Genomic DNA, 54,913 nt, shown 5'->3' with positions numbered 1-54,913 from the left:
AAAGCGCGGGCCCTCGGCCACGATCAGGCGCACGAGATCGCCGCGCCGGGTGTTGATGACCTCTTTCAGGAAGTTGTTGGCAAAGGCCTCGACGAGGTCGCGCACCGGGCCCGTCGGCGGCGGCAGCGCATTGAGCCGCGCCACCACCGGCACGATCACGGTGCGCACCAGCTCCTCGAACATCGATTCCTTGTCCTTGAAGTGCAGGTAGATCGTGCCCTTGGCGACACCGGCACGCTTGGCGATGTCGTCGAGCCGCGTGGCGGCAAAGCCGCGGGCGATGAACTCCTCCATCGCGGCATCCACGATCGCCGCGCGCCGCTCTGCTGTGCGCGTGGCGCGGTTCGAGGCGGGCGCGGCGGCCTTTTCGTCAGCTTCGGGCGCGCGGCTCGTTGCCTGGGCTATCGCGGCTTTGGCGGGCTTCCTTGTCATTTGATATTTATGACTGACTAGTCAGTCATAGTCAATTACGAACTGAAACGTGGAGCACCGAAAAACGAATTAGCATTGACTAATGAATTAGCGACCGCTAATAAATTGGCATGATCGAAGCCGCCCCCAATCCCGTCACCACCGTGATACGCGCCCTCGCCGATCCGACCCGTCGCGCCGTGTTCGAGCGCGTCTTCGAGAGCAAGGAGATCAGCGTCGCCGAGCTGACGCGCGGCAGCGGGGTAACCCAGGGCGCGATCTCGCAGCACCTGAAGTCCTTGAAGCAGGCGGGCCTGGTCGACGAGCGTGCCGAGGGCCGCAACGTCTACTACCGCGCCGCGCCGCAAGGTCTCGAGCCGTTGGTCACCTGGATGGATCATTACGGCGTCTTCTGGCGCGAGCGCTTCCAGAACCTGCGTGACCTCTTGAAGGAGATCGACCCGTGAGTGCTGCCGAACTGAAAGCCGAGACACAAGAAAACATCCGGGACATCGTGATCGACGAGGTCTTCCCTCACGCGCCCGAGACGATCTGGAAGGCGCTGACCAGCGCCGAGCTGATCGCACGCTGGCTGATGCCGCCGACCGGTTTCGAGGCCATCGAAGGCAACGCCTTCACGTACCAGACCACTCCGGGCGGCGCCTGGGATGGCGTCATCCATTGCCGCGTTCTGGAAGTCGTGCCGAACCGGCGCCTCGTCTATGCCTGGACGGGCGGCGACGAACGCAACACCGGCTACGGCGCGCCGCTCGACACAATCGTCACCTGGTCCCTCACCCCGGTCGAAGCCGGCACGCGGATCCGCCTGGTTCATGCGGGCTTCGTCATGCCCAGGAACGACACGGCCTACACGGCCATGAGCGGCGGCTGGAAGAAGGTTGTCCGCCTCCTCGACGAGATCAGCGGCGAAGAGAGTTAAGGAGTTATCGCGATGGACAAGCCCTATACCGGCGGCTGCGCCTGCGGCGCGATCCGCTATTCGATTGCCAGCGAGCCCCTGTTCAGCAACCACTGCCAGTGCCGGGACTGCCAGCGGGAAAGCGGAGGCGGCCACGGCTCCTACGCCACGTTCGCGCGCGACGGCGTCACGGTGACAGGCGAGGCCAGGCGATGGGACATGGTCGCCGACAGCGGCAACGTGAAGACGCGCGCCTCCTGCGCCGTGTGCGGCTTGCCGGTCTACATGACCTTCGCGGCGATGCCCGAGATCTTCACCATCCGCGCCGCAAGCCTCGACGAGCCCGCCCGCTACAAGCCACAGGTGGTGACTTACGCCGCGCGCGGACATGATTGGGATCGCCTTGATCCGGACCTGCCGAAGTTCGAGGGCATGCCGCCGGGGTGAATGCCTCGAGCACGATGAGATGCGCTGATTGCAGCCACGGCTGAGGTGCGCTCCCTCTTCCGCCTGCGGGAGAGGGTTGGGGAGAGGGTGTCTCCGCATTGGGACAATCCCCGAGTGGAGCAAGCCCTCACCCGCGCCTACGGCGCGACCTCTCCCGCAAGCGGGAGAGGTTGAACAACCAGCATCTAACTGTGGAACTTCAAACCATCGACGATCTTGTCGATCACCTTGCGCTCGGCGCGCATCGCGATGCCGACGAGATTGAGGTCGGCACGCGTCGCCGCCTTCACCACTTCGCGATTGGCCGCGTCATGCGTGGTCTTGAACATGTCCTCGGTATAGACCGCCGGCGTGACGTTGCGCGCGAGTGCTCGATCGAGCGCGCGCGACAAGGCCGGACCATCGGCGCCATAGATCAGGATCGGCTGGCCGATCAGCGCAAGATATTTGGTTCCCGAGGCGTCCTCATAGGCATCGCCGATGCAATCCGGAAAGGCGGCAGCGACGCCGCTCGTCAGGAACGATGCGACATTGAGCTTCTGCCAAGGCTGAAGATCGTTGCGGATGACGACAGCAACTTTCGTGTCGAACAGCATGAATTCTCCCAAGCACATCCAAGCATCGAGAAAGAAAAGGAAATTCCTCGCGCGACAACTGCACACGAATGTAACCCGGATTGACCTATCGAACACAGTTTAGAAATTTCAATCGAGATGCGACCGGCTGCGCTTCTCCTCGGCAGTCGAGTGGGCTATATCTCGCGACCCTGTCATCGAACTGTCATAAATTGCGAATGTCGGAAACTGGCGCGATCAAGCGAGCCGTCGAACCCGTGCAGCGTCCGGCGAGGACCAACGGTCATCCCTTCCCGGATGACGGGAAGAAAATCAAGAACTCCGCCGCTTCCGGTGCGGGGCCTGGTTCCGAGTTCCCTGACAACGAGCTCTCGCACAACGAACTCTCTCACGCCGACATCGCCGCCGATGAAATTCGCGCCGAGGCGGCGGCGCTCGAAATCTCGCCGTCCCGCGACGCTGCGCCACGCGCCACCGAAATCGAGCTCAAGCTGCTCGTGGACGCCGATCGGCTGGCTGATTTCAGCGACGCGCCCGTCATCGTAGCTAACGCGCGCAACAAGGGCACGCGAAAGCACCTCAAGGCCGTCTACTACGATACGCCCAAACGTATGCTTCAACGCAACGGATTGAGTTTTCGGGTTCGCCAGAGCGGCGCGCGTTTCACGCAGACGGTGAAGGCCGAGTTCGGCAACGATCCGCTCCGGCGCGGCGAATGGGAGGCAAGCGTGCCCTCCTTTGCTCCCGACGTCGCGCTGGCGCTGCCCTTCATCCCGGACAAGCTGCGCGCCGATCTCGAACGTCACCCGCTCGAAGCAGTCTTCACCACCGACATTCGCCGGCATCAGCGCCTCGTCGACCTGCCGTCCGGCACGGTCGAAATCGCCTTCGATCAGGGCCATCTGAAATCCGACGATCGATCGATGCAGGTCAGCGAGATCGAGCTGGAGCTCAAGGCCGGCAGCCCGTCTGCCATCTATGAGCTGGCGCTCCGGCTCGCAGAGTATGGGCCGGCGAGACCATCGATCCGGAGTAAGTCGGCGCGCGGTTTTGACCTGGCGGCCGACAGCCCGCCAGCCGCAAGGAGACCGCGCAAGCTTCGCCTTGATCCGTCTTCATCGCTGGACGAGGCATTTGCCGCAATTCTGCGCGCCTGTCTGCACCATCTTCTTCAGTCGCTTCCTGCCGCCGAGGACGGGCGCGATCCCGAGGGCATTCACCAGCTTCGTGTCGCACTGCGCCGTCTGCGATCCGCACTGGACCTGATGCGATCGGTCGTTTCGCTGAACAAGCTCGACCTGCTGCGGTCTGAGACCAAATGGCTGGCGCAGAATCTCTCGGCCGCGCGCGACTGGGACGTCTTCCAGCGGGAGACACTGCGCGTTGTTGCGCACGGCTGTCCCGCGATCGCAGGCTTCGACGCGCTGGACGGAGCCGTCGAGCGACGCCGGACCGCCTGCTACGACAAGGCACGCCTGGCGCTGACCGACCGCCGGGCTTCGTCTCTCCTGATCGGGCTTGGCGGCTGGATCGAAGCACGCGGCTGGCGCAGCGATGTGGCGCCAGAACATCTCGGGCAGCTGGCGGAGCCGGCCATGAGCTTCGCGCGACGCATCCTCTCGACCCAGCATGCGAAAGTGCTCAAGCGCGGCCGCCGGTTCAAATCGCTTCCTGCGGAAGAGCTGCACCAGGTGCGGCTCGCCGCGAAGAAACTGCGTTATGTCGCCGATTTCCTGTTGCCGCTTTACGGACAACAAAAATCGGCCAAACGCTTTTCCAGCAAGCTGGCCGACCTGCAGCAAGAGCTCGGAATCTACAACGACATGGCAACGACGGCTTCGCTGCTCGCAGACGTCGGCGCGGAGTCCTCAGGCAGCGGCATCGCCGCAGCCGCGATCGCCGGATGGCAGGCGCACGCGATGGTCGGCACCGAGCCACGCCTGCGCAAGGCGTGGTCGGATTTCGTCAAGACAAAAGTACCCTGGTCGACTGAGGCGGAGGCCTGACCGGCCGGGCCAGCGCGACTGCTTCAAGGGCAGCCTTTCAGCCCTTGGCGTCGCAAGCCCAGGCGCGGATCACGCATTCCTTGCCGCCATATTTGTAGCACTCGCGCGTCGCGGCATTGAGCGTGGCCGAGATCTTCGGCTTGACGGCATAGCCATAGGCGCCGCACGGCTTGGCGAGATCGACCGACATTGCGGCGCAGGCGCGCTTCATCGTCACGGTCGTGCACTCGCCCTTGCACTGCTTCTGTGCCGCGGTGCGCGCCTCGTGCTCGGCGCCGTAATCATAGGCCTGGCCATAGGCGCCGCACTTGCCGACCGCGAATGCACCAGCGGCACGGGCTTCGGTGATGTAACGGGCGCCGGCGACACAAACCGACAACGCAAAGAAAAACATCGCGCAACGGCGCGCGACGACGTTCGAAACCATGGAAAAACCCCTCCCCCCAAGGCAGGCGAAGAGGACTCTACGCGCGGGACCGTTTCCAGATGGTGAACGGGGAGTTGAAATCGAACGATCAGGAGGTCCCGTAGGGTGGGCAAAGGCGCAAAGCGCCGTGCCCACCATCTATCCGCGACACTATCGAAAATTGGTGGGCACGCTCCGCTTTGCCCACCCTACTGCACTGTCATCCCCGCCGTGCCGCTTCCAGCGCCTGCGGCGTGTCGATGTCGAGGAAGGCGCTCTCGCCGTCGACCGGGACTTCGGCGACCGCCTCCGTATGCTTGGCGATCAGGTGCCGCGCGCCGACATCGCCGTCGAGCGTCATCAGTTCCTTGAAGAAGCGGCGCGACCACAGCACGGGATTGCCGCGGCGGCCGTCGCTGACGGGCACGACGATGAGATTGCCCCGATCCGGCGCGAAACCGTCGATCAGCCGGTCGATTAGGCCAGCATCGATCAGCGGCATGTCGCCGAGGCAGACCACGGCGCCGTCGCAACCTTCCGGCACGGCCGCGATGCCGGCCTTGACCGAGCTCGCGATGCCGCCGGCGAAATCCGGATTGCGGACGAATTTGACGTTCAAGCCTTTCAGAGCCTGTTCGACCAGCTCGGTCTGATGCCCGGTGACGACGATCACCTCGGATGCTTTCGAGGCCAGCGCTTGCTCGGTCGCGATCCGCACCAGCTTCTTGCCGTCAAGCTCGGCCAACATCTTGTTCGGCCCGCCCATCCGGGTCGAGCGGCCCGCCGCAAGCACGATCGCCGCGATCTGGCTGTTGCCCTCGATCTCGGGTTTTGCGCGCGGCTGCGGCCGCGTCACGATCTCCATCAGGAGGCCGCCGACACCCATGCCCATCAGTTCGGAACGCGTCACCTTGATGCCGGCGAGCAGCCGCATCAGCACCCAGTCAAACCCGTTCTCGACCGGCGAACGCGCACAGCCCGGCGCGCCCAGCACCGGGACGCCGCCGACGCGGGAAATCAGAAGCAGATTGCCGGGATCGACCGGCATGCCGAAATGCTCGATCTCGCCGCCGATCTCGGTGACCGCCGCCGGGATGACGTCGCGGCGGTCGGCGATCGCGGACGCCCCGAACACGATTACGAGTTCGGCGCCGAGTGCGAGCAGCTCCTTGATCGCGGCCGACAGCGCCGGCTCGTCGTGCTGGACCCGCCGCTCCGCGATGATCTTGGCGCCGGCCGGCTCTAACCGATCGGCGGTCACACGCAACGTCTTGTCGACCACTTTGGAGGACAGGCCCGGTAGCAGCGTCGAGACCACGCCGACGCGCTTGATCACGTAGGGCGCGATCTTCAAGACGTCCTTGCCCGCCGCCTTCACAGCGGCATCACGCAAGCTCCCCTCGACACCGAACGGGATGATCTTGACGGTGCCGACCATCTCGCCCTCGACCACCGGCTTATAGGCGGTAAGCGTCGCAAAGGTGATGGCCTCGTCGATGTTGTTGATGCGATCGACCGCGGGACGGTCGATCACCAGCACGCCCGGGCATGCGGCAAACAGATTGGCGCGGCCGGTAAAGGCGCGCTCGACATGGATGCCTTCGCCGCCGATGGCGAGCGCGATGCTGGCGGCCGCGACGTCCTCGGAAACGTCCCCCTCCTCCATCCGCACCACGACGACGTCCTTGATGCCGGCGCGCGTCAGCGCGTCGACCTCGGCGGGGCCTATCGTCGTACCTTTCTTCAACACCAGCGGTCCCTGACGCAGGGTGTGGACGGTCACCCCGCCGATCGCGTCTTTGGGGCTCGCCGGGCCAAACTTCATGCCGCTTCTTCTTTTTCTTTGGGCGGTAGCCGAAGCACCGCCGTGATCTCGGCCATGATCGACACCGCGATCTCGGACGGCGAGACCGCACCGATCGCCAAACCAATGGGCGCATGAATGCGCGCGATATCTGTATCGTTCGCGCCCTGCGCCCGCAGCCGGTCGCCGCGCTTGGCATGCGTCTTCCGCGAACCGAGCGCGCCGATGTAGAAGCAGCCGCGCTCGAAGGCGTGCAGCAGCGCGGGATCGTCGATCTTCGGATCGTGTGTCACCGCCACGAAGGCGGTGTAGGCGTCGACGTTGAGCGGCGGCAGTGCCGCGTCGGGCCATTCGGCCACCAGCGGAATGTCGGGGAAGCGTTCCGGGCTCGCAAAGGCCGTGCGCGGATCGATCACGGTGACGTCATAGCCGAGCGAGCGCGCCAGCGGCGCCAAGGCCTGGCTGATATGGACCGCGCCGATGATGACGAGCTTGGCGGTCGGCGCGTAGACATTGAGGAACAGCTTCTTGCCGCCGGCCTCGGCATTAGCGCTCTTGCCCATGCGAAGCTGTTTGTCCAGCTCGGCACCCAGCGGGTCTCTCGCAAAGTCTTTCGCCTTCACCAGCCGTTGCTCACCGCTCTCGGTGTCCGTCACCAGAATGACCGGACGGCGCGCGGCGCGCTCGGCGTTGAGTTCGTGCAAAATCTCGAGCTTCACGGCTAGCCGACTTTCTCGACAAAGACGCGGATGGTGCCGCCGCAGGACAGCCCGACATTCCAGGCAGTCTCGTCGGCAACGCCGAACTCCAGCATCCTCGGCTTGCCGCTCTGGATCACGTCCATGGCCTCGGTGACCACTGCGCCCTCGACGCAACCGCCGGAGACCGACCCCAGGAACGTACCCTCGTCATTGATGACGAGGCTCGAGCCCGCCGGGCGCGGCGCCGAGCCCCAGGTCTCCACCACGGTTGCCAGCGCGACGCCACGGCCAGCCTTCTGCCAGTCTTCCGCCGCTTTCAGGATATCCTCGTCACGATCGAGCATGGTTGGCCTCTCAGGCTGCGGGGCGGATCAGGCTGCGGTGATGCGGCGGCAGCGGCCGGGACAGCGTTGTGATCAGCTCCTGGATCGAACTCAAATTATGTACCGGGCGGAATTCGTCAACGTGCGGGAGCATCATTTTGATGCCCTGGGCCTTGGCCTCGAAGCCACCGAAACGCAGCAGCGGGTTGAGCCAGATCAGCCGCCGGCAGGAGCGGTGCAGCCGGTCCATCTCGAAGGCGAGCTTGGAATCGGCCTCCCGCTCCAGTCCGTCGGAGATCAGCAGCACGATGGCGCCCTGGCTCAGGACGCGCCGAGCCCACAATTTGTTGAAGTTGTGCAGCGAGGCCGAGATCCGCGTGCCGCCGGCCCAGTCTTCCACCGCCGCCGAGCAGCTTGCCAGCGCCTCGTCGGGATCGCGCTGTCGCAGCGCGCGGGTGACGTTGGTGAGCCGCGTGCCGAACAGGAACACCGAGACACGTTTGCGCGCGTCGCCGATGGCATGGAGGAAATGCAGGAACAGGCGCGTGTACTCGCTCATCGAGCCCGAGATGTCGAGCAGCGCCACGATCGGCGCCGGCTTCTCGATCCGCCCCAGGCGATGGATGTCGATGATGTCACCGCCAGTGCGTAACGATGCACGCAGCGTGCGGCGCAGGTCGAGGCGCAGGCCGCGCGCGTCGGGCCGGTGCCGGCGCATCAAAAGCTCGGCCTGCGGCAACCGCATCCGTTCGATCGCGCGCAGCGCTTCGGTGATCTCGGCTGCGCTCATCTGCGCAAAATCCTTCTTCTGAAGGATTTCCTTGTCGGAGACCGACAGGCGCAGATCCTGCTCCTGGTGCTGCGGCGTCTCCGTCATCCGCGGCTGCGACATCGCCTCCTGCACGCGGCGAGAGCCGGCCTGCGGCTTCTTCTTGGCCTGATCCGGCAGCGGCACCGAATCCAGCATGTGCTTCCATTCCTCGGAGGCACGGAAGAACAGGTTGAAGGCCTGGCGGAAGATCAGCGCATGCTCGTGGCGCTTGACGAAGATCGCCTCCAACGTGGTGAAGACATCGGCGCGGCTGCCGATGTCGATCACCTGCAGCGCGTTCATGGCATCGATCACCGCGCCCGGCCCGACCGGCATGCCTGACGCACGCAGCGCCCGAGCGAAGCCGACGATGTTGTCGGCGAACTGCTCGGTCTGCTCGGGCGCCAGGTGGTTGATGGCCATGGTCTGCTATCTCTGCCGTCATTCCGGGGCGCGCCCTCTTCGGAGCGAGCCCGGAATCCATTTACCCGCAGTCTCCGCGGCCCGATGGATTCCGGGTTCGCGCTACGCGCGCCCCGGAATGACGAGCTCAGTTATAACGCGCGCGTCAATTCTCGCTTGTCGCTTCCTTCAGCACCTTCTGCAAGGTGTCGCCCTGCATCCGCGTGATGTCGTCCTGGTACTTGAGCAGCGCGCCCAGCGTGTCGCCGACCACTTGCGGGGTCAGCGAGCGGGCGTCGAGCTCCGACAGCGCGGTCGCCCAGTCGATGGTCTCGGCGACCCCCGGCGACTTGTAGAAATCCTGGTTGCGCAGCGCCTGCACGAACCGCACGACCTGCTGCGACAGCTTTGCGGAGATGCCGGGCACGCGCGACTTGACGATCGCGAGCTCGCGGTCCGCGGCCGGGTAATCCACCCAGTGATAGAGACAGCGCCGCTTCAGCGCGTCGTGGATCTCGCGGGTGCGGTTAGAGGTGATGATGACGATCGGCGGGTGCGGCGCCTTCACGGTGCCGAATTCGGGGATCGTCACCTGGAAGTCGCTGAGGATTTCCAAGAGATAAGCTTCGAACGCCTCGTCGGCGCGATCGAGCTCGTCGATCAGCAGCACCGGCGGGCCCGCGACGTCAGGCTCCAGCGCCTGGAGCAGCGGCCGCTTGATCATGTAGCGGTCGGCGAAGATGTCGGACGACAATTGATCGCGATCGGTGTCGCCAGCGGCTTCCGCCATCCGGATCGCGATCATCTGCGAGGCGCTGTTCCACTCATAGACCGCGGAGGAAACGTCGAGACCTTCGTAGCACTGCAGGCGGATCAGCTTCCGCCCCAGCGCCGCCGACAGCACCTTTGCGATCTCGGTCTTGCCGACGCCGGCCTCGCCTTCGAGGAACAGCGGCCGGCCCATGCGCAGCGACAGATAGGTCACCGTCGCCAGCGATCGCTCGGCGAGATAGCCGCGCGAGGTCAAAAGTTCGAGCATCGCATCGACCGATGCCGGCAAGGCACCGGAAGTATTGGCCGCTGAAGTCATGAAAGAGCCAGTCTCGCTACGCCCTCACGAGGGGCAAGTATTGGGCCAAAGAGTGCGGCCCACTCATTCCTTGGCGTTGGCGGCGTCGACGGCGCGCCGCGTCAGCACACCGATGAGGTGCGCACGGTATTCGGCGCTGCCGTGGATGTCGCTGTTGAGGCCCTCCGCCGGCACATCGATGCCATCCAGCGCCTTCGCCGAGAAGCGCTTCTTCAGGGCTTCCTCGAAGGCCGTGACGCGGAACACGCCGTCCGATCCGGCACCTGTAACCGTGACGCGCACGTCCGACGGACGCCGCGCCACGAACACGCCGACCAGCGCGTAACGCGAGGCCTGGTTGCGGAACTTGATGTAGGCAGCCTTCTTCGGCAGCGGGAACATCACCTTGGTGATGATCTCGTCGCCTTCCAGCGCCGTCGTGAACAGGCCCTGGAAATACTCTTCCGCCTTGAGGCGGCGCTTGTTGGTGACGATGGTCGCGCCGAGCGCGAGTACGGCGGCCGGATAGTCGGCGGTCGGATCGTTGTTGGCGAGCGAGCCGCCGATGGTGCCCTTGTGGCGCACGGCTGGATCGCCGATCTGGCTCGCAAGATTCGCAAGTGCCGGGATCGCCTCACCGACGATGGCCGAGGTTGCGACCTCGGCGTGCTTGGCGGTGGCGCCGATCACGAGCGAACGGCCCTTCATCTCGATCGTGTTGAGCCCCTCGATATGGGAGAGATCGACCAGATGCGGCGGGCTGGCGAGGCGCTGCTTCATGACGGGAATCAGCGTGTGGCCGCCGGCGACCAGCTTGGCGTCTTCGTTCTTCATCAGGAGGTTGGCGGCCTGCCGCACGGTCCCGGGGCGATGGTATTTGAATTCGTACATGTGAATGTCCTGATCGCGGGGTGCGCGCGCGGTTACGCGAGATCGGATTTCGCCATCGCCTTCGCGCCGGCGGCGATCGAGGCGACGATGTTCTGGTAGCCGGTGCAGCGGCAGAGATTGCCTTCCAGCTCCTCGCGGATGGTGTGGTCGTCGAGCTCGTTGCCCTTGCGATGGACGAGGTCGATCGCGGTCATGATCATGCCCGGCGTGCAGAAGCCGCACTGCAGGCCATGGTTCTCGCGGAAGGCTTCCTGCATCGGATGCAGCGGCGCGCCGTCGGCCGCCAGCCCCTCGATGGTCTTGACCTCATGGCCGTCGGCCATCACGGCAAGCGTGGTGCAGGATTTCACGGCCTTGCCGTCAAGATGCACGACGCAGGCGCCGCACTGCGAGGTGTCGCAGCCGACATGGGTGCCGGTGAGCCGCAGATTCTCGCGCAGAAACTGCACCAGAAGCGTGCGCGGGTCGATATTGCCGGTGACAGGATTGCCATTCACGATAAGGGAGATTTTTGCCATAAGCACTCTCTATCAGCGCCCCGACGGGTCCCGTCGAAGCGGTTCTTTTTTATAATTATTCCAACCCATCATATGGGCCATTGTCCACTGGGGCAACATCGCCCGGGACGCAAGCCGCCATGCCGAAAGGCGAGGCCTTCAGCCCTGTACCGCCTTGGCGAAATTCGCGAAAAACTCGTCAGCCAGTTTCTTGGCGGAGCCGTTGATCAGGCGCTGGCCGAGCTGCGCCAACTTGCCGCCGATCTGCGCCTCGACGTCATAGGACAAGAGCGTGCCGCCGTCCTTTTCGGACAACTTCACAACCGCGCCGCCCTTGGCGAAGCCAGCCACGCCGCCCTCGCCTTCGCCGGAGATCTTGTAGCCGTTCGGCGGGTCGAGATCGCTCAGCGTGACCTTGCCCTTGAAGCGCGCCGACACCGGGCCCACCTTCATTTTCGCCACCGCGCGAAACCCCCTGTCGTCGGTCTTCTCCAGCTCCTCACAGCCGGGGATGCAGGCCTTCAGCACCGCGGGATCATTGAGCTTCTCCCACACGGCCTCGCGCGGCGCCGCAAGCTGGACTTCGCCGTTCATTGTCATGGCCATGGGGTGCCTCCAGGAATAGCAGACTTGGATCGCGTAACTGCTGTTCAAGTAACGCACGGAGGCCGCAAAGGAAAGGGTGGCCGCCGGTCACGTGCAATGCATATTCGCAACCGCAAAAAGCCTGCGGGACCGGTTTGGGATTGGCACAGGCGGGTCATGGTGGTTAGGTCCCGCACAACATGAGTACATCCCTCTCCTCCCTGCTCGCGCCGATGCTCTCGAGCGCATCCATGCGCATCGTCTGCGACGACCGGGCTACTCTCCAGCACATGCTCGAATTTGAGGCAGCTTTGGCGCGGGCCGAAGCCGCCACGGGCGTGATCCCTAAGGCCGCGGTGGGCCCGATCGAGGCGGCCTGCAAGGCCGATTCGTTTGACATGACCGCGCTCGCGGAGGCCGCAACGCGATCGGGCAATCTGGCGATTCCGCTGGTCAAGATGCTGACGGCCAATGTCGCCAAGGCCGACGTTGAGGCCGCCCGCTACGTGCATTGGGGCGCGACCAGCCAGGACGTCATCGACACCGCGACCATGCTCGGCTTGCGCGCCGGCATCGATGCGCTGGACGCCGACCTCGGCCGCGCCATCAAGGGTTTTGCCGCGCTGGCGCGCGCCCACCGCAACACCGCGATGGTGGCGCGGACCTGGCTCCAGCACGCGCTGCCGATGCCGTTCGGGCTGAAGGCTGCCGAATATGCCGCAAGCCTTGCCCGTGCGCGCTGCCGCCTGCGGCGGCTGCGCCGCGAGGGCCTCGCGCTGCAATTCGGCGGCGCCGCCGGCACGCTCGCAGCCCTCGGCGACAAGGGGCTCGCGGTTGCGGAACGGCTGGCACAGGAGCTGAATTTGCCGCTGCCGGACGCGCCCTGGCACACCCATCGCGACCGGATTGCGGAGGCCGCCTCCAGCCTTGCGATCCTGGCCGGAAGCTGCGGCAAGATCGCCCGCGACGTCTCGCTGATGATGCAGACCGATGTTGCCGAAGCCTTCGAGCCCGCCGGGGAAGGCCGCGGCGGCTCCTCGACCATGCCGCACAAGCGCAATCCGGTCGCGGCCGCAAGCGCGCTCGGCTGCGCGACCATGGCGCCGCAGCTTGCCGCGACGATCTTTGCGGCCCAGGTGCAGGACCACGAGCGCAGCGCCGGCCCCTGGCATGCAGAATGGCCGACGCTGCCGCAATTGATGCTGGTCACCTCTGGCGCGCTCGCGGCCATCGTCGATATCGCCGAGGGTCTCGACGTCGACGCAGCACGGATGCGCAGCAATCTCGATGCGACGCACGGCCTGATCATGGCGGAAGCGGTCACCTTTGCGCTCGCCGAGACAATCGGCAAGAGCGACGCGCATCATCTCATCGAGGCCGCGAGCAAGCGCGCGGTCGCAGAGAAGAAGCATTTGCGCGAGGTGCTATCGGCCGATTCGCAGGTCACCGCGCATCTTTCGCCCCAGAAAATTGCGGCATTGTTCGAGCCGATGGCCTATCAAGGGGCTTCCCAAGCCCTGATCGACCGGCTGCTCGACAGCCTCGAGCGCGAATAGAGCAGCCTTGAGCGGAAATAAAACGGAGACGCCAGCATGCCCATGATCGATGCCGACGGTTGCCTGATCAACGTCTCCGTCGAGGGCCGCGACGGCGGGCCGACGCTGATGCTCTCGAACTCGCTCGGCTGCACGCTTCAGATGTGGGAGCCGCAGATGAAGGCGCTGACGCAGGTGTTCCGCGTCATCCGCTACGACCGCCGCGGCCACGGCAGATCCAGCGTTCCGCCCGCCCCCTATACGATGGAGCGTTTCGGCCGCGACGTGCTGGCGATCCTCGACGATCTCAACATCGAGAAGGTGCATTGGTGCGGCCTGTCGATGGGCGGGATGGTCGGACAATGGCTGGGCGCGAACGCGCCAGAGCGGTTCGGCAAGCTGATCCTCGCCAACACGTCGTGCTACTATGCCGAGCCGACCAAATGGCTGGAACGCATCGACGCCGTGAAGAAGGGCGGCATCGCGGCGGTCGCCGATGCCGTGATCGCCGGATGGCTCACCCAGGATTTCCGCGAGCGCGAGCCAGAGATCACTTCCAGGATGAAGTCGATGCTGCTCGCTACCCCCGTCGATGGCTATCTCGCCTGCTGCGAGGCGCTGTCGACGCTCGACCAGCGCGAGCTGCTGCCGAAGATCAAAAGCCCGACGCTGGTGATCGCCGGCCGCCACGACATGGCGACACCGATCTCGGCCGGCGAACTGATCCGTTCGAAGATTCCCGGCGCGAGCATGACCATCATCGACGCCGCCCACATTTCCAATGTCGAGCAGCCGCACGCGTTCACCGACGCGGTGGTGGGATTCTTGACGCAACGATAGTCTCGCAGCTCGTCATTGCGAGAGGAGGATAGAATGGACGACCAGAAGCGCCGCGATGCCGGCATGAATGTGCGCCGCAAAGTGCTGGGCAATGCCTGGGTCGACAAGTCGATCGCCAACCGCAACGCCTTCAACACCGACTTCCAGGACATGATCACGCGCTATGCCTGGGGCGAGATCTGGACGCGGCCGCATTTCGACGAGCGCACGCGGCGCGTGCTGGTGATCGGCACCATGGTCGCGCTTGGGCAATGGGACGAATTCCGCCTGCACGTGCGTGCGGCGCTGGCGGAAGGCGGCTTCACCCCCGACGACATCAAGGAGATCCTGCTCCAGCAGGCGATCTATTGCGGCGTTCCGGCGGCGAACCACGCCGTGAAGGAAGTCTCAGCGATTGTGCAGGAGCTCGGGCTGCTCAAGGGCTAACGGCGCTGGAGCCTCGGCAGTCCGCGGCGCCTCCGGGCGCTCGATCACCAGCACGATCGCAGCACCGAGCAAGAGCAGGAGCTCGGTGGCGTGTAGCCGCAGCGCGGCCATCTCGCCGACCTTCGAGGCCATCACCATGCTCGCGAAGGAGATCAGGCTGCCGATCGCCAGCGCAATGCCGAGCGCCTCGTCGCTGCCACCGGACTTGCGGGTGCGGGGGATGGCGAGAAGCGCGAGATAGATCGCGAAGAACGCCACCACGGTCAGCCGTCCAAGCGCCAGAAGCCAGGCGGCGCGCACCGTATCCATCCCCGCCATCTGGAGATGGTCGCTGAGGAACAGCGCGACAGCGACGCTCGGCCGCTCGTAGAGGCCGTGCACCGGCGCCACCATGATGTTGAAGGCAACGAGGCTCCAGGCCGGGATGAAATAGGCCGCCACCAGCGCGCCGTTGACCGAGCCGATCCGCCAATTCCTGAACATGCCGCTTCTCGCTTCGTCTACCACGCGCCCTCGATCGAAGGCTTTGCCGGGAGCTAACTCGCATCGGACTGTGGCGGCAATTTAAACCCTCTGTTTACCTTAACTGGCCGGTTGAGCGGCGCGGCCATAGAAAAAGGGCCCCGCCTTTCGGCGGGGCCCTCACTTCACTCCTGGGTTCCCAAACTAGTTGTCCTGACCGTGCTGACCACCGTGCTGCTGGCCGGGCTTGTCGCCCTGGCGCTGCGGGTCCTGCTGCTGCTGTCCGGGTTTCTGGCCGCCGCCCTGCTGCTGCCCGGGGCGCTGCTGGCCGGGGTTCTGAGCCTGCTGGCCCGGATTCTGGTTCTGCTGCTTCGTCATTGGGGGAAACTCCCTTGTTGGACGTCAGAGCTTGATAACGGCCGGCAGGCGCTTTGGTTGCCATGCGGAACCCGGTTCCTCGCAAACGCGGAACCGGGACATAACATCCGTAACGAAATGACCTCTGTACAAGCCTTTATGCCGAGGCATGGCCTGTTGCGGGTGCCAGTTCCCTCCTGTTACAAAATGATGAGAATGCTCAAGGGCTGCCGGGGCCCAAGAGAGACTTGAAGAACTCTCTCGAGAGCTCCCTTTGAGCCGCGTCAGGTTTGGGTAACGGCAGCCTATGGATTATTTCGCCCAGCAGCTCATCAACGGCCTCGTGCTCGGCTCCATCTACGGCCTGATCGCGATCGGCTACACGATGGTCTACGGCATCGTCGGCATGATCAACTTCGCCCATGGCGACGTCTTCATGATCGGCGGCTTTATCGCCCTGATCACCTTCCTGCTACTGGTCTCGACCGGCCTGACCGCGATCCCGGTGATCCTGCTCGTGGTGCTGCTGGTCTCGATGGCGATCACCGCGCTCTATGGCTGGACCATCGAGCGCATCGCCTACCGGCCACTGCGCCACTCCTTCCGCCTCGCCCCGATGCTGTCGGCGATCGGCATGTCCTTCGTGCTGACCAACTACTCGCAGGTGGCGCAAGGCGCCCGCGTCAAGCCGATCCCGCCCTTCATCACCGGCGGCTATACCTTGCACGAGAGCGCGGACGGCTTCGTGATCCAGCTCTCCAACATCCAGATCATGGTGGTGCTCACCACCATCGTGCTGCTGGCGATCTTCACCTGGCTGGTCTCGCGCACCCGGCTCGGGCGCGACATGCGTGCCTGCGAGCAGGACCAGACCATGGCGGCGCTGCTCGGAGTCGACGTCGACCGCACCATCTCCATGACCTTCGTGATCGGCGCCGCACTCGCCGCGGTCGCGGGCCTGATGTACCTGCTCTATTATGGCCTGGTCGATTTCTTCATGGGCTTTGTCGCCGGCATCAAGGCGTTCACCGCCGCCGTGCTCGGCGGCATCGGTTCGCTGCCGGGCGCCATGCTCGGCGGTCTCGCGATCGGCTTGATCGAGACGTTCTGGTCGGCCTATTTCTCGGTCGAGTACAAGGATGTCGCGGCGTTCTCGATCCTGATCGTCGTGCTGATCTTCATGCCGACCGGCCTGCTCGGCCGTCCCGAAGTCGAAAAAGTCTGACGGGCCGCCCCGCGTGACACCCATCCCGCACGAGACCACGCGCGCAAGTCGCACCGCCGGCATCCCCGCCCTTCTCAAGACCGCCTTCATCAACGCACTGATCGCGCTGGTGCTGTTCTCGCTGATGATCGGCATCCGCACCGAGGCAGGCTCCGACGGCCAGCTCACCTATTGGACCCGCTTCGGCGACCTCGCATCGCTTGTCGCTGCCGTCTTCGGCGGCTCGATCGTGATCGAGCTGTTGCGGCAATGGATCGGTCCGACCGGTGCCGAAAAGCTGGTGCCGCCGACGGTCCAAAGCGGCATGTCGTTCATCAGCCGCTACCTCGCCCCGGCGCTCCTGATCTTCACGCTGCTGGTGCCGCTGATCTTCTATGACCAGCGCTACATCCTCGACCTCGCGATCCTCGTGCTCACCTATGTGATGCTGGGCTGGGGGCTGAACGTGGTGGTCGGCCTCGCCGGCCTGCTCGATCTCGGCTACGTCGCGTTCTATGCGGTGGGCGCCTATTCCTACGCGCTGCTTGCCACCAATTTCGGCTGGTCGTTCTGGGTCTGCCTGCCGCTCGCCGGCATCCTCGCGGCGTTCTGGGGCGTGCTGCTGGGCTTCCCCGTGCTGCGCCTGCGCGGCGACTATCTCGCCATCGTGACGCTCGCCTTCGGCGAGATCATCCGCCTCGTCATCATCAACTGGCAGGATTTGACCGGCGGGCCCAACGGCGTCTCCAGCATTCCGCGTCCCTCCTTCTTCGGCATCCCGCTCGACAATAGCGACAACGGGCTCGCCGCCAAGCTCGGCATCGAATACTCCCCGACCCATCGCATCGTCTTCCTGTTCTATCTCATCCTGGCGCTCGCACTCCTCACCAATTGGGTGACGATCCGGCTGCGCCGCCTGCCGATCGGGCGCGCCTGGGAAGCCTTGCGCGAGGACGAGGTCGCCTGCCGCGCGCTCGGCATCAACACCACGACCACCAAGCTCACCGCGTTCGCGACCGGGGCGATGTTCGGCGGCTTCGCCGGCGCGTTCTTCGCGACACGGCAAGGATTCATCAGCCCGGAATCCTTCACCTTCCAGGAATCGGCGCTGGTGCTCGCCATCGTCGTGCTCGGCGGCATGGGCTCGCAGCTCGGCGTGGCGCTGGCCGCACTCGCCATGATCGGCGGCTTCGAGCTGTTCCGCAGCCTCGAGACCTATCGCATGCTGGTGTTCGGCATCGCCATGGTGCTGATCATGATCTGGCGGCCGCGTGGCCTGATCGGCCATCGCGCACCGACCGTGTATCTGACCAAGGCCAAAGCGATCTCATCCGAGCTCGTCAAGGAAGGGCACGGATGAGCGGCGCAACAATTCTCAGCGTCGACCAGCTCACCATGCGCTTCGGCGGCATCGTCGCCGTGCAGGATCTGTCGTTTGCGGCCGAGCGGAAGAAGATCACCGCGCTGATCGGACCGAACGGCGCCGGCAAGACCACCGTGTTCAACTGCATCACCGGCTTCTACAAGCCGAGCAACGGCACCATCCGCCTCACCCATGATGACGGCAAGCAGATCTCGCTCGAGCGGCTGAACGATTTCCGCATCGCCAAACAGGCTAAGGTCGCCCGTACCTTCCAGAACATCCGGCTGTTTCCCGGCATGACCGCGCTGGAAAACCTGATGGTGGCACAGCACAACACACTGATGCGCGCCTCCGGCTTCACCTTCCTCGGCCTGATCGGCGTGCCGACCTACCGCGACGCTGAAAAGCACGCGATTGATCTCGCCACCGACTGGCTCAAGCGGATCAACCTTCTCGATCGTGCCGATGACGCCGCCGGCAATCTCGCCTATGGCGACCAGCGCCGGCTCGAGATCGCGCGCGCGATGTGCACCGAGCCCGCGCTGCTCTGCCTCGACGAACCCGCCGCCGGCCTCAATGCGCGCGAAAGCGCCGCCCTGAGCGAGCTCCTGCTGTCTATCCGCAACGAGCTCGGCACCTCGATCCTGCTGATCGAGCACGACATGTCCGTGGTGATGGAGATCTCCGACCACATCGTGGTGATGGACCATGGCGTGAAGATCGCGCAAGGCACGCCGCGCGAGGTCCGCGACGATCCCAAGGTGATCGCCGCCTATCTCGGCTCCGACGAGGAAGAGGCGGTAGCCGTGATGGAGAGCGGGTCGTGAGTGCGCCCGCCCCCCTGCTCGCGATTCGCGGCTTGCGCGCCGCCTACGGCAAGATCGAGGCGCTGAAGGGCGTCGACGTCGAGATCAATGCCGGCGAGATCGTGGCGCTGATCGGCGCCAACGGCGCCGGCAAATCGACGCTGATGATGACGATCTTCGGCAAGCCGCGCGCCCGCGCCGGCCAGATCCTTTACGAGGGCCGCGACATTACCGACGTTGCCACCCACGAAATCGCGCATTTGCGCATCGCGCAATCGCCGGAAGGCCGGCGCATCTTCCCGCGCATGAGCGTGGCGGAAAACCTCCAGATGGGAGCGGATGCCACCGGATGCACCGATGCCGAGCGGGAGGCGACGCTTGAGCGCGTGTTCACGCTGTTTCCGCGGCTGAAGGAGCGCTACGCCCAGCGCGGCGGCACGCTGTCCGGCGGCGAGCAGCAGATGCTGGCGATCGGCCGCGCCCTGATGAGCCGCCCTCGCCTGCTCCTGCTCGATGAGCCCTCGCTCGGGCTCGCCCCGCTGATCGCCCGCCAGATCTTCGACGCGATCCGCGCCCTGAACCGGCAGGACGGCCTGACCGTCCTGATCGTCGAGCAGAACGCCAACCATGCGCTCAAGCTCGCCCATCGCGGCTATGTCATGGTCAACGGCCTGATCACGCTCGCCGGAACCGGCGCCGAGTTGTTGCAGCGCCCCGAGATTCGCGCCGCCTATCTGGAAGGCGGACGCCACGGCTGACGCCGCCCAACGCCGGGCCATGTGCGGCGGAATGTGGCGAGATATCTCCGCTTGTGCCCGTATTTTGCCGGTGACTTCTCGGTAAATTCATTCGACAATGGCGCCGGTTTGGACCGGGCCTGCCCGGCAACTTCCACAGGCGACCACCCGCGAGGTATCTCATGAAATCACTGAAGCTCATCGGTCTGGCATTCGGCGCGTCGATCGCGCTATCGAGCGCGGCGTTCGCGCAGGATGTCACCGTCGCAGTCGCAGGCCCGATGACCGGCGGCGAGTCCGCCTTCGGCCGCCAGATGAAGAACGGCGCCGAGATGGCCGTGGCTGACATCAACGCCGCCGGCGGCGTCAACGGCAAGAAGCTCGCACTCGACATCGAGGACGATGCCTGCGATCCGAAGCAGGCGCGCTCGGTCGCCGAGAAGATCGCCAGCGCGAAGATGCCGTTCGTGGCCGGGCATTATTGCTCGTCGTCGTCGATTCCGGCCTCGGAGGCCTATGCCGACGGCAACGTGCTCCAGATTACCCCCGCCTCCACCAATCCGAAGTTCACCGATAGCGGACTGTGGAACGTGGCGCGCGTCTGCGGCCGCGACGACCAGCAGGGCCTGGTCGCCGCCCAGTACATCGCCAAGAACTTCAAGGGCAAGAACATCGCGATTCTCAACGACAAGACCACCTACGGCAAGGGTCTTGCGGACGAGACCAAGAAGGCGCTCAACAAGGCCGGCATCACCGAGAAGATGTACGAGTCCTATAACAAGGGCGACAAGGACTTCAACGCGATCGTCTCGCGGCTGAAGCGCGACAACATCGACCTCGTCTATGTCGGCGGCTACCACCAGGAGAGCGGGCTGATCCTGCGGCAGATGCGCGACCAGGGCCTCAAGACCATCCTGATGGCCGGCGACGCGCTTGCCGACAAGGAGTACGCCTCCATCACCGGCCCCGCCGGCGAAGGCACACTGTTCACCTTCGGCCCCGATCCGCGCAACAAGCCGACCGCGAAGAAGATCGTCGAGGCCTTCAAGGCCAAGAACATCGACCCCGAAGGCTACACGCTCTACACCTATGCGGCGATGCAGGTCTGGTCGCAGGCGGCCAAGAAGGCCGGCACCACCGACGCCAAGAAGGTCATGGCGGCGATCAAGGCCGGCAAGTGGGACACCGTGATCGGCCCGATCGAGTACGACACCAAGGGCGACATCAAGCAGCTCGATTACGTCGTGTACAAATGGGATGCCAAGGGCGGCTATGCCGCGATCAGCGGCAACGGCACCTGAGACAGGCAGCCTGACCTTTTATCAGATAGTCACCAACGCCCCGGTTCGCCGGGGCGTTTTCTTTTGCAGCCGGTCAGACGGCGGCGGAAAGCTCGCCGCCCGCCGCTGCCAGCGCCTTCCGGAGCGCTTGCAGCAGGTCGTTCGGCCGAAACGGCTTTTGCAGGCAGACCACATCGGCAAGACCGGGCGCCTGGCCCATGAAATCGAGCGCCGTCATGCCGGAGATCGCCACGATCGGGAATCCCGGAACCCGCTCACGAATGGTGGCCATGACGTCGACGCCGCTGGTGTCGGCCAGGAAAATGTCGACAATCGCTGCGTCGAAAGCGCTCTCGCCGAAGGCCTTCAGGCCGGCCGCCCCGCTCTCCGCCTCGACCACATCGTGATGGTTGACCCGGAGTACGATCGCGACCATGGCGCGGACGTCCTTCTGGTCGTCGACAATTAGGACACGGGGCATGGGGAACAACTCCCGGATTCGTATCATTAATTGGTTCAATTCAACGGCGACGAACGGCAAGGCAGTATGGGTCCGTCCAGTAAAGCCAACCTTACCGATTCCCTATTCCGCCTCCCTGTCCAAGTTAAGTAAGCTGTAACCCTCGGTTGAGTCGTGAGCCCGTCTCCGCAGGACGCGCGCCCGGATCCGGCTACGATGGAGGCCAAGGCGGCCGGCCAACGAAGTCACGTGGACTACCCCTGTGCCGACCCAGCGAGAGATCAACGTGGACGCAAAGAACGACCGAAGCACCTTTCTTTCGACCTTGCCGGCCACGCAGAGCGATCGCACTGCAGCATTGGCGATCGTCGGCATTTCCGCGGTCCTGTTCGCGCTGGCTGTCCCGTTCGCGGGGACGCCGCTGATACAGGTGCCGGCCTTCGTGGCCAGCTACCAGTCGGCGCTCGCCGTCAGCGACATCATCACCGCGGTTCTGCTCCTGTCGCAATTCGCCGTCCTGCGCAGCCGCGCGCTGCTGCTGCTGTCGACCGGATATTTGTTCACGGCAGCGGCGGCGGCGACCCACGCCCTGACCTTTCCCGGCCTGTTCGCACCGACCGGACTGCTGGGCGCCAGCACACAGACCACGGTCTGGCTCTACATGATCTGGCACGGCGGGTATCCGCTGTTCGTGCTGGCCTATGCATGGCTGAAGGACGGCAATGGCGGTAACAGGATCGAGGGACCGACGGCGCGTCCGATCGCCCTCGCCGTCCTCGGCGTCGTCGCAGCGATGACCGCCATCGCCTGGATTGTCACCGCGCAGCACGGTCTCTTGCCGGTCCTGCTCAGGGACGGCCGCTACACCACTACCATGATCGGCGTGGTGTCGTTCGTCTGGTCCTTGAGCTTCGCCGCGCTGGTCACGCTGTGGCTCCGCAAGCCGCACACGGTGATCGACGTCTGGCTCATGGTCACGATGTGCGCCTGGTTGTTCGACATCGCGCTGTCGGCGATCGTCAACGTTGCCCGCTACGATCTCGGCTTCTACGCCGGCCGCCTCTACGGCCTCTGCGCCGCAAGCTTCGTGCTCGCGGTGCTCTTGATCGAAAATGTCCGCCTCCAGGCGAACACGGTGGGCCTCGTCGGCCGGCTGCGCGAGCAATCGGCATCGGATCGCGACTACTACGGCAAGCGTCTGGCGCTCTACGGCGCCGTCGTCGAGTCCTCCAACGATGCCATCATCACCAAATCGCTGGACGGCATCATCACCAGCTGGAACAAGGCGGCCGAACACCTGTTTGGCTATTCCGCCGCCGAAGCCGTCGGCCAGCCGATCGACCTCATCGTGCCCCAGGACCTGAAGGCCGAAGTCAGAGGTATGCTCAACCGCATCAGCAGCAACGAGTCGATCGGCCAGCACGAGACGGTCCGCATCCGAAAGGACGGCCGTCAGCTCGACGTCGTGCTGAACATCTCGCCGCTGAGATCGGACAGCGGAGAGATCATCGGCGTCTCCAAGATCGCCCATGACATCACCGAAGAGAAACAATCGCGGGAGAAGCTGCGTCGCGAGACCGAGGAGCGCCAGCGCATCTTCGAGACTTCGCAAGACCTGATCTTGGTCACTGACGGTTTTGGCAATTTCATCCAGGTCAGCCCGAGCGTAAAGGACATCCTCGGCTTCAGTCCGGACGACATGATCGGGCACAGTGCAACCGAGTTCATCCATCCCGACGATCTGGACAACACACGCAGCGAGATGCGCGCCGCGCGGCGCGGCCAGATCAAGCGCAGCTTCGAAGCGCGCTACTACCATTACGACGGTCACGAAGTCACGCTGAACTGGATGGGCACCTGGTCCGAGCCGGTGAAGCGCCACTTCTTCATCGGCCGCGACCTGACCGACAAGCAGGCCGCCGAGGCGCAGCTCCGGCAAGTCCAGAAGATGGACGCCATCGGCCAGCTCACCGGCGGCGTCGCCCACGACTTCAACAACGTGCTGACCGTCATCACCGGCACGATCGGCATACTTGGGGATGCCGTCGTCGACCGGCCCGAGCTCGCCGCCATCACCAGGCTGATCGACGACGCCGCCGAGCGCGGCGCGCAGCTGACCAAGCACCTGCTCGCCTTCGCCCGCAAACAACCGCTCCAGCCGCGCGAGATCGACGTCAATGCGCTGGCGCTCGAAGCCGCCAAGCTCTTGCACCCCACCCTCGGCGAGCAGATCACCATCACGCCGCAGCTCACCGAGGATGCCTGGCCGGCGCTGGTCGATCCGAACCAGCTCACCTCCGCGATCCTCAACCTGGCGCTGAACGCGCGAGACGCCATGCCGGATGGCGGCACGCTGGTGCTGGAGACACGCAACATTTTTCTCGACGACGGCTACGCCAGCATGAATGCCGACGTCGCCCCCGGCAACTATGTGATGATCGCGGTGAGCGATACCGGCTCAGGAATTCCGGCCGAGCTGATCGAGCGGGTGTTCGATCCCTTCTTCACCACCAAGGAAGTTGGCAAAGGCACCGGCCTCGGGCTCAGCATGGTGTTCGGCTTCGTCAAGCAGTCCGGCGGACACATCAAGATCTACAGCGAGGAAGGCCACGGCACGAGCGTGAAGATCTACCTGCCGCGCTCCACGGGCGTGCAGGAGACCGAGTACGAGTCGCTGCAGAACGTGCCCGTCACCGGCGGCGACGAGAAGATCCTCATCGTCGAGGACGACGCGCTGGTCCGGCAGTATGTCGTGACGCAGGTCAAGAGCCTTGGCTATACCGCGCTCGAGGCAGCCAACGCCGCCGAGGCCCTCATCATCATCGATGCCGACAGGAGCATCGACCTGCTCTTCACCGACGTCATCATGCCGGGCAACATGAATGGCCGCCAGCTTGCCGACGAAGCGGCGCGGCGGCGCCCAGACCTGAAGACGCTGTTTACCTCGGGCTACACCGAAAACGCCATCGTCCATCACGGCCGGCTCGATTCCGGCGTGTTGCTGCTGGCAAAACCCTACCGCAAGTCGGAGCTCGCCAAGATGCTCAGGACGGCGCTGGCGAGTTGAGCCTGCGGCATCCGTGCGCTATCGCAGATAGCGAATTGCTTTCAGCCAACGGAGCCGCCTTGAAGAACCTGCTTACCGATATCGACGGCGTCCGCGTCGGCCATGCCGAAGATGCGAAAGTCGCCTCCGGCACCACCGCGATCATCTTCGATTCCCCGGCGGTCGCTGCGATCGACGTCCGCGGCGGCGGCCCCGGCACGCGCGAGGGCGCATTGCTCGATCTCGCCAGCACGGTCGAACGGGTCGATGCGATCGCGCTGTCGGGCGGCTCCGCCTTTGGCATCGATGCGGGCGGCGGCGTCCAGGCCTGGCTCGCCGAACAGGGCCGCGGCTTCCGCGTCCACGAGGCGCTGATCCCGCTCGTCCCGGGCGCGATCCTGTTCGACCTGCTCAATGGCGGCGACAAGGCGTGGGGCCGTTTCGCGCCCTATCGCGACCTCGGCTATGCCGCCGCGGTCTCCGCCGGGACGGAGTTTGCGCTCGGCAGCGTAGGCGCCGGCCTCGGTGCCACCACCGCGACGTTCAAGGGCGGGCTCGGCTCGGCTTCGGCGGTGACGACCGACGGCATCAAGGTCGCGGCGATCATCGCCGTCAATGCGGTCGGCAGCGCCACCGTCGGCGACGGACCGTGGTTCTGGGCAGCCCCGTTCGAGGTCAACGGCGAGTTCGGTGGCCACGGACTGCCTGACAATTTCACCGACGACATGCTCAGGATGCGCATCAAGGGCGGGCCCGCCGCAAGCGAGCGCGAAAACACCACGATCGGCGTCGTCGTCACCGATGCGGTGCTGACAAAGCCCCAGGCCAAGCGGCTGGCGATGATCGCGCACACCGGCTTTGCCCGCGCGATCTATCCGGTGCACGCGCCGACCGACGGTGACGTGCTGTTTGCCGCCGCGACGTGCGCAAAACCGATCGAGCCGGTCGTTGGCCTCACCGAGCTCGGCATGGTCGCCGCCAACGTGGTCGCGCGCGCGATCGCGCGCGGCGTTTATAGTGCAGCCGCGCTGCCGCTCGCAGGCGCACTGCCGGCGTGGAAGGACCGGTTTGGCTAGCGCCTCAGAACGCGCGTCACACGCTCATCGACATCGAGGAAGAGGCCGAGGTAGCGGACGATCCCTGCCCTTGGCGCTGCATCATCTGCGCAAACCAGTCATAAGGCGAATTTCCTGCGCCCGATCCATTTGAAGAGCTGGAAGCGCCCGGCACCGTGGTCGTCATCTTGAAACCGTCGGCATAAGTGACGGTGGTGGTGCTCGAGCCGTCGGCGCCGGTCGTCGTGGTCGAGGTCGACCCGCCGCTCGACGATGAGGACGAGGAATCCGAGTCGCTGCCGGACGCATCGCCGGAGCCGCTCGCAGCCTGCGCATGGTGGTGGCCGCCATGATGGCCGCCGCCTTTCAGCGCCTTCGACATCTCGTCCAGGCTGACGCTGCCGTCGGAATTGCTATCCAGCTTCGAGAACACGTCATCGGCCTGCGCCGTGTTGGTGCCGCCGGCGCCCAGCGCGCTCTCGAATTCCGACTTGCTGATCTGGCCATCGCCGTTCGCGTCGAGCTGCGAGAACAGATCCTTCAGCGCATCATCCCGGCTCGTCGATGTCGAGGATGTCGAGCTCGACGACGTCGAACCGGTCGTGCTGTCCGACGACTGGCTTTGCGCGGCGATCAGCGCGCTCATCGTCTCCGGCGAGATCTGCGCGCAATTGCCGGAATTGACAGACGAAGTCGCACCGCTTGTGGTGCTGCTGCTGCCGCTGTCGATCGCGAACGGATTGGTCGCGCCTTGCGACGATCCCGTCTTCTGTGTCGACGACGAGGACTTCGAATTCGTCAGCGATTGAATGGCATCAAGCGCACTCGAGGCCGCGCCAAGCGCAAACAACATTGCACAACTCCAACCCATGCGGCATGCCGCGGCCAATGTTCTGCCGATCAGGTCAGCAAGCGTCGTGCCAGCGCGAAAAGCTCAATGAAATCCGACACGGCCGCGCTCTGCGCGGCGCGGGAACATCGGCAATTCATGCCGCAGACGGCAGAATTTTCCGCCCACAGGAAGCGCGCCTCCCCTGCATTGCCCGGGGCAGAGGCCCATGTTAGGCGAGGTCCATTCTTCTTCCGGCCGCCACGGGAAACAGCGTCATGACCCAAGCCTTCGCCCCCCGCCCTCTGGCAATCGCCCCCTCGATCCTGGCGTCCGATTTCTCCAGGCTCGGCGAGGAGGTGCGCGCGGTGGATGCCGCAGGCGCCGACTGGATCCATCTCGACGTGATGGACGGACACTTCGTTCCGAACATCTCGTATGGCCCCGACGTCATCAAGGCGATGCGCCCGCACACCAAGAAGATCTTCGACGCACACCTGATGATCTCGCCCTGCGATCCCTTTCTCGAGGCGTTTGCAAAAGCCGGCTGCGACCACATCACCGTGCATGCGGAAGCGGGTCCCCACCTGCACCGCTCGCTCCAGGCGATCCGCGCGCTCGGCAAGAAGGCCGGCGTCTCGCTCAATCCGGGCACGCCGATCAGCGCGCTTGAATACGTCCTCGACCTGGTCGACCTCGTGCTGGTGATGTCGGTCAATCCCGGCTTCGGCGGCCAGGCCTTCATCTCCTCCGCGATCGGCAAGATCCGCGACATTCGCGCCATGACCGCGGGCCGGCCGATCGACATCGAGGTCGACGGCGGCATCGGCCCTGACGTTGCGGGCGCGCTTGCCGCGGCCGGCGCCAACGCCTTCGTCGCCGGCACCTCGGTGTTCAGGGGCGGCACGCAGGAGGCCTACACGACCAACATCGCGGCGATCCGCAACGCGGCGCTAGGGGCCCGCGGCGAAGCGATCTGAGTCGCGTCAGGCGCTGCACAAGCGTCCGAAAATCTGCGGCTCTGGCAGGTGGTGCAGCGCGCAATGCCTAAAATTGCAACCTAAATCCGTACTCCTCCGGGCTTCCCTGATTCGCGCAAATCACTGCAAGTGATTCCTGCCTGATTTGACGGGAGCACATCATGACGACGACCCTGGTTTGGACTGGCGTGGCGTTGTGGCTTGGTTTTGGTGCGTTTGTTGTGTTCGGCCCATCTGCGGGACCGGTGAAGGTCACGGCACGTTCGGCCCGTATCATCCGTCGCGACCGCTATCGGCCCTGAGCCCATGCAGATCGCACTCGTCAAGCGTCAGCCGAAACGCAGGTGTCGGATCCCGCGACGTCCGCATCCGAGCCTCGACTACTTCTTCGGCCGTCTCGAACGCACCGAAAGCGAGATGCGCGACGACACCGGGCCCGAGACAGCGGACCTGGATCACCCGTTCCGGTCACCGCGCCGGCATTGAAATCTTTTTCCGGACCAAGACTGATGAAACCGCACTGCCCGAATTGCCTGAAGGAAATGACCAAGGCATCCGCGTCGCGTAACCTCTTCAACTGCGAGCCCTGCCGCGAGATCATCCAGTACTTCGGCGGTCATGCCGATCACGGCGAGTCCGGTCCGCAGTTCACCTGGCCCATCCGCCGCAAGCGCACGGGCCACACTGCCCACGCGGCTTGATTTAGCCTACCTGGCCGCCTCGCCCGCATCCGCCGCTATCCGCGGCGGCCGAACCACAGTGACGGTGCAACTCGCCTCCGAAGCCACCTTGGCCGAGACGCTGCCGAGCCAGGTACGCCTGAACGAGTTCTGCCGCGCCCCGATGATGACGTGGTCGACCTGGTTGACCTCCGCGAACTCCAGGAGCGCCGCCGCGGGATCGACGGCTTCCAGCACATGAACCGACAGCCGGCTCTCGTCCAGCTTCAACGGGGTGGCCCAGTGCCGGAGCGCGACGAGCCGGTCGATGTGCTTGTTGGAGCCCTGCTCGTCCAGCGTACGGTCGATGGCGATGCGGTTGAGCTTCAGCACATTGAGGCAGGCGAGCCGCGCTGACGGCAGGGTGGCGAGGATGCGCTCCGTGGTCATGCGCAGCGCTTCGTTCAGTTCCGGCGCGCCTTCCACCGTCTCGAGCGCAACCGCAAGGATCGGACTCGAGGCGATCTGCTCCGCGACATCCGCCTTCGCGCGCGGCTGCTTGACGTCCTGGTTGAAGCGGCGCCGCCACGCGACGCTCCAGGGGTCGCGCTTCATCCGCTCCGAGCGCGCGGTGAGCTTGATTTGGTTCGGATGAGCGAGATCGAAAGCAAGCTGGGACGCGGTGGGATAGCGCCAGACCGGCTCGATCTCCAGACACCGCAATACCACCTCCTGAAGCCAGGGCGGATAGTCGGCGCGCAACTTGCGCGGCGGATGCGGATCGCGCCACAGCCTCCTCCGCATCGCGCGCAGCGTCTCGCCCTCGCCGAACGGCCGTTCGCCCGTGGTGAAGAAATAGAGCAGCACGCCGAGCGAGAACAGATCGCTGCGCGGATCGTCGCGCACACCCAACAGCCGTTCCGGCGCCATGTAGGGCGCGGTGCCGTAAGGCAGGCGGAACTCCGCCTGCAGCAGATCGGGCAGATGGTCGTGGTGAGAAAGGCCGTAATCGATCAGCACCGCCTCGCCGCTGTCGCGGAACATGATGCTGCTCGGCTTGATGTCGTGATGGATCACGTTCTGCCTGTGCAGATCGGCGAGCGCGGCCGCGATCTTCGACACCAGCAGCCGCGCCTCCTCGTAAGGCAGCGGCAGGTCGGGCAGCCGCTTGTAGAGCGTGGTGCCGGCAATGCGCTCGATCACGGCATAGGCCTGGTGCGCGAAATCGCCGGTGCCGAAACAGGCCGGCACGTGCGGACCCGCGAGCCGCGGCAGGATCATCATCTCCATCTCGAACGAGACGATTGCCGCCGGGTCCTCGCCCTCCGACGCCCGCGGGATCTTCATCAGCAGCGGCACGTCGATGCCGGGATGGGTGACGGTCCACAACGTCGCCATGCCGCCGGAGTGGACGCATTCACCGACGGTGTAACCGTCGATCTCGGCGCCGGGCTTGACCAGGGGTTTCGGCATCGGCCTCTAGCGCCCCTGCAACAACCGGTCGGCGAGCCAGGGCGGCAAGCCGTTCTCGCGGATCCTGTTCGCCGCACTCACGATGTCATAGGGCACGCGGCAATAGGTGATTTCACGCGAGACCGTGTCGAACAAGACGAAGGCGGCGGCCGGATCACCATCGCGAGGCTGACCAACCGAGCCGAGCACCGCAAGCCACTGTCTTCCCCGCAGCAGTTGCACCGAGACGTCGGTCTTGGGCACAAAGCTGGTCATCTTCGCCGTCACCGACATCGAATAGAGCGCAGGACGGTGGATGTGGCCGCAGAAGGTGACGTGGGCGGGCGTCGATATCAGGCTCTTGGCGGCATCCGCCGTCGAGCGGACATAGTGCCAGCGCTGAGGGCTCGATGCCTCCGAGTGCACGAACAGACGATCGCTATCCTGCACGAGCATCGGCAGCTCGGCCAGAAACCGCCGCTGCGCCACGTCGAGACGCCCCCGGGTCCATTCGATCGCGATCTGCGCCTCGACATTCATGGTCTCGGTCATCGTGCTGACGGCTTCGTCATGATTGCCACGCACGGCGACGGCACCATGGGCGACCAATTCCATCGCGGTGTCCACGACCCATTCGGGATCGGCGCCATAGCCGACGAAATCGCCGAGCAGGATGAACCGTTCCGCGCCCTTGGCGCGGGCCACCTTCAGACACGCCTCGAACGCCTGCCGGTTGCCGTGGATATCCGAGAAAACAGCGAGAAGCACGCACCCTCCACCCTCATATTCTTATTGGAAGCCGATAAGGCCAAATTGAGGGAGGTCAACAGGATGCGCCAGCGCGGGACGGTTTACCAGCGCATCTCTGACGATGGTGACAAGGCTATTGCTCGTCCTTCGGCGGCATTCGGGGCGGCGGCAGCGGCGTGAACACGGCGCCTTGCGCGCCGGCCGGCGGCGCATTGAACTCTCCGGTCGAGGAGTCGCCGCCGCTGGTCTCGAGGATGACCTTGGGCGTCACATATTCCCGGACCATGTCGATGAGGCTGCCCTCGCCGCCGCCAAAATCCGCGGCGCGCCCGCCTTGCGGGTGCCCCGCCGCGATTTCATTCTCCGCCGCATGGGTCTTGTCGGCCAGCCTGTCGTTGTAGGGCACGCGGAAGGCGCGCGGGACGCCGCTCGGCCGATTGTCCTCATCCAGCTCCTCGACCCACAGATAGATCGAGCCGGGATCGCCCTCGAGCGAATGCGGCTCGACGATGCGGGCCTGGAGCAGCTTGAAGGAGCCCGGCAGCCGGTCGGTGCTCGCCCAACCGAGCAGCCCACGCATTTCCGAGAAGCTGACGACATAGAAGGCACTGGTCACGACCACCGCGACCGCTTTCAGCGACCAGTGCAGGCGCGCATAGACCAGCACGACCAGCAGCAGCGCGCCGATCACGGCGTAGGCGACCGACAGTGTGAGGATGACCGTTTGCAAATTACTCACGGCGGACCCTCGCACGCGTGTTCGGGTCGATATCGGCGCCGTTGCGCCAACTGCTGCGGAACGTCTCCAGCAGCGATTTCGGCCGCTGGTCCACATTGACCACCTTGCCTTCGGCGTCGAGTCGGAACCGCACCGCCGTCTTCTCGTCGCCAGTATGGTCGAGCGTGAATTTGTTGTCGAAGATCACCTGCGCGGTCGGATTGAGCTTCTGCACTTTCACATTGGCCGACACCGGCTCGCCGGTCGTGGCGACGAAATGCGAGACGTTGACGGTGTATTCGCCGGCGACGATGCCGCGCAGCGTGACGATCTCCTCGCGGATGGGCGAAGCAATCTTCTTGCCGTTGACCATGATGAAGTCGTTGGCCCCGCCGCGATCGTCACGGTCGAGCGTGAGGAAGCCGGCCTCGCGGTGGCGATACCAGGCGATGTTGCCGGCGGGATCCTGCACGAACAGGTCGAGATCGTCGGGGTGATTGTCCGGCCAGTCCAGCGTAATCATGAACTCCGCCTTGGAGTCGATCTTGCCTTCCTTGGCATCCGGGGAGACCGCGAGCAGCGCGAGGAAGAACAGGAAAGCGACCACCTGGAGCGCCTTGAACAGCATCACGCCCAGTGGATCGAACGGCTCTTCGCGCGGATAGAGGCCGAAATCATCCATCATGACGGCGTTCCAGACCCCTTACGCTCCAGGACCGGCGTCACATAGGTCTCGGTCAGGACCACGGCATCCGAGAACACCCGCTGGGTCGCGGCGTCCAGCATGTAGTACTGGATGCGGACCAGGATCGAGCCGACGAGGCCAGCCAGCGTCGTGTACATCGCGACCGCCATGCCGTCGCTCATCAGCCCCATCGACGAACGCATCGCGACCTTGTCGGCCGCATCGAGCCCGGCGATCGGCGCCAGCATGATGATGAAGCCGATGATGGTGCCGAGCAGGCCGAGCTTCATCAGCGTGTCGGAGACGAAGGCGCCGAACCCGTTCGAGCCGCGCAGGCGGTCGGCGAGCGTCCGCAGCAACAGCGTCTGGTCGACCGGCCGGTAATCCTGCGCCGCCGCCTTGGTTGCAACGCTCTCGATATGATCCCGCACCAGCCCGCGCGGCAGCGACGTCGCGCTTGCGTCGAGCGCCGTGCTGCCGTCGGGCGCCGACAGCACCGCGCGGCAGCGCCGTGCCGCCGCGCCCTCGCGCGCAATCGCCCGAGTCCGCAGGAAGCAGTGACCGCAGGTGACGACATAGAGCAGCGCAATCACGCTGGAAATGTAGGTCCGGTCCGAGGTCAACATCAGATGGATCAGGCCGAACCGCCACAGCAGCACGACGGCGAAGATCGAAAGCCCGGTGAAGATCATCCAGAACAGGAGCGCGCTGCGCTCGGATGGGTCGGCCGCGGCGCCCGCGATCGGTCCAATCGTCATCGAACTCATGCTGCACCGCTCCTGGCCTGCTACGATTTCCTGTAAAGATTCCTGGCCGGATTAGATCAGAGCCGCCGCGCCGGGTCCAAAGAGCGATGCCCGATCCGGCTTGGGAAATTTGCCCGAGCAGCAATCCCTGCCGTTTCCCGCAATTGGCAAGGCGCGGCGGCGTTGTTAGTCTGACCTTACCAAACTTTGGGGTGATCGCATGCGCCTTGTGCTTCAGCTCGTCGCCCGTCTGCTCCTCATCGTCGCGCTATGCCTTGGCGCGGCGACAGTGTGGGCCACGTTCGACGCCTATCGCAGCGTCGACCGGGCGACGGCGGCCTCCGCGCAGCGGGTCGCGCAGGCGCTTCAGGCGCTGTACTGGCATGAGCTCTTGTTGCGCAGCAGCAGGATGCGCGAGCATCTCGTGCCGGTTCCGGAATGGCGCACGCTGGAAACGATGCAGCTGATCTCGCCCGGCGTCTGCGTCGAGTTCCAGCCCGCGACGGCTTTCGAGAGGCCGCTCTGCGGCCAGAGCCAGGGCATCGGCAAGGCGCCGCCGCGCTGGTTCGCCGCCATCGTGCCGAGCTTCCTCGGCAACCACGCGGAGGTGGTGCGCCCGGTCAGTCCACGCGCCGCGGCCGCCGGCACGGTCGTCGCAACGCCAGATGCCGCAGCTGCAATCTCGCTCGCCTGGGAGTACATCCTCAACGTGATCGACGTCGCGCTTCTGATGGCGGCGGCGATCGCGCTGCTTGCCTCGCTGGCGATCGCACATACGCTGGCGCCGGCGCGCACGATCGTCACCGCCTTGCAGCGCATGGCGCGCGGCCAGTATCGCACGAAACTGCCGCGCTTCCGCTCCATGGAGCTCGGGATGATCGGCGGCGCCGTCGAGGCGCTCGGCAGCCGCCTGGAAGAGGCAACCGAGCAGCGCGCGGCGCTGACGCGGCGCCTGATCGAGATCCGCGACGACGAACGGCGCGCGCTTGCGCGCGAGTTGCACGACGAGTTCGGACAAAATCTCTCCGCCATCCTCGCCTTCGCCAACACGATCGAGACGGCGAGCACGAAAGAGAAAAAGGACAATGGCATCGCGCAGGATGCGCGGATGATCTCGCAAGCCACCCATCATTTGATGGCATCGCTGCGCGATGCGCTGAAACGCCTGCGCAATCCCCTGCCGGAGGAGCTCGGGCTCGAGGCGAGCCTCGTCAACCTCGTCGACAGCTGGCGTTCGCAAAGCGCAACGCAGCCGACGATCCAGCTCGACCTCAGGGGCGACCTCACCGACATCAGGGGCGCAGCCGCCACCACTGCCTATCGCGTGGCGCAAGAGTGTCTGACCAACGCGCTGCGCCACGGCGCGGCGCGCGAGATTTCGTTGCGCGTCGAGCGGTGCGCGGGCGACGACGATGCGTTGCTGATCCGTGTCGAGGACGATGGCGGCGGCGATGCGGCGCGCGTGGCGCAGTCGACCGGCTTCGGCCTCACCGGCATCCGCGAGCGCTTGGCCGCGGCCGGCGGCTCACTGTCGATCCTGCCTGCCAATCGTGGACTCAGCATCGCCGCCACCATCCCGCTCGCCGCGTGAGGCCCAAATGAGCGATGTCGCAGCAACAGGCATCTCCGTGCTACTGGTCGACGACCACCCGATCGTCCGCCAGGGCTACCGGCGCGTGCTCGAGAGCCAGGGCGACCTCCGCGTGGTAGCGGAAGCCGACAATGCCGCGGATGCCTACGGCGCCTTCAAGACGCATGATCCCGACGTCATCGTGATGGACATCTCGATGCCCGGCGCCAGCGGCCTCGAGGCGATCCGCAACATTCGCGCCCGCGATCCGCGGGCGCGAATCCTCGTCTTCACCATGCACAATGAGGCCGTTCTGGTGAAAGCCGCCTTCAACGCCGGCGCCAGCGGCTTCGTCACCAAGAGCAGCGAGCCGTTAGCGGTCGTCAACGCCATTCGCAGCGTCGCGCGTGGCGAGCGCGCCATGAGCGACGACATCGCGCATGTGCTGGCCGAGGACAGCCTGTCAACGGGCTCGGCGCTGGATCAGCTGGGCGAGCGCGAGATCGAGATCTTGCGGCAATTCGCCGGCGGCGCCACCACCGAGCAGATCGCTACGCATCTCAATCTGAGTGTGAAGACGGTGCAAAATTATCATTATCTGATCAAGACCAAGACCGGCGCGCGCACGGATGCGCAGCTCGTGCGGCTGGCGGCGAGTTGCGGGCTGACGAGGATCTAGCAGTGGGGCTGCCGGATTCCGGAGCGCCGTGTGGCTCCTCAATCTGCTGAACGGAATGGAACGGAGACCATCCAGCCCCGGTTAGTAGTAGAGTGGAGGAGCATAACGCCATGAATAAGGCTCATCACAAACCAGTCGACCATCCCCCGATCATCACGGTAGGCGAACTTATCGACGAGCTTTGCCGCTTGCCGGACACCGCCATTGTCCACTTCCGCTGTCCCATGCTCGATCAGGAGTTGACATTTTACCGCCTGCGAAAGCGCTCAAAGGACGTCGTCGAAATCGCGGTCAATGCATATCCGGAAAGCCCAGCGGTTGCGCCATCGGCCGGACCCGTACTTCACGCGCAGAGACAGTCGGCTCCCTCGCCGTCGCTTCGCGACGGGCCCCTCCTTCACAAGGCGAGAGGGTGAGATAGCCGTTAGGTGCCTTTGAACGAGTGTGCCGGTCTACGCCGCCCGCAACCCGCGCAGCACCAGCGCAAGCGTCGCATCCACCCGCGCAGGCAAATCCGCGTCCTTCCACTCGTCGGCATGAGCCGGATGGTGGAACCGGACGGTTGCATCGAAGATCGCACGCGCGGTCGCCTTGACGTCGTCCACAGCGAATAGGCCCTGCTTCAAGCCGTCGGTCAGGATGGACGCGATCTGGTCGATCATCGTGTCCTTGTGACACCTGACGGCCGCGCAGGCCTCGCGCGCCAGCGTCAGATAGGTCTCGAACATCTCGGGGTCGTCGAGCACGCGCGATCGCTTGGCGGCGAACAGCGTGCGCAGCCAGCGGTCGAGCCGCGCGGGCGCGGGCCCCTGCTCCTCGGTGATCTCGCGCAACGGCGCGTCGATGCGGTCCAGCCAACGTTTGGCAACAGCCTCGCGCAACGAGGCCTTGCTCGGGAAATGGCGATAGACGCTGCCGTGGCTCACATCGAGCGCACGAGCAACGTCGACCACTGTGGCCTTGGCAAGTCCGTAGCGCCGCAAGACGTCCTCGGTGACTTCGAGGATCCGCTCCGGCGTCAAGACAACGGCTTCGTTCATGCCAGCACCATGTTCCCGTTCAGGGCTCAGTTATCCGGCGGTGGAGCCTCATCCGAAGCGCCCTTGCCGGCCGTTTCGGAAAGCTCTCGCCTTAATGAGGCAGTTTTGCAGCCTGCGCCGCGATCTGGCGCGCCACCAGCAAATTGAGCCAATGCCCAATCGTCCCGGTCAAATTGAGGATTTCGGTCGTCATTGTCGCAAGTCTCCACTCATCCACGGTCCCCTCTCTTCAATTTCGTGCCTCGATCCGCATTTGTTTCGGATCTCGGGCTCCTGGGGGTAGCCGCGGGACACCCAATCGGAGCATCCGAGGATGGATATACACGTCTCGCTGACAGATTTCAATATCTGTTATTCAATGATCCGTGATTGACAGTTAATTTCTGGGACCACCCGCCCTGGCGCCTGACTGGCCGGTCCCGTGCATGAGCCCCCAGTCATCCCCTGCTACCTCGGCCGGGCCGTTTGTTTCGCTCTCCCCGCTCTGCTAAATCACGGCGTAAAAAGCATTTTGGCCGGAGCCGCCCCGAGGGTCGCCCGCCCACCTCTTTGGAGCCGTCAGATGATCCCCCGTTATACCCGCCCGGAAATGGCCTCGATCTGGGAGCCGCAGACCCGGTTCAAGATCTGGTTCGAGATCGAGGCGCATGCGGCGGATGCCCTGGCCGAGCTCGGCACCATCCCCCAAGAGGCCGCCAGGACGGTCTGGGCGAAGGCGAAGAACGCTACCTTCGACGTCGCCCGCATCGACGAGATCGAACGCGAGACCAAGCACGACGTCATCGCTTTTCTCACCCATCTCGCCGAGATCGTCGGCCCCGAAGCGCGCTTCGTGCACCAGGGCATGACCTCCTCCGACGTGCTCGACACCTGCCTCAACGTCCAGCTCACCCGCGCTGCCGACCTGCTGCTCGCTGACCTCGACAAGGTGCTGGCCGCGCTGAAGAAGCGCGCCTTCGAGCACAAGATGACGCCGACCATCGGCCGCTCCCACGGCATCCATGCCGAGCCGGTGACCTTCGGCCTCAAGCTCGCTTATGCCTATGCCGAATTCTCGCGCGCCAAGGAGCGCCTGATCGCGGCGCGGAAAGAGGTCGCGACCTGCGCGATCTCCGGCGCGGTCGGCACCTTCGCGCAGATCGATCCACGCGTCGAAGAGCACGTCGCGAAAGCCATGGGGCTGGTGCCCGAGCCGATCTCGACGCAAGTGATTCCGCGCGACCGACACGCGATGTATTTTTCGACCCTCGGCGTGATCGCCTCGTCGGTCGAGCGTTTCGCGGTTGAGATCCGCCACATGCAGCGCACTGAGGTGCTTGAAGCCGAAGAGTTCTTCTCCGAGGGACAAAAGGGTTCATCGGCAATGCCGCACAAGCGCAACCCGGTGCTGTCGGAAAACCTCACCGGCCTCTCCCGCATGGTCCGCGCCTATGTGACGCCGGCGCTGGAGAACGTCGTGCTCTGGCACGAGCGCGATATCTCGCACTCCTCCGCCGAGCGCATGATGGGTCCGGACGCGACGGTGACGCTCGACTTCGCGCTGGTGCGCCTGGCCGGACTGATCGACAAGCTGCTGGTCTACCCTGCCAACATGCAGAAGAACCTCGACCGCCTCGGCGGCCTCGTGCATTCGCAGCGCGTCATGCTCGCGCTGACGCAGAAGGGCGCAAGCCGCGAGGACGCCTACAAGCTGGTGCAGCGCAACGCCATGCCGGTCTGGCGCGGCGAAGGCGACTTCCTTCAGCTCCTGAAGAAGGACGCCGAGGTGAAGAAATATCTCACCGACGCCGAGATCGAGGAGCAGTTCGACCTCGGCTATCACCTCAAGCACGTCGACACGATCTTCAAGCGCGTGTTTGGTGAGAGCTAGCACGTTTCCGTAGCCCGGGTGAGTGCAGCGATACCCGGGAATCCACTCACAGAGATCCCGGATGTCGCTTCGCTCATCCGGGCTACAAGAACCCAGAAACGGACCCCTCCATGCCCATCGTCAACCGCATCGCCGCCCTCTCCGACGAAATGGCCGCCTGGCGCCATGACTTCCACGAGAACCCGGAGCTGCTCTACGAAGTCCACCGCACCGCCGGCATCGTCGCCGACCGCTTGCGCGAATTCGGCTGCGACGAGGTGGTGACGGGCATCGGCCGCACCGGCGTCGTCGGTGTGATCCGCGGCCGCAAGTCGGCCTCCGGCAAGACCATTGGCCTGCGCGCCGACATGGACGCGCTGCCGATCATGGAAACCGCCGATGTGCCCTACGCCTCAAAGATTCCTGGCAAGATGCACGCCTGCGGCCATGACGGCCACACCGCAATGCTCTTGGGCGCCGCAAAATATCTTGCCGAGACGCGCAATTTCGACGGCACTGCGATCGTGATCTTCCAACCCGCCGAAGAGGGCGGCGGCGGCGGCAAGGCCATGGTCGAGGATGGGCTGATGACGCGCTGGAACATCCAGGAGGTCTACGGCATGCACAACATGCCCGGCCTGCCCGAGGGCCACTTCGCAACCACGCCGGGCGCGATGCTCGCCTCCTCCGACAACATCCAGATCACCGTTCACGGCAAGGGCGGCCATGCCGGCGCGGGCCCGCACAAAGCGATCGACAGCGTCCTGATCGGGTCGCAGATCGTCAACGCGCTACAATCGATCGTGGCACGCAACGTCGATCCGCTTAAATCAGCTGTCATCTCGATCACGCAATTCCACGCCGGCACCGCCTTCAACATCATCCCCGAGACCGCCGAGCTCGGCGGCACCGTGCGCACGCTCGATCCCGACGTGCGCGATCTCGTCGAGCGTCGCATCGGCGAAGTTGCCGACAGCGTTGCGCGCGCCTATGGCGGCTCTGCCGAGACCAGGTACACGCGCATGTATCCGGTAACGATGAACCATGCGCGCGAAGCTGGCGTCGCCGCCGACATCGCCCGCGGCATCGTCGGCGCCGATCGCGTCAACGAGAAGTTCATTCCCATGATGGGCGCCGAAGATTTCTCGTTCATGCTGGAAGCGCGCCCCGGCGCGATGATCCTGGTCGGCATGGGCGACAGTCCTGAATGCCACCACCCGTCCTACGTCTTCAACGACAACATCCTCGGCCACGGCGCCTCGTTCTGGGTGCGCCTGATCGAGACGGCGATGCCGGCGGCGTAAGAGGTCCGTAGCAAGGGTGGGCAAAGCAAAGCGTGCCCACCACAACGATCTCCTCTGCAAAAGATGGGCACGGCGCTTCGCGCCTTTGCCCACCCTACGCACTGCCCTGCGCGCTGCTCATCCCTGATATTGCAGCACGTGCATGCCGGCGTTCCAGTCGGAGACGAACATCATCCCGTCGGGCCGGACATAGGCGTCGCAGGTCTTGGCGGCGAGCGCGACGTTCGGACGGGGGTCGACGAGCTTTTTCGGTGTCGGCGGCACCCAGTACGCGATCTCCCTCGGTGCGAAGGCGTCCTTGATGTCGAACACCCTGACGCCGGCATTGTTGTAGGTCGCGAAAATCGTCTCCTCGCTCTGGAACGAGCCCGGGCGGTTCTCGTGCAGATTATGCGGGCCGAAGGTGCCGTTCGTACAGAAATCGCGCTCGCGCGGGGTCGGCAGGGTTGCGATCGGCACCGGGTTTTCCGGCGCGCGCACGTCAAGGACGAATGTATGGAACAGGCCCTTGGCGCATTTCTCCGCATTGGCTTCATCCGCGACGATCGCGAGCTGTCTCTTGGGCAACGGCAGCGGCGTATGCGTGCCACCGGCAAAGGGGGGCGACCAGTTGATGTGGGACAGGAGCTTTGGATTTGCGGGATCGCTGATGTCATGGATTGTGAAGCCGCCATCGCGCCAGGCGGCATAGCCGCGATCACCCGCCGTGATCATGTGATGGAGCGCAAAGCGCTTGCCCTTTGGCGTCGCCGGCTCGCCAGCCGCGCGGTTCATGCCCGGCAGCCACCATTTCGCGACAATCTCCGGCTTCGTGATGGTCTTGAGATCGACCACGCACAGGATGTGGTCGGTGAACCCGTCGAAATGCGCCGACACATAGGCGTAGCGGCCGCCGGGCCACCACAGCCGGTTGATGCCGAACCCAGGCATTTCGAGGAACGCGATCTCGCGCATTTCGTCCGGCTTCGATATGTCGTGGATCGAGAGGCCGGAACGGAATTTCTTGGCCTTGGTGACGCTGTCGACCAGCGTGTTCTCGAAATAACCGCGCATGTCGTCGTACGACTGCATCGCGACGATATTGGCGCCGTTTGCAACCAGCAGCAGATCTTCTGCCGCCTGCAAATGGTGGGTGCGGGTGTTTTGTCCCGCAGTGAAGAAACTGACCGGCTTCAACGCACGCGGATCGGACGCGTCTAGGATTGTCACGCCGTCGCTGAACATGTGTCCGACATAGACGTGCTGCCGGTTGAACATCACCTGCACGCTGTCGGGTCGTCCGCCGATGTCGCTGTAGGAGACGTGCTTGATGCCCTTGCCGATGCCCTCGGGCGGAATGTCTGGCTCCGAAGCCCATGCCGGCCTCGACCACCCAGGCAACGCGGCGGATCCGAACACGGCCGACAATTGCCGAAGGTGGCTGCGGCGAGAGAATTGAAGCATCGATTTCCCCCAATTTTTTTTGGGGGATGATGCTCGCTTGCGGCGAGGCATGCAAGCCTTGTCCGCCCTCACCTACGCATGCACCACCTCATGTCGCATCACGAACGGCGCGAGCAGCGTGTGCACCTCACCGGCGACCACCTCGCGCTGGTCCGGCGGCAGGCCCGCAAGCGTCACGGTCGCGATCGAGCCGTGGCTGCCGTGGGCGCCGACCTTGACCTTGCAGTCGATGCCGCGCGCGGCGATCGGCGTCAGCACCTTGGTGAACACGCGTTGCGCCGCGTCCCAGCGTAGCTGCGGCTTGAACACCTTGCCGACGCCGGTGACCGGCATCGGATCGATCGGAATAACCTGCACGGGCACGGCGGCACGCTCGGGCGTGCGCTCGCGCACCCACGTCTCCAACTCGCCCGGCTCGACTTTTGCGCCCGGCTTCAGCTGTACATAGCCCACAGGCAACTCGCCGGCATAAGCGTCCGGCTGGCCGACCACCGCGGCAAAACCGACGGCGGGATGGCGGAACATGATCTCCTCGATCGGCGCCGGATCGATGTTGTGGCCGCCGCGGATCACGAGGTCCTTGGCGCGGCCGGTGATCCAGAGATAGCCGTCGCTATCCAAGCGGCCGAGGTCGCCGGAATTGACCCAGACGTCGTCGACGAAGGCGCCGTGGTTGTGCGCGTCGTTGAGATAGCCGCCGAACACGCCCGGCCCAGCCATGATCACGACGCCGATCTCGTCCGGCTTGCAGTCGCGGATCAAACGGCCGTCGGCATCGAGCTGCACGATGCGCACGCGCGCGTAAGGCATCGGCAGGCCGACCGAGCCGAGCCGGATCGGCCGCGACGGATAGGCAAGCGTGTGCACGCTCGAGGTCTCGGTCATGCCGTAGACCTCGACCACCGGCAGCTTGAGCTTGTCCTGGATTGCCGAACCGACCGCGACCGGGATCGCCGAACCGCCGCCGGCGGCATATTTCAGGCTGGAGATGTCAGCGTTGCCCGGCGGCACCGCCAGCGTCGCGGCAAGCACGGTCGGCACGCTCGATAGCGCCTCGGGCTTGAACCGCTCGACCAGCCCCCAGATGTTCTTGACCGAATTCGGATTGCGCCAGCCGCTCGGCGACAGCACGACCAGCGAGCCGCCGGCCGACAGCGTCAGCAGCACCTGCGTCAGCGAGCCCCCCACGTGAAACAAGGGCATGCCAAACAGCATGTTGGCGCCGGGTTTCGACCTCAGCAGCAAATTAAGCGCCCAGGCCTGATAGACTTGGTTGGCGTGGGTGTGCCTCACCAGCTTTGGCGTGCCGGTGGTGCCGCCGGTGTGGAAATAGGCCGCGATGTCGTGGCCCGCGATCTTGCGCCCGCTGACAAGCCGGTCCGACGGCTGCTGCTTGATCAGGTCATTGAAGGCGAAGATTCCCTTCCCCGGATCGCCGCCGCCGAACACCTGCACGATCGCCTTGAGATGCTTGAGCTGCGGCCTGATCTGCTCGACCTTCTGCCAGATGTCGGTGCCCGGCATCGGCCCGAGCGCCACCAGAATCGTCGTGTTCGCAGCTTCCAGAATTTCTACGATCTGGTGGGGCTCCAGCAGCGGATTGACGGGATTGGCGATGCCGGCGGCTTCGGCGCCGAACAACGTCACGAAGGCATCGGGCAGCAGCGGCAGCATGAAGCTGATAACGTCGTCCTTCCCCACGCCGAGCGCGTGAAACATGTTCGCGGCCTGCGTGACGCGCGCGATGAAGTCGCGATAGGTCACGACGACAGGCGTATCGGCCGGGTCAGCATTTTGCAGGAACTGGATCGCGGCTCCGTCGGGGTTGCGCGCCGCGCCGAACCTGATGGCGTCATAGGTGCTCTCGGCCGCAACCCGTTCCGCGTAAGGGACCTGCTCGAAGGCGCGGACCTCCGCGTCCGTCGCCAAATCCGGATAGTCGTTGCCGATGAGCCGATCGAGCGCGTGGATGCCCGCCATGGAATTCCGTCCTCCCTCAGATGCATTTCCCCACCCTTGTCTTTTGACATTTTGGTTTGGCGAGGCCTCGACCGGCAGCCGGTCGAGCGCGGACAGAATGATGGATGATTTGCCGTTCGTCCATGGCCTAACGGTTACCGTAGTAGCACTCGGATTCGAGGCCTTTGAACCTCCGCGCCCGATCGGGGGACCAAGAACATGCATTGGAATCGCCTGCCAGCGTCCTGCCGCAAGACTTGAGGTGATCATGACTACGTCCCTGCGAAACCGCACGACACCGTTGATTGTCGCGCTCGCCATGGCGGCCGTGATCGCCCTGCCCCGCACGGCGCTCGCCGCGGACAGCCAGTTCGACAAGATGCGCGCCAAGATCGCGGCCTTCGTCGGCGACAAGATGGAGAACCTGGGCGGCTCGCGCATCATTTACAAGGTGGACAGCGACGGCTTGCGCAAGAGCGTCGTGACGGATTTGCGTGACGACGTCTACAAGACCCTGCGCGAGGGCAAGATCGCCCTCGCCGGTCTTGCGATCCGCGACGGCGGCGTCGAATTGAAGATCGCGGATGCCAAGGGCCGCGAAGAGCTGAAGCGCAAGCTCGCTTCAGCCGCGGAGGGATTGCCGTCGCATGCACTCAAAGTGACCGACGGCGGCGACGGACTGGTCAGGCTCGCACCGACCGATGCCGCGTCCGCCGCGCGGTTGCGCGATCTCGTCGAGGACGCCATCGCCATGATCGAGCAGCGCCTCAAGGACGCCGGCATCAAGCTCGCCAGCGTCCAGCCTGACGGCGCGGACCGCATCCGCATCTTCCTGCCTGATATGATGGAGCCCGAGCGCGTGACCGCGGTCTTCGCCAGAGAGGTCAAGGTCAGCTTCCGCCTGATCGACCTCTCGATGTCGGCGGAGCAGGCGCAATCCGGCACGCCGCCCGCCGGCGCCGAAGTCCTGCCCGGCTTCAAGGACAAGCAATTCTATTTGGTCGCCAAGGACAGCGCGCTGGACGGCGACGACGTCAGCTACGCGGGCCCGGGCTTTGCGGCCGGCACGAACGAGCCGATCGCCTCGTTCCGCTTCAACGGCCGTGGCACGCGGCGCTTCGCCCACGTTACAGAAGAGAACATCGGAAAGCCTTTCGCCATCGTGCTCGACGACAAGGTGATCTCCGCCCCCGTGATCCGCGAGCCCATCACCGGCGGCTCGGGCCAGATCTCCGGCAATTTCACCCTGGAGGAGGCGAGCAGCGTCGCCATGATGCTGCGTGCCGGTACGCTGCCGGGGCACCTGGGCCTCGTCGAGCAGCAGGTGATCCGGCCCGCCGCCAAGCCGTAAGGCGGAGATCGCCCGCGCCCCTGCCTCGTCGGGGCGCCCAGGTCCACTCACGACGCCCAAGCCCGTGCCGGCCCCCGAATCACGGGCACGTTCCGGCCATACGCACAACCAACGGGCAATTGCCGAAACGCCCGATCAGGCTAAAATTTGCCTCTTGCGGCATGGCGGCCGAAGGCTTCATTTCAAGCGGTCGTCATTCGATTTCGGCTATAGGTGTCGCGAATATCGACCGGGACTGAAGGCCTTACGCGGGGTTAGTACCATGCCGTCCGGCAGCGCAGACATTTCCTCAATCCTTGACCGCATTCTCGATGCGGCAACGGACAACCTCAGGATCGCGAAGATCCTGGTCCAGATGGGCCTCGATCCAAACAACGTCACCTACGACGCGATCTTCAACCGGATGCTGGAGATCTTTGTCCACAACATCACGTTCGCCAATCTGTTCGCCGCGATCGGCGCCGGCTTCTTCGTCGCCACCCTCCTGATGCGGACGATGGTGCCGCTGCGCGTCGCCAACATGATCGGCTGCGCGTTCTTCGCCGTTTTCGGTGCGCTCTCCGCCAATGTCTCGACCTTCCTGCTGTATCTGCTGCTGCTTCCGATCAACGCCCTGCGCCTGCGGCAAATGCTCAAGCTGGTCAAGAAGGCGCGCCACGCGGCCGAAGGCGACATGTCGATCGAATGGCTCAAGCCATTCATGACCGAGCGCAAATATCGCTGCGGCGACACGCTGTTCAAGCTGGGCGATCCGGCCAAGGAGATGCTCCTCACGGTGACCGGCAAGTTCCTGGTCAAGGAGATCAACGTCGAGATTCAACCCGGCGTGCTGATGGGCGAGCTCGGCTTCCTCACGCCGGACAACCGCCGCACCGGCACGATCGAATGCATCGAAGACGGCCAGGTGTTGACGATCACCTATGACCGGCTGCTCGAGATCTACTTCCAGGATCCGCAGTTCGGCTACTATTTCCTAGTGCTGACCAGCCAGCGCCTGCTGCAAAACATCGATCGCTTGCAGAAGCAGCTCGCGACCGAACGGGCCGCGACCACCAACAGGATTGCTTGAAGCGGCGCCGCAGACCGGCGCTGCCGCTCAGCTCAACAGCAGCGCCATGCCCGGATCGCCCTTCTCCATCGCACGCCTGTAGGCCGGTCGCGTACCGATCCGGCCGAGATATCCGACCACGTTCGGGCAGCGTGCAAGATCGTAGGGCTGGAAGTAGCGCATCGTGGTGAGCGAGAAGCCCATCATGATATCGGCGGTGGTGAAGGTGCTGCCGGCCAGATATTCTGCATCGCGAACGCGCGCGTCGACCAGATCGAAGGCGCGGTCGATGCGCGCTCTGGTCGCGAGCAGCATCGGATTGTCCTCGGCGAGCTTGAGCCGGTTCAGGATCATCAGCCGGCCCATGCCGGCTTGCAGCGTGCCGTTGGCGAAGTGAAACCAGTACAGGAACTGCGCGAAGTCGGGATCGTCGGCGCGAAGCACAAGGCGGCCGTTGCCGTATTTCGCTGTGATGTAGTCGACGATGGCGCCGGATTCGGCGAGCACGAGATCGCCGTCGGCAATGACCGGCGCCGCCCCGATCGGATGAAGCGCCTTGTAGTCGGCCGGCGCCAGCATGGTGACGGGATCGCGCGTGTAGCGCTTCAGCTCGTAGGGGATCTCGAGCTCCTCGCAGAGCCAGACGATGCGTTCGGATTGCGATTTGCCGAGGTGATGTACGGTGAGCATGAGCGTTTCCTGCACGTTTGCCGGCCGGGCCGAAGGCCTTGTTCTCTCCGGCATGGCAAAGGCCGTCAAGCCGTACGCCCTACCCCGCCTCGTCCGTCACCATGCGTGCCACGACACGGTCGCGGCGGATGAAGTGGTGCCAGAGGGCGGCGATCACGTGAACCGCGACCAGCGCCAGCAGCACATAGGCGAAGAAGATATGGCGGTCCTCATAGGCGCCCGCTGCCGCGCGGTCAGGAGAGGTGAATTGCGGCACGCTAAACAGGCCGAAGAAGTCCGAGTAGTTGGGCGCGCGCGCACCGGAATGTGCCCAGCCCAGCGTCGCGACGAGGATCACGACGAGATAGAGCGCGCCATGGCTGACATGGGCGGCGACCTTCTGCCAGCGCGAGGTCTCGGCCGGCATGGCCGGTGTCGGGTTGATGGCGCGCCAGACCAGGCGCAGCACTGTAAACAGCAGGATCAAATAGCCGATATCGGCATGGATCGAGCGATAGAAGAACCGGTCGGGACGCGCCGGGATGTGGTTCATCCACCAGCCAAAGCCGATCATGCCGATGATCGCCAGCGCCAAACCCCAGTGCAGCCACCGGGCGACGCTGCCCCAGCCAGCCTTCGTGTTTCTGATCATGTCGGCTCCCCGAAAATTTGCGGATGTCCCAACCGCAGCGCAGCATGGCTGCTGATAGCGGGAACGTGCGGCAATCGTGAAATGGAATAGTTCCAAATCGGCCTCCTGGGCCGGTCGCCGCAAAACGGCCCCAAAACCGAATGGTAACCATGCAGAGATAAGGTGACGGCGTGACTTATTCCCCGACCATCCTGGTGTTCGATTCCGGCCTTGGCGGCCTCACGGTGCTACGTGAGGTCGTCGCCGCGCGGCCGGATGCACATTACGTCTATGTCGCCGACGACGCCTTCTTCCCCTATGGCCACCACAGCGAAGACGAGATCATCGCCCGCGTGGTGCCGTTGATGGGCGAGTTGATCGGGACGCACGATCCTGATCTCGTCGTCATCGCCTGCAACACCGCCTCCACCCTGGTGATGTCGCATCTGCGCGCCGCCTATTCGGTGCCTTTCGTCGGCACGGTGCCGGCGATCAAGCCGGCCTGCGCGCAGTCGAAGAGCCGCCGCGTCTCGGTTCTCGGCACCAAGGGCACGGTAAAGCGCGAATACACCAAGGCGCTGATCCGCGATTTCGCGCAGGGCTGCGAGGTGACGCTGGTCGGCTCGCCTGAGCTTGCCTCGCTCGCCGAAGCCGCGCTCGGCGGCCAGCCAATCAGCGACGGTGACATCCTCGCCGAGCTCACCCCCTGCTTCGTCGGCGACGCGGACGACGCGACGTCGCGCACCGACATCGTGGTGCTCGCCTGCACGCATTATCCGCTGCTGCTCGACCGGCTGAAAGAACTCGCGCCCTGGCCGGTCGACTGGATCGATCCGGCGCCCGCGATCGCCCGCCGCGTTTCGGACCTGCTCGGCCCGGGCACGGGCGGCAACGTGCAATCGGGCGCCGAGATGATCTTCACCTCGAACCGCGCGCACAGTCTCGCGGCAGCACTGATGCCGTTCTTCGGCGGCCGCGTCCTCGCCTGACTTTTCGGGCTCACGGCGCGCTGCTAGGCTCCGCCGTCGTCATCTCCCCGCAGGTACTTTTCAATGTCGGTCCCCACAACGCCGCTCAACCGTCTCCGCCAATTGTGGCGCGAGGGCCGCCCAGCTTTCGGCGCGATCGCCACGATCCCGAGCGTGCAGACCGTACAGATCATGGCGCGCTCGCTCGACTGGATCATCGTCGATCTCGAGCACGGGCCGATTGGGCTCACCGAAGCGCATGCGATGATCGCCGCCACGACAGGCACGCCATGCACGCCGCTGGTGCGGATCGCCGCGAACGAGCCGTGGCTTGCGAAAGCGCCGATGGATATCGGTGCCTTCGGCATCAACTTCCCAATGATCACCAATCGCGCCGAGGCCGAGAAAGCGGTGCGCAGCGTACGATACCCGCCGCGCGGCGATCGGCTCTGGGGGCCGTTCCACGCGCCGTTCCGCTGGGGCCAGTCGATGCCGGACTATATGGCCGCGGCCGATGACGAGATGATCTGCATGATCACGATCGAGCATGTCGATGCGGTCAACCGCATCGATGAAATCATGGCGACGCCCGGCATTGATGTCGCCGTGATCGGTCCCGGCGATCTCGCCACCTCCATCAACAAGCGCGACCAGATGGACGATCCGGAGCTGGTCGAGTTGGTCGCGCGCGCCGAGGCCGGCATCCTCAAGAGCGGCGTGCCGATCGGCGGCGTGGCCCGCACCGCCGAGCAGGCCAACGCTCTGGTCGACCGCGGCTACCGCGCGATCGCGCTCGGCTTCGACTGGTCGTTGTTCCAGCGCGGCATCATGGCGGCGTTCGAGGGGATCAAGCGCTGAGCGGTCTTAATCATCGAGTCTTGGTCATCGAGTCCTGGTCACCGAGTCTTGCCGGGAACGGAGGCACTGCTAGGCTCAGTCGTTCCAGGGAGGAAACAATCATGCTCAAAAAGACTTTGCTCGCTCTCGCATTCGCCAGTCTCGCCCTTGCGGCCTACGCCCAGCAGCCCGGCATCAAGCGCACCCCGCTCCAGAAGATCGACTTTCCGGAAGGCTACACGACCGTGACCGCGATCGCCGAGGTGCCGCCCGGCGGCGCGGCCGGCCGCCATACTCATCCCGGGGTCGAAACCGGCTATGTGCTGGAGGGCGAGGCCGACCTGCTCGTCGAGGGCCAGCCGGACAAGCATTTGAAGGCGGGTGATTCTTACGTGATCCCGGCTGGCGTCGTGCACGACGCCAAGACCCATGGCGATAAACCACTGAAAATAATGGGTATTTACATCTTCGACAAGACCAAGCCGCTGGCTTCGCCGGCGCCTTGATGATGCGGCGAACCGACTGGCCCCCAAGCGGGTTGGTTCGTGCTAGAGCAGGCGGCGAGCGGGAGATCCCCTCGCCGCACTTTAATTTCAGCCTGCGGGAACCGGAGAACGATGCGCGGTCGACCGAAGAACATTTCGCTGCCGCGCCGCCTGATTGTCGACCTCATGCACGCCTCCATGGGCGTGCCTTTCGTCTCGCTGTCCCGCCCGCTCAATATCCGCCCCCTGCTCGAGGCCCGCGCCGGGGGAGCCGCGACCGCAGGCTGGGCCGCGATGTTCGTCAAAGCCTTCGCGCTGGTTGCCAGGGATGAGCCGATCCTGCGCACGGTCTACGCCAAATGGCCGCGGCCAACGCTCTACGAGTTGCCAAAGAGCGTGGCGCTGGTGGCCGTTGCCCGGGTCGAGGACGGTGAGGAATGCGTGCTGCTGCAGCGAATCGCGGCCCCGGAAGCGCTACTGCTGGCCGAGGTCGACGCCGAGATCCGGCACGCCAAGACAGCGCCGATCGAGGACGTGCCGATGTTCCGCAAGATCATGCGGGCGACCCGCCTGCCGCAGCCGCTGCGGCGGCTGTCCTGGGCGGTCGGACTGAATTTCGGCCGCCAGCGGGGCAACTGGTTCGGCAGTTTCTCGGTGACCTCGGTGGCCGCCTATGGCGGCGGCGAGCTCCATGCCATCACGCCGGGCCCCTTTATCGTCAGCTATGGGGTGGTCGAGGGCGACCAGACCATCCATGTTGTGATCCGCTGGGACCACCGGGTAACCGACGCTGCCCCGATCGCCCGGGTCCTGACCCGGCTGGAACAGGTTCTGAACACTGAAATCGCTGCCGAATTGCGAGCGGCCGGCCCCAAGCCGATCCGAGCCGTAGGAACCTGATTTCGCGGCCATTCGCATTGACAGGACGGCCCAAACTCTCCTAAAAGCCCCCTGCTCGCGGGCCGATTTCGGCCCGCGAAGCGTTTCGCGACCCGTGGTCCTGTCCCTTCAGCTTTGGGGATCGGACCTGTCGGTGCCGGGCCCAGCCCGTCACACAGGAGGGCGCGTTTCCTCAAACCATGAACCTATAGAGGACGCGATGACTAAGCGCAGTGAGGCGAAGTACAAGATCGATCGCCGTATGGGCCAGAACATCTGGGGCCGCCCGAAGAGCCCCGTGAACCGCCGCGAATATGGCCCCGGCCAGCACGGCCAGCGCCGCAAGGGCAAGCTCTCCGACTTCGGCGTGCAGCTCCGCGCCAAGCAGAAGCTGAAGGGCTACTACGCCAACATCAGCGAGCGCCAGTTCCACGGCATCTATGTCGAGGCGAGCCGCCTCAAGGGTGACACCGGCGAGAACCTGATCGGCCTGCTTGAGCGTCGTCTCGACGCGGTCGTGTACCGCGCCAAGTTCGTCTCCACGATCTTCGCCGCGCGCCAGTTCATCAACCACGGCCACGTCAAGGTGAACGGCCGCAAGGTCAACATCTCGAGCTACCAACTCAAGGTCGGCGACGTGATCGAGGTCAAGGAAGCCTCGAAGCAGCTCGCCCATGTGCTGGAAGCCAGCCAGCTCCCCGAGCGCGACATTCCCGACTATCTCGAAGTCGACCACGGCAAGATGACCGCGAAGTATGCGCGCATCCCCGGCCTCTCCGACGTGCCGTTCCCGGTGCAGATGGAGCCCCATCTGGTCGTCGAATTCTATTCGCGCTGATAGTTCGACAAATTGTCGCTCAAAGGCCCCGGTTTCCGGGGCCTTTTTGTTGTGGTATGGGCAATCTCAATGCCTCGAACGACCAACCAACTCGCCAACATTGGACCGTCGGCAATTCCGACCGAAGCGGAGTGCGAGGTATGGGCCACGTTGTCCCGTGACAAACAGGTCAGTCGATATCAAGAGCTGTTCGCACAGCCCAACTGCAACAATTTCACTTCAGACACTCCGGACGACATCCTCGCCGCCGCGCGGCAACGCGTTACCCAGCGCGGTCATGGCTGACTACCGGTTATCGTTGTTCGACTAGAGAATGAGACCCGCCATGCTCTACACTCCTCCCCCCATCGATCCCAAGGCGCCACCGGTGCGCATCAATCTGCTCTCGGACACGCAGACGAAGCCGACGGCTGCGATGCGCGAGGCGATGGCGCGCGCCGAAGTCGGTGACGAGCAGGTCGGTGACGATCCGACCGTCAACGCGCTGTGCGAGCGCGTCGCCGAACTCCTTGGCAAGGAAGCCGCGGTGTACATGCCGTCGGGCACGATGTGCAACGTCACGGCGACGCTGGTGCATTGCCGCCCCGGCGACGAGATCCTGGCGCACGAGAGCGCACACATCATCGCCCGCGAAGGCGGCGCGCATGCCGCAATCGGCGGCTTCCAGGTCACGCAATTGAAGGGACCCGACGGCCAGTTCACACCGGAGACGTTCCGCAAGGCGCTGCACCCGCGCACGCGCTACCAGCCGCCGCAGACGGTCGTCAGTGTCGAGCAGACCGCCAATATCGGCGGCGGCACGATCTGGAAGAAGGCGGCGCTCGACGAGATCGTCGCGATCGCCAAGGCCAACGGCCTCATCACCCACATGGACGGCGCGCGTCTCTTGAACGCCACCGTCGCGAGCGGCATCTCCCCGCGCGACATGACCGCGGGCTGGGATTCGGCCTGGATCGACTTCTCGAAGGGACTGGGCGCGCCGATCGGCGGCGTGCTCGCGGGCTCGCGGGCCTTCATCGACGCGGTCTGGCAGTGGAAGCAGCGCCTCGGCGGCTCGATGCGGCAGGCCGGCGTCTGTGCGGCCGCCTGCATCTACGCGCTCGACCATCACGTCGACCGTCTCGCCGACGACCATGCCAATGCGCGCAGGCTGGCCCGCGGCCTGTCGCAGATCGCAGGCGTCGAGGTGCAGGAGCCCGAGACTAATCTCGTGTTCTTCAAGCCCGACGGTGCCGGCATCGCGGGCGACAAGATGGTCGCCGCACTTCGCCAGCGCAGTGTGACGCTTGCAATGATGGACGGCCGTATCCGCGCCTGCACGCATCTTGATGTGACGGCAAGCCAGATCGAGGAGACGCTGGGCCACGTCCGAGAGATCGTGCGCGGGGCGTAGTCAGCGCCCCATCGCCTGATAGATCAGCGTCTTCAGCGCCAGCTGAATCCGGCCGCGCTGCGACGGGGTCTGCACCATGAAGATCCCGAACAGATCGTCCTCGGGATCGATGAAGAAGAAGGTGCCGCCCACGCCATCCCAGCGATATTCGCCGAGCGGCCACGAGGTGGCCGGCGGCACCGAGGTGCGCACGGCGAAACCGAGGCCGAAACCGGAGGTCCCACCCGGATAATAGTTCTGATCGCGCGCGATCTTGGTCTCCGGTCCGACATGGTCTGACGCCATCAGCGCGATGGTCTCGGGCTTGAGATAGCGCCGGCCTTCATAGCTGCCGCCATTCAGCAGCATCTGCGCGAAGCGGGCGTAGTCGCCGACCGTGCCGACGAGGCCGCCGCCGCCCGATTCCCATTTCAGCGGCCGCCGGGGATCGCGAATCTGCGTCGTCGGACTGATGTTGCGGTCCTCCGGCATCGGCTCGGCAATGCGCGGGAATTTGGCGGGGTCAGTGACATAGAACGCGGTCTCGGTCATGCCGAGCGGATCGAGCAGCCGCTGCTTCTCGAACTGGAGCAGCGTTTTCCCGGAGATCACCTCGACGACGCGGCCGAGCACATCGGTGGAATAGCCGTAGTCCCACACCGTGCCGGGCTGCTCGACCAGGGGAAGCGTGGCGATCTTCGCGACGAAGCCGGCATTGCTGACGTCGCTGTTGAAGAGGTCGACGTCCGCATAAAGCGCGCGCACCGCGCCGCCGCCATAGTAACCGTAGGGCAGCCCCGAAGTATGCCGCATCAGATCCTTGATCGTGACTGGACGGTTGAGGGGCTCCAGCGCCAGCGCGACCTTGCCGTCCTCGGCCTTCTTCTCGACACCGACCTTCATGCCGGCAAAGGCCGGAATGTATTTCGAGACGGGATCGTCGAGCGCGAGCTTGCCCTCCTCGACCAGCATCATCGCCATCACGGAGGTGATCGGCTTCGACATCGAATAGAGCCGGAAGATCGTGTCGGCGCTCATCGAAATCCCGGTCGCGACATCGCGGACGCCAAAATTCTCGCAATAGACCGGCTTGCCGTGCTGCTGGAGCAGCAGGATGGCGCCAGGAAACTTGCCGGTCGCGACCTCGTTCCTGATGTAGTCGGAGACTTTTGCCAGCCCTTCGGGCGAGAGCGCATGCGCGCCACGTCCCTCGGAGCCCGCCTGCGCACCGATCACGCCGAACAGCAGGACGAGCGCCGCGATCAGCGCGCGGCGCCCGGACATGTCACTTCTCCATGGATTCATAGACCAACTGCTTCAACGTCCGCTGCACGCGCTGGCGCTCGGTCGGGGTCTGCTCGAGCAAGACGAAGAACATGTCCTGCTTGGGGTCGATCACGAAATAGCAGCCGGAGGCGCCGTCCCATTTCAATTCGCCGAGATCGCCGGGCGGCGGCGGCTTGGCGTTGCCGGGGTCGGTCCGGACCGCGAGCCCGAGGCCGAAGCCGAAGCCGTCGCCGGGAAAGTAGAAATAATCGCGGTCGACGCCCGAGTTCGGGCCGATCTGATCCGTCGCCATCAGCTTGAACGTCTCAGGCTTGAGGATGGTCTTGCCGTCGAGGCTGCCGCCATTGAGCAGCATCTGCGCAAAACGGGCATAGTCCGCCATGGTGGAGACCATGCCGCCGGAGGCCGACTGCCACTTCTTCACGACGGTCGGATCGTTGATGCGGCCGACCCGGAAATCGCTGTCGTTCGGCACCGGCTGCGCCAGCAGCTTCTGCTTCTCCGGATCAGTGACGAAGAAGCCGGTGTCGACCATGCCGAGCGGGGTCAGCAGCTTCTCCTGCTCGATATCGAGCAGCGGCTTGCCGGCCGCGACCTCCATGACGCGCGCCAGAATGTCGGTGGAATGCCCGTATTGCCAGAGCGCGCCCGGCTGGTTGTGCAGCGGCAGTTTGGCGATGCGCTCGGCGAACTCGGCGAGATCGAAATCGCCGGCGTAGATATTGGCATCGCGATAGGCCTTACGGACCAGGCTGTCGCCGTAGAAGCCATAGGTGACGCCCGAGGTGTGCGTCATCAAATCGTGCACCGTCATCGGCCGGCTCGGTGGCACCAGCTCGAGCGACTTGCTGCCGTCGTCGGCCTTCTTCTCGACGCCGACCTCCACATTGGCGAAGGACGGGATGTATTTCGCGACGGGATCGTCGAGCTTGATCTTGCCGTCCTCGAGCAACTGCATCGCGACCACAGAGGTGATCGCCTTGGTCATCGAGAACAGGCGGAAGATCGTCTTGTCGGTGATCGGCGCCTTGCTGACCACGTCCTGGACGCCGAAGGCTTCGTGATAGACCGGCTTGCCATGCTGCTGGATCAACACGGTCGCGCCGGCGATCTTGCCGGTTGCGACCTCGTTCTTGAAGAACTCGCTGACCTTGGCGAGCTTGTCCTGGTTGAAATGCGCGCCGGCTGGAATTTCGTAAGTGCCCTCCGCCTGCGCCAGCGATATCGCGCCGAACGATACCAGTACGCCGCAGACCAACGAGCAAAGTCCAAAACGTGAAATCATATCCCCTCCCCGGAACGTGAGCCGGCGGAGTGTACTGACCGCGTCAGTCGGCACAAGGGCTGCCGTGCCGCACAAGCGCCTCGACATGGACGTTGGCGCTCGGCTCCGAGAAGCAGCAAAACACCACGCGGGCGACGGATGGCGTGAGCGGCAACGCTTCAATCGTCGTGCGGATCGCAATATCGGCGGCCCGATCGGCAGGAAAGCGGAAAATGCCAGTCGAAATCGCAGGGAATGCCACCGAGGTCAGCTCGTGCTTCCGGCACAGCTCCATCGAGCGGCGATAGCAGGAGGCGAGCAGATCGTCTTCGTCCAGCTTGCCGCCGTTCCAGACTGGCCCGACGGCGTGGATCACATGTGCGGCCTTGAGCCGGTAGCCTTTGGTGATCTTGGCGTCGCCCGTTTTGCAGCCGTGGAGCATGCGGCATTCAGCAACCAGGTCGGGCCCGGCGGCCCGATGGATCGCGCCATCGACGCCGCCTCCGCCAAGGAGCGACGTATTCGCTGCGTTGACGATGGCGTCAACGCTCAGTGTGGTGATGTCAGCGACAATGACCTCGAGCTCAGCGCCACCGATCCGGCGCGTCAGCTGGGTCACGTATCAAGCCGCGACCGCGACGCCCTTCTCGGAGAGGAGCTGCTGCAATTCACCGGCCTGGAACATCTCGCGGATGATGTCGCAGCCGCCGACGAACTCGCCCTTGACGTAGAGCTGGGGAATGGTCGGCCAGTTGGAGAAGGTCTTGATGCCGTTGCGAAGCTCGGCGGATTCGAGAACGTTGAGGCCCTTATAGCCAACGCCGAGGTGGTCGAGGATCTGGACGACCTGGCCGGAGAAACCGCACTGCGGAAATTGCGGCGTGCCCTTCATGAACAGAACCACGTCGTTCGACTTCACTTCGTTGGCGATGAATTCCTCGATGCTCATATCCATGTCCTTCTGGGGCGGAGCCCTCAACAATTGCTTCGGGCCGGCTCAGCCGATCTAACCCGATACTTGGCTATATATGTAGCCCAAACCGTTGTGCATCCAAAGTAAAATGGCGGCGACGAGGTCTGGACGGACAGTCCGGGCCCATGGGCTGATGACACTAATATCATCGCCGGGGAGGACTTTTATCCCGTAACGGGCGCCCTATCTAGGACGAACCTGAGTTTTGGAACCGGGCAACGCCAGCAACG

59 protein-coding genes (2 of these 59 cut by a window edge) are annotated in these 54,913 nt (G+C 64.7%); 30 read left to right on the top strand and 29 right to left on the bottom strand.

Features of this window, described 5'->3' with window-relative positions:
- Positions 1-432 carry the 5' portion of a TetR/AcrR family transcriptional regulator gene (locus ABIB73_RS17255; RefSeq protein WP_354225539.1) on the bottom strand. 255 nt of this gene lie to the left of the window's left edge, so the window shows 432 of its 687 coding nt (coding positions 1-432); its start codon is at positions 430-432; its stop codon lies beyond the left edge, outside the window.
- Positions 433-542: 110 nt separating this feature from the next.
- Here ABIB73_RS17255 and ABIB73_RS17250 point away from each other — a divergent pair, with 110 nt between their 5' ends.
- From ABIB73_RS17250 to ABIB73_RS17240, 3 genes are read left to right on the top strand one after another with little or no spacing between them, the layout of a single operon-like run.
- Complete coding sequence (locus ABIB73_RS17250) at positions 543-878, top strand: ArsR/SmtB family transcription factor (RefSeq protein WP_354225537.1); 336 nt, start codon at positions 543-545, stop codon at positions 876-878.
- A complete protein-coding gene (locus ABIB73_RS17245) occupies positions 875-1,351 on the top strand; it encodes an SRPBCC family protein (RefSeq protein WP_354225535.1) in 477 nt (158 codons plus the stop codon). Before ABIB73_RS17250 ends, ABIB73_RS17245 begins: the two co-directional genes overlap by 4 nt.
- Positions 1,352-1,363: 12 nt before the next feature.
- Positions 1,364-1,777 carry a GFA family protein gene (locus ABIB73_RS17240; RefSeq protein ID WP_354225533.1) on the top strand — a complete coding sequence of 138 codons (414 nt, stop codon included), beginning with the start codon at positions 1,364-1,366 and terminating at the stop codon, positions 1,775-1,777.
- Positions 1,778-1,962: 185 nt separating this feature from the next.
- Here the strand turns inward: ABIB73_RS17240 and ABIB73_RS17235 are convergent, their stop codons facing one another.
- Complete coding sequence (locus tag ABIB73_RS17235) at positions 1,963-2,373, bottom strand: DUF2000 family protein (RefSeq protein WP_354225532.1); 411 nt, start codon at positions 2,371-2,373, stop codon at positions 1,963-1,965.
- Between the two features lie 197 nt (positions 2,374-2,570).
- On the opposite strand from ABIB73_RS17235, the gene ABIB73_RS17230 reads away from it, so the two are divergent.
- Positions 2,571-4,358, top strand: coding sequence for a CYTH and CHAD domain-containing protein (locus ABIB73_RS17230; RefSeq protein WP_354225530.1), 1,788 nt, complete (start codon positions 2,571-2,573; stop codon positions 4,356-4,358).
- Between the two features lie 37 nt (positions 4,359-4,395).
- On the opposite strand, the gene ABIB73_RS17225 is transcribed toward ABIB73_RS17230, so the two are convergent.
- From ABIB73_RS17225 to ABIB73_RS17185, 9 genes are all read right to left on the bottom strand, one after another.
- Complete coding sequence (locus tag ABIB73_RS17225; RefSeq protein ID WP_354225529.1) at positions 4,396-4,785, bottom strand: DUF4189 domain-containing protein; 390 nt, start codon at positions 4,783-4,785, stop codon at positions 4,396-4,398.
- A 199-nt stretch (positions 4,786-4,984) separates the two neighbouring features.
- A complete protein-coding gene (locus ABIB73_RS17220; protein ID WP_354225527.1) occupies positions 4,985-6,589 on the bottom strand; it encodes an NTP transferase domain-containing protein in 1,605 nt (534 codons plus the stop codon).
- Complete coding sequence (locus ABIB73_RS17215; RefSeq protein WP_354225525.1) at positions 6,586-7,287, bottom strand: XdhC family protein; 702 nt, start codon at positions 7,285-7,287, stop codon at positions 6,586-6,588. Before ABIB73_RS17215 ends, ABIB73_RS17220 begins: the two co-directional genes overlap by 4 nt.
- A 2-nt stretch (positions 7,288-7,289) precedes the next feature.
- Entirely contained in the window at positions 7,290-7,613 is a 324-nt protein-coding gene (locus tag ABIB73_RS17210) for an XdhC family protein (RefSeq protein ID WP_007602422.1), read from the bottom strand.
- Between the two features lie 10 nt (positions 7,614-7,623).
- Entirely contained in the window at positions 7,624-8,826 is a 1,203-nt protein-coding gene (locus tag ABIB73_RS17205) for a vWA domain-containing protein (protein ID WP_354225523.1), read from the bottom strand.
- A gap of 145 nt (positions 8,827-8,971) precedes the next feature.
- Entirely contained in the window at positions 8,972-9,895 is a 924-nt protein-coding gene (locus tag ABIB73_RS17200) for an AAA family ATPase (protein WP_354225521.1), read from the bottom strand.
- Positions 9,896-9,958: 63 nt separating this feature from the next.
- Positions 9,959-10,765 carry an FAD binding domain-containing protein gene (locus ABIB73_RS17195; protein WP_354225520.1) on the bottom strand — a complete coding sequence of 269 codons (807 nt, stop codon included), beginning with the start codon at positions 10,763-10,765 and terminating at the stop codon, positions 9,959-9,961.
- 32 nt (positions 10,766-10,797) lie between these two features.
- Entirely contained in the window at positions 10,798-11,283 is a 486-nt protein-coding gene (locus ABIB73_RS17190; RefSeq protein WP_354225519.1) for a (2Fe-2S)-binding protein, read from the bottom strand.
- A 138-nt stretch (positions 11,284-11,421) separates the two neighbouring features.
- Positions 11,422-11,868: an SRPBCC family protein gene (locus tag ABIB73_RS17185; protein ID WP_354225518.1), complete on the bottom strand. Its 447-nt coding sequence runs from the start codon at positions 11,866-11,868 to the stop codon at positions 11,422-11,424.
- A 179-nt stretch (positions 11,869-12,047) separates the two neighbouring features.
- Between ABIB73_RS17185 and ABIB73_RS17180 the strand changes: the two genes are divergently transcribed.
- Genes ABIB73_RS17180 through ABIB73_RS17170 form a run of 3 tightly spaced genes read left to right on the top strand, consistent with a single transcriptional unit; the run spans position 12,048 to position 14,648 of the window.
- Positions 12,048-13,403: a 3-carboxy-cis,cis-muconate cycloisomerase gene (locus tag ABIB73_RS17180; RefSeq protein WP_354225517.1), complete on the top strand. Its 1,356-nt coding sequence runs from the start codon at positions 12,048-12,050 to the stop codon at positions 13,401-13,403.
- Positions 13,404-13,439: 36 nt separating this feature from the next.
- Complete coding sequence (pcaD, locus tag ABIB73_RS17175) at positions 13,440-14,222, top strand: 3-oxoadipate enol-lactonase (protein ID WP_354225516.1); 783 nt, start codon at positions 13,440-13,442, stop codon at positions 14,220-14,222.
- Between the two features lie 33 nt (positions 14,223-14,255).
- On the top strand, positions 14,256-14,648 hold the full coding sequence (locus ABIB73_RS17170; RefSeq protein ID WP_354225515.1) for a carboxymuconolactone decarboxylase family protein: 393 nt from the start codon (positions 14,256-14,258) through the stop codon (positions 14,646-14,648).
- Here the strand turns inward: ABIB73_RS17170 and ABIB73_RS17165 are convergent.
- The gene (locus tag ABIB73_RS17165; RefSeq protein WP_354225514.1) at positions 14,610-15,131 is read right to left on the bottom strand and encodes a hypothetical protein; all 522 of its coding nucleotides are present in this window, start codon (positions 15,129-15,131) and stop codon (positions 14,610-14,612) included. The genes ABIB73_RS17170 and ABIB73_RS17165 overlap by 39 nt on opposite strands.
- A 183-nt stretch (positions 15,132-15,314) precedes the next feature.
- Positions 15,315-15,488: a hypothetical protein gene (locus ABIB73_RS17160; RefSeq protein ID WP_354225513.1), complete on the bottom strand. Its 174-nt coding sequence runs from the start codon at positions 15,486-15,488 to the stop codon at positions 15,315-15,317.
- A gap of 286 nt (positions 15,489-15,774) precedes the next feature.
- On the opposite strand from ABIB73_RS17160, the gene ABIB73_RS17155 reads away from it, so the two are divergent.
- The 5 genes from ABIB73_RS17155 to ABIB73_RS17135 all read left to right on the top strand — a co-directional run bounded on the left by ABIB73_RS17155 (position 15,775) and on the right by ABIB73_RS17135 (position 20,878).
- The gene (locus tag ABIB73_RS17155; protein WP_354225512.1) at positions 15,775-16,692 is read left to right on the top strand and encodes an ABC transporter permease subunit; all 918 of its coding nucleotides are present in this window, start codon (positions 15,775-15,777) and stop codon (positions 16,690-16,692) included.
- 13 nt (positions 16,693-16,705) lie between these two features.
- Positions 16,706-18,031 carry a high-affinity branched-chain amino acid ABC transporter permease LivM gene (gene livM, locus ABIB73_RS17150; protein WP_354225511.1) on the top strand — a complete coding sequence of 442 codons (1,326 nt, stop codon included), beginning with the start codon at positions 16,706-16,708 and terminating at the stop codon, positions 18,029-18,031.
- Positions 18,028-18,861: an ABC transporter ATP-binding protein gene (locus ABIB73_RS17145; protein ID WP_354225510.1), complete on the top strand. Its 834-nt coding sequence runs from the start codon at positions 18,028-18,030 to the stop codon at positions 18,859-18,861. The genes livM and ABIB73_RS17145 overlap by 4 nt, the downstream gene beginning before the upstream one ends.
- Entirely contained in the window at positions 18,858-19,598 is a 741-nt protein-coding gene (locus ABIB73_RS17140) for an ABC transporter ATP-binding protein (RefSeq protein WP_354225509.1), read from the top strand. The genes ABIB73_RS17145 and ABIB73_RS17140 overlap by 4 nt, the downstream gene beginning before the upstream one ends.
- Before the next feature lie 161 nt (positions 19,599-19,759).
- Positions 19,760-20,878, top strand: coding sequence for a branched-chain amino acid ABC transporter substrate-binding protein (locus ABIB73_RS17135; protein WP_354225508.1), 1,119 nt, complete (start codon positions 19,760-19,762; stop codon positions 20,876-20,878).
- Between the two features lie 73 nt (positions 20,879-20,951).
- On the opposite strand, the gene ABIB73_RS17130 is transcribed toward ABIB73_RS17135, so the two are convergent.
- Complete coding sequence (locus ABIB73_RS17130; protein WP_354225507.1) at positions 20,952-21,338, bottom strand: response regulator; 387 nt, start codon at positions 21,336-21,338, stop codon at positions 20,952-20,954.
- A 265-nt stretch (positions 21,339-21,603) separates the two neighbouring features.
- Here ABIB73_RS17130 and ABIB73_RS17125 point away from each other — a divergent pair, with 265 nt between their 5' ends.
- Positions 21,604-24,384, top strand: a complete 2,781-nt coding sequence (locus ABIB73_RS17125) for a PAS domain S-box protein (protein WP_354225506.1) — start codon at positions 21,604-21,606, stop codon at positions 24,382-24,384.
- A 59-nt stretch (positions 24,385-24,443) separates the two neighbouring features.
- Entirely contained in the window at positions 24,444-25,439 is a 996-nt protein-coding gene (locus tag ABIB73_RS17120; RefSeq protein ID WP_354225505.1) for a P1 family peptidase, read from the top strand.
- A 16-nt stretch (positions 25,440-25,455) separates the two neighbouring features.
- On the opposite strand, the gene ABIB73_RS17115 is transcribed toward ABIB73_RS17120, so the two are convergent.
- On the bottom strand, positions 25,456-26,271 hold the full coding sequence (locus ABIB73_RS17115; RefSeq protein WP_354225504.1) for an EF-hand domain-containing protein: 816 nt from the start codon (positions 26,269-26,271) through the stop codon (positions 25,456-25,458).
- 254 nt (positions 26,272-26,525) lie between these two features.
- Between ABIB73_RS17115 and rpe the strand changes: the two genes are divergently transcribed.
- The 3 genes from rpe to ABIB73_RS17100 all read left to right on the top strand — a co-directional run bounded on the left by rpe (position 26,526) and on the right by ABIB73_RS17100 (position 27,928).
- Complete coding sequence (gene rpe / locus ABIB73_RS17110; protein ID WP_354225503.1) at positions 26,526-27,227, top strand: ribulose-phosphate 3-epimerase; 702 nt, start codon at positions 26,526-26,528, stop codon at positions 27,225-27,227.
- A 161-nt stretch (positions 27,228-27,388) separates the two neighbouring features.
- Positions 27,389-27,529 carry a hypothetical protein gene (locus tag ABIB73_RS17105; protein WP_354225502.1) on the top strand — a complete coding sequence of 47 codons (141 nt, stop codon included), beginning with the start codon at positions 27,389-27,391 and terminating at the stop codon, positions 27,527-27,529.
- 207 nt (positions 27,530-27,736) lie between these two features.
- Entirely contained in the window at positions 27,737-27,928 is a 192-nt protein-coding gene (locus ABIB73_RS17100; RefSeq protein ID WP_354225501.1) for a hypothetical protein, read from the top strand.
- Positions 27,929-27,934: 6 nt separating this feature from the next.
- Here the strand turns inward: ABIB73_RS17100 and ABIB73_RS17095 are convergent, their stop codons facing one another.
- From ABIB73_RS17095 to ABIB73_RS17075, 5 genes are all read right to left on the bottom strand, one after another.
- Positions 27,935-29,359: a serine/threonine protein kinase gene (locus ABIB73_RS17095; RefSeq protein WP_354225500.1), complete on the bottom strand. Its 1,425-nt coding sequence runs from the start codon at positions 29,357-29,359 to the stop codon at positions 27,935-27,937.
- A 6-nt stretch (positions 29,360-29,365) separates the two neighbouring features.
- A complete protein-coding gene (locus ABIB73_RS17090) occupies positions 29,366-30,106 on the bottom strand; it encodes a metallophosphoesterase family protein (protein ID WP_354225499.1) in 741 nt (246 codons plus the stop codon).
- 115 nt (positions 30,107-30,221) lie between these two features.
- Positions 30,222-30,827, bottom strand: coding sequence for a hypothetical protein (locus ABIB73_RS17085; protein ID WP_354225498.1), 606 nt, complete (start codon positions 30,825-30,827; stop codon positions 30,222-30,224).
- Positions 30,820-31,491, bottom strand: a complete 672-nt coding sequence (locus ABIB73_RS17080) for a DUF2135 domain-containing protein (RefSeq protein WP_354225497.1) — start codon at positions 31,489-31,491, stop codon at positions 30,820-30,822. The genes ABIB73_RS17085 and ABIB73_RS17080 overlap by 8 nt, the downstream gene beginning before the upstream one ends.
- Positions 31,488-32,258, bottom strand: a complete 771-nt coding sequence (locus ABIB73_RS17075; protein WP_354225496.1) for a MotA/TolQ/ExbB proton channel family protein — start codon at positions 32,256-32,258, stop codon at positions 31,488-31,490. The genes ABIB73_RS17080 and ABIB73_RS17075 overlap by 4 nt, the downstream gene beginning before the upstream one ends.
- A 199-nt stretch (positions 32,259-32,457) precedes the next feature.
- On the opposite strand from ABIB73_RS17075, the gene ABIB73_RS17070 reads away from it, so the two are divergent.
- Together ABIB73_RS17070 and ABIB73_RS17065 are read left to right on the top strand one after the other, a co-directional pair.
- Entirely contained in the window at positions 32,458-33,828 is a 1,371-nt protein-coding gene (locus tag ABIB73_RS17070) for a sensor histidine kinase (RefSeq protein WP_354225495.1), read from the top strand.
- A 7-nt stretch (positions 33,829-33,835) separates the two neighbouring features.
- Complete coding sequence (locus ABIB73_RS17065) at positions 33,836-34,486, top strand: response regulator (RefSeq protein WP_354225494.1); 651 nt, start codon at positions 33,836-33,838, stop codon at positions 34,484-34,486.
- 452 nt (positions 34,487-34,938) lie between these two features.
- On the opposite strand, the gene ABIB73_RS17060 is transcribed toward ABIB73_RS17065, so the two are convergent.
- Positions 34,939-35,526 (bottom strand): TetR/AcrR family transcriptional regulator, encoded by a 588-nt coding sequence (locus ABIB73_RS17060; protein WP_354225493.1) that lies wholly within the window; start codon positions 35,524-35,526, stop codon positions 34,939-34,941.
- Positions 35,527-36,088: 562 nt separating this feature from the next.
- Here ABIB73_RS17060 and purB point away from each other — a divergent pair.
- Both purB and ABIB73_RS17050 read left to right on the top strand, forming a co-directional pair.
- A complete protein-coding gene (purB, locus tag ABIB73_RS17055) occupies positions 36,089-37,396 on the top strand; it encodes an adenylosuccinate lyase (RefSeq protein WP_354225492.1) in 1,308 nt (435 codons plus the stop codon).
- Positions 37,397-37,506: 110 nt separating this feature from the next.
- Positions 37,507-38,679: a M20 aminoacylase family protein gene (locus tag ABIB73_RS17050; RefSeq protein ID WP_354225491.1), complete on the top strand. Its 1,173-nt coding sequence runs from the start codon at positions 37,507-37,509 to the stop codon at positions 38,677-38,679.
- Positions 38,680-38,796: 117 nt separating this feature from the next.
- Here the strand turns inward: ABIB73_RS17050 and ABIB73_RS17045 are convergent, their stop codons facing one another.
- Together ABIB73_RS17045 and ABIB73_RS17040 are read right to left on the bottom strand one after the other, a co-directional pair.
- Positions 38,797-40,122 carry an LVIVD repeat-containing protein gene (locus ABIB73_RS17045; protein ID WP_354225490.1) on the bottom strand — a complete coding sequence of 442 codons (1,326 nt, stop codon included), beginning with the start codon at positions 40,120-40,122 and terminating at the stop codon, positions 38,797-38,799.
- Between the two features lie 72 nt (positions 40,123-40,194).
- Positions 40,195-42,102 carry an acyl-CoA synthetase gene (locus ABIB73_RS17040; protein ID WP_354225489.1) on the bottom strand — a complete coding sequence of 636 codons (1,908 nt, stop codon included), beginning with the start codon at positions 42,100-42,102 and terminating at the stop codon, positions 40,195-40,197.
- Between the two features lie 247 nt (positions 42,103-42,349).
- Here ABIB73_RS17040 and ABIB73_RS17035 point away from each other — a divergent pair, with 247 nt between their 5' ends.
- Positions 42,350-43,432 carry a SecDF P1 head subdomain-containing protein gene (locus ABIB73_RS17035; protein ID WP_354225488.1) on the top strand — a complete coding sequence of 361 codons (1,083 nt, stop codon included), beginning with the start codon at positions 42,350-42,352 and terminating at the stop codon, positions 43,430-43,432.
- A 262-nt stretch (positions 43,433-43,694) separates the two neighbouring features.
- Complete coding sequence (locus tag ABIB73_RS17030) at positions 43,695-44,501, top strand: Crp/Fnr family transcriptional regulator (RefSeq protein WP_354225931.1); 807 nt, start codon at positions 43,695-43,697, stop codon at positions 44,499-44,501.
- A 27-nt stretch (positions 44,502-44,528) separates the two neighbouring features.
- Here ABIB73_RS17030 and ABIB73_RS17025 read toward each other — a convergent pair whose 3' ends face one another.
- Positions 44,529-45,170, bottom strand: a complete 642-nt coding sequence (locus tag ABIB73_RS17025) for a glutathione S-transferase family protein (protein WP_354225487.1) — start codon at positions 45,168-45,170, stop codon at positions 44,529-44,531.
- Positions 45,171-45,249: 79 nt separating this feature from the next.
- The gene (locus ABIB73_RS17020) at positions 45,250-45,801 is read right to left on the bottom strand and encodes a cytochrome b (RefSeq protein WP_354225486.1); all 552 of its coding nucleotides are present in this window, start codon (positions 45,799-45,801) and stop codon (positions 45,250-45,252) included.
- A 170-nt stretch (positions 45,802-45,971) separates the two neighbouring features.
- On the opposite strand from ABIB73_RS17020, the gene murI reads away from it, so the two are divergent.
- The 6 genes from murI to ABIB73_RS16990 all read left to right on the top strand — a co-directional run bounded on the left by murI (position 45,972) and on the right by ABIB73_RS16990 (position 51,180).
- Positions 45,972-46,769, top strand: a complete 798-nt coding sequence (murI, locus tag ABIB73_RS17015; RefSeq protein WP_354225485.1) for a glutamate racemase — start codon at positions 45,972-45,974, stop codon at positions 46,767-46,769.
- Positions 46,770-46,832: 63 nt separating this feature from the next.
- Complete coding sequence (locus ABIB73_RS17010) at positions 46,833-47,606, top strand: HpcH/HpaI aldolase family protein (protein WP_354225484.1); 774 nt, start codon at positions 46,833-46,835, stop codon at positions 47,604-47,606.
- A 101-nt stretch (positions 47,607-47,707) separates the two neighbouring features.
- Positions 47,708-48,091, top strand: coding sequence for a cupin domain-containing protein (locus ABIB73_RS17005; protein WP_354225483.1), 384 nt, complete (start codon positions 47,708-47,710; stop codon positions 48,089-48,091).
- Positions 48,092-48,202: 111 nt separating this feature from the next.
- The gene (locus ABIB73_RS17000) at positions 48,203-48,970 is read left to right on the top strand and encodes an acyltransferase (protein ID WP_354225482.1); all 768 of its coding nucleotides are present in this window, start codon (positions 48,203-48,205) and stop codon (positions 48,968-48,970) included.
- Positions 48,971-49,169: 199 nt separating this feature from the next.
- Positions 49,170-49,787 (top strand): 30S ribosomal protein S4, encoded by a 618-nt coding sequence (rpsD, locus tag ABIB73_RS16995; protein WP_354225481.1) that lies wholly within the window; start codon positions 49,170-49,172, stop codon positions 49,785-49,787.
- A gap of 325 nt (positions 49,788-50,112) precedes the next feature.
- Positions 50,113-51,180, top strand: coding sequence for a threonine aldolase family protein (locus ABIB73_RS16990; RefSeq protein WP_354225480.1), 1,068 nt, complete (start codon positions 50,113-50,115; stop codon positions 51,178-51,180).
- On the opposite strand, the gene ABIB73_RS16985 is transcribed toward ABIB73_RS16990, so the two are convergent.
- From ABIB73_RS16985 to grxD, 4 genes are read right to left on the bottom strand one after another with little or no spacing between them, the layout of a single operon-like run.
- On the bottom strand, positions 51,181-52,443 hold the full coding sequence (locus tag ABIB73_RS16985) for a serine hydrolase domain-containing protein (protein ID WP_354225479.1): 1,263 nt from the start codon (positions 52,441-52,443) through the stop codon (positions 51,181-51,183). It lies immediately after the preceding gene.
- Position 52,444: 1 nt separating this feature from the next.
- Complete coding sequence (locus ABIB73_RS16980; RefSeq protein WP_354225478.1) at positions 52,445-53,731, bottom strand: serine hydrolase domain-containing protein; 1,287 nt, start codon at positions 53,729-53,731, stop codon at positions 52,445-52,447.
- Positions 53,732-53,774: 43 nt separating this feature from the next.
- Positions 53,775-54,329 (bottom strand): O-acetyl-ADP-ribose deacetylase, encoded by a 555-nt coding sequence (locus tag ABIB73_RS16975; protein ID WP_354225477.1) that lies wholly within the window; start codon positions 54,327-54,329, stop codon positions 53,775-53,777.
- A gap of 3 nt (positions 54,330-54,332) precedes the next feature.
- Positions 54,333-54,659 (bottom strand): Grx4 family monothiol glutaredoxin, encoded by a 327-nt coding sequence (grxD, locus tag ABIB73_RS16970; protein WP_354225476.1) that lies wholly within the window; start codon positions 54,657-54,659, stop codon positions 54,333-54,335.
- A 229-nt stretch (positions 54,660-54,888) separates the two neighbouring features.
- Here grxD and egtB point away from each other — a divergent pair, with 229 nt between their 5' ends.
- Positions 54,889-54,913, top strand: the start of a protein-coding gene (gene egtB / locus ABIB73_RS16965) for an ergothioneine biosynthesis protein EgtB (RefSeq protein ID WP_354225475.1). Its footprint extends 1,274 nt past the window's final position; 25 of the gene's 1,299 nt are visible here — the first part of the coding sequence; the start codon lies at positions 54,889-54,891; its stop codon lies off the right edge, out of view.

Origin of the sequence: Bradyrhizobium sp. F1.4.3, from assembly GCF_040548375.1 — a bacterium.
Classification (GTDB): Bacteria; Pseudomonadota; Alphaproteobacteria; order Rhizobiales; family Xanthobacteraceae; genus Bradyrhizobium.
The sequence above is the reverse complement of the archived record's forward strand: the minus strand, read 5'-3'. Positions and strand labels throughout refer to the sequence as shown.

Bases quoted from the DNA above. Each gene is read 5' to 3' on its own strand.
- ABIB73_RS17250 (WP_354225537.1), top strand. From the start codon at position 543: ATGATCGAAGCCGCCCCCAATCCCGTCACCACCGTGATACGCGCCCTC.
- ABIB73_RS17240 (WP_354225533.1), top strand. From the start codon at position 1,364: ATGGACAAGCCCTATACCGGCGGCTGCGCCTGCGGCGCGATCCGCTAT.
- ABIB73_RS17235 (WP_354225532.1), bottom strand. From the start codon at position 2,373: ATGCTGTTCGACACGAAAGTTGCTGTCGTCATCCGCAACGATCTTCAG.
- ABIB73_RS17230 (WP_354225530.1), top strand. From the start codon at position 2,571: ATGTCGGAAACTGGCGCGATCAAGCGAGCCGTCGAACCCGTGCAGCGT.
- ABIB73_RS17225 (WP_354225529.1), bottom strand. From the start codon at position 4,785: ATGGTTTCGAACGTCGTCGCGCGCCGTTGCGCGATGTTTTTCTTTGCG.
- ABIB73_RS17220 (WP_354225527.1), bottom strand. From the start codon at position 6,589: ATGAAGTTTGGCCCGGCGAGCCCCAAAGACGCGATCGGCGGGGTGACC.
- ABIB73_RS17210 (WP_007602422.1), bottom strand. From the start codon at position 7,613: ATGCTCGATCGTGACGAGGATATCCTGAAAGCGGCGGAAGACTGGCAG.
- ABIB73_RS17205 (WP_354225523.1), bottom strand. From the start codon at position 8,826: ATGGCCATCAACCACCTGGCGCCCGAGCAGACCGAGCAGTTCGCCGAC.
- ABIB73_RS17200 (WP_354225521.1), bottom strand. From the start codon at position 9,895: ATGACTTCAGCGGCCAATACTTCCGGTGCCTTGCCGGCATCGGTCGAT.
- ABIB73_RS17195 (WP_354225520.1), bottom strand. From the start codon at position 10,765: ATGTACGAATTCAAATACCATCGCCCCGGGACCGTGCGGCAGGCCGCC.
- ABIB73_RS17190 (WP_354225519.1), bottom strand. From the start codon at position 11,283: ATGGCAAAAATCTCCCTTATCGTGAATGGCAATCCTGTCACCGGCAAT.
- ABIB73_RS17185 (WP_354225518.1), bottom strand. From the start codon at position 11,868: ATGGCCATGACAATGAACGGCGAAGTCCAGCTTGCGGCGCCGCGCGAG.
- ABIB73_RS17180 (WP_354225517.1), top strand. From the start codon at position 12,048: ATGAGTACATCCCTCTCCTCCCTGCTCGCGCCGATGCTCTCGAGCGCA.
- pcaD (WP_354225516.1), top strand. From the start codon at position 13,440: ATGCCCATGATCGATGCCGACGGTTGCCTGATCAACGTCTCCGTCGAG.
- ABIB73_RS17170 (WP_354225515.1), top strand. From the start codon at position 14,256: ATGGACGACCAGAAGCGCCGCGATGCCGGCATGAATGTGCGCCGCAAA.
- ABIB73_RS17165 (WP_354225514.1), bottom strand. From the start codon at position 15,131: ATGTTCAGGAATTGGCGGATCGGCTCGGTCAACGGCGCGCTGGTGGCG.
- ABIB73_RS17160 (WP_354225513.1), bottom strand. From the start codon at position 15,488: ATGACGAAGCAGCAGAACCAGAATCCGGGCCAGCAGGCTCAGAACCCC.
- ABIB73_RS17155 (WP_354225512.1), top strand. From the start codon at position 15,775: ATGGATTATTTCGCCCAGCAGCTCATCAACGGCCTCGTGCTCGGCTCC.
- ABIB73_RS17145 (WP_354225510.1), top strand. From the start codon at position 18,028: ATGAGCGGCGCAACAATTCTCAGCGTCGACCAGCTCACCATGCGCTTC.
- ABIB73_RS17135 (WP_354225508.1), top strand. From the start codon at position 19,760: ATGAAATCACTGAAGCTCATCGGTCTGGCATTCGGCGCGTCGATCGCG.
- ABIB73_RS17130 (WP_354225507.1), bottom strand. From the start codon at position 21,338: ATGCCCCGTGTCCTAATTGTCGACGACCAGAAGGACGTCCGCGCCATG.
- ABIB73_RS17115 (WP_354225504.1), bottom strand. From the start codon at position 26,271: ATGTTGTTTGCGCTTGGCGCGGCCTCGAGTGCGCTTGATGCCATTCAA.
- rpe (WP_354225503.1), top strand. From the start codon at position 26,526: ATGACCCAAGCCTTCGCCCCCCGCCCTCTGGCAATCGCCCCCTCGATC.
- ABIB73_RS17105 (WP_354225502.1), top strand. From the start codon at position 27,389: ATGACGACGACCCTGGTTTGGACTGGCGTGGCGTTGTGGCTTGGTTTT.
- ABIB73_RS17100 (WP_354225501.1), top strand. From the start codon at position 27,737: ATGAAACCGCACTGCCCGAATTGCCTGAAGGAAATGACCAAGGCATCC.
- ABIB73_RS17095 (WP_354225500.1), bottom strand. From the start codon at position 29,359: ATGCCGAAACCCCTGGTCAAGCCCGGCGCCGAGATCGACGGTTACACC.
- ABIB73_RS17080 (WP_354225497.1), bottom strand. From the start codon at position 31,491: ATGATGGATGATTTCGGCCTCTATCCGCGCGAAGAGCCGTTCGATCCA.
- ABIB73_RS17075 (WP_354225496.1), bottom strand. From the start codon at position 32,258: ATGAGTTCGATGACGATTGGACCGATCGCGGGCGCCGCGGCCGACCCA.
- ABIB73_RS17070 (WP_354225495.1), top strand. From the start codon at position 32,458: ATGCGCCTTGTGCTTCAGCTCGTCGCCCGTCTGCTCCTCATCGTCGCG.
- ABIB73_RS17065 (WP_354225494.1), top strand. From the start codon at position 33,836: ATGAGCGATGTCGCAGCAACAGGCATCTCCGTGCTACTGGTCGACGAC.
- ABIB73_RS17060 (WP_354225493.1), bottom strand. From the start codon at position 35,526: ATGAACGAAGCCGTTGTCTTGACGCCGGAGCGGATCCTCGAAGTCACC.
- purB (WP_354225492.1), top strand. From the start codon at position 36,089: ATGATCCCCCGTTATACCCGCCCGGAAATGGCCTCGATCTGGGAGCCG.
- ABIB73_RS17050 (WP_354225491.1), top strand. From the start codon at position 37,507: ATGCCCATCGTCAACCGCATCGCCGCCCTCTCCGACGAAATGGCCGCC.
- ABIB73_RS17045 (WP_354225490.1), bottom strand. From the start codon at position 40,122: ATGCTTCAATTCTCTCGCCGCAGCCACCTTCGGCAATTGTCGGCCGTG.
- ABIB73_RS17040 (WP_354225489.1), bottom strand. From the start codon at position 42,102: ATGGCGGGCATCCACGCGCTCGATCGGCTCATCGGCAACGACTATCCG.
- ABIB73_RS17035 (WP_354225488.1), top strand. From the start codon at position 42,350: ATGACTACGTCCCTGCGAAACCGCACGACACCGTTGATTGTCGCGCTC.
- ABIB73_RS17030 (WP_354225931.1), top strand. From the start codon at position 43,695: ATGCCGTCCGGCAGCGCAGACATTTCCTCAATCCTTGACCGCATTCTC.
- ABIB73_RS17025 (WP_354225487.1), bottom strand. From the start codon at position 45,170: ATGCTCACCGTACATCACCTCGGCAAATCGCAATCCGAACGCATCGTC.
- ABIB73_RS17020 (WP_354225486.1), bottom strand. From the start codon at position 45,801: ATGATCAGAAACACGAAGGCTGGCTGGGGCAGCGTCGCCCGGTGGCTG.
- ABIB73_RS17010 (WP_354225484.1), top strand. From the start codon at position 46,833: ATGTCGGTCCCCACAACGCCGCTCAACCGTCTCCGCCAATTGTGGCGC.
- ABIB73_RS17005 (WP_354225483.1), top strand. From the start codon at position 47,708: ATGCTCAAAAAGACTTTGCTCGCTCTCGCATTCGCCAGTCTCGCCCTT.
- ABIB73_RS17000 (WP_354225482.1), top strand. From the start codon at position 48,203: ATGCGCGGTCGACCGAAGAACATTTCGCTGCCGCGCCGCCTGATTGTC.
- rpsD (WP_354225481.1), top strand. From the start codon at position 49,170: ATGACTAAGCGCAGTGAGGCGAAGTACAAGATCGATCGCCGTATGGGC.
- ABIB73_RS16990 (WP_354225480.1), top strand. From the start codon at position 50,113: ATGCTCTACACTCCTCCCCCCATCGATCCCAAGGCGCCACCGGTGCGC.
- ABIB73_RS16985 (WP_354225479.1), bottom strand. From the start codon at position 52,443: ATGTCCGGGCGCCGCGCGCTGATCGCGGCGCTCGTCCTGCTGTTCGGC.
- ABIB73_RS16980 (WP_354225478.1), bottom strand. From the start codon at position 53,731: ATGATTTCACGTTTTGGACTTTGCTCGTTGGTCTGCGGCGTACTGGTA.
- grxD (WP_354225476.1), bottom strand. From the start codon at position 54,659: ATGAGCATCGAGGAATTCATCGCCAACGAAGTGAAGTCGAACGACGTG.